This is a genomic window from Mycobacterium sp. GA-1841 (genome assembly GCF_001954135.1).
In the GTDB taxonomy this organism is placed as follows: domain Bacteria; phylum Actinomycetota; class Actinomycetes; order Mycobacteriales; family Mycobacteriaceae; genus Mycobacterium.
The window spans coordinates 1-56,239 of record NZ_MBEQ01000042.1 but is presented as its reverse complement, the minus strand read 5'-3'; the positions used below and the strand labels follow the sequence as shown (position 1 = coordinate 56,239).

Below are 56,239 nucleotides of genomic sequence, written 5' to 3'. Positions count from 1 at the left end.
GCCAGGGCGGTCAGTGCGTCGGCGGTGCGGTCACAGAACGCCTCCCGGTCGGCCAGACCGCGGGTCATGGCGCGCACCACGGTACTGGCCACCAGGAAATCGAACACCGAGTCGGCGCGGGCGGTATCACCGCCGAGCAATTCGACCATCAGGGCACGCACGTCGTTCTCCGAGCGCAGCACCAACCGCTCGTAGCTCGTCTCGTCGAGGTGATAGGCGGCCAGCAGACCGGGCAGGGCGGCCCGGGTGACCGGGTTGGCCAGCCAGTCCAGAAACATTGCCACCCAGCCGCGAAGGTCGGCACGTAGATCGCCGGTGGGTGCGGGCACCGGGACGGTGTCGGTGTGGCCGAACGCGGCATCCTCGACCAGTGCTTCCTTGGTGGGCCACCGCCGGTAGATGGTGGGCGCACCGACCCCCGCCCGCCGGGCGATCGCCAGCACCGTGGTGCCCTGATAGCCGGCCTCGACCAGCAACTCGCGCGCCGCGGTCAGCACGGCGGCGTCCTTGGCCGGATCGCGGGGGCGCCCGGGTGCGGGGCCGGAACTGGTCACGGCAAAAACCTACCGTCAGCCGGCGCCGCCTGTTACGTTACGGCTCATAACGTAATTACCGGAAGGGATCGCCGATGCTCACCCCGCACGACGAACTGCTGTGCCACCAGTTGCCGACCACGTTCGACCACGTCTCCCAATCCGATCTGCGCTGGACCGAGCGCATCGTGATGTACGGCTTCGACCGGTCCGGGGACATCAACGTGATGACCGGGCTGGCCCGCTATCCCAACCGCAACGTCACCGACGCTTACGCGATGATCACCACCCGTGACGGCAAGGCCCGGGTGGTGCGGATGTCCACCGAGCTCAACCCGGAATCCGGCGCACTCGGCACCTATCGCGTCGGCCCCTTCACCTACCAGGTCGAGGAACCGCTGCACACCGTGCGTGCGGTCCTGGAACCCAACGAGCAGGGCATCAGCCTGGACCTGCGGCTGCGCGGGCAGTTCCCGGCCTATGAACAGACCGCGGCATTCCACCGCACCCGTGGCCGCGTCAACGAGGACGCCCGCCGGTTCTACCAGAACGGTGACCTGGAGGGTTGGATCGAGATCGACGGACAGCGCATCGAGATCGACTCGTCCCGTTGGTGGTTCGGTCGCGACCACTCCTGGGGCATCCGCAACGGCCCCGGCGGCGGCAGCCTGCCCGAGGGCGCCAACCTGCAGCCTCCGGAGATCCCCGACGGCACGCTCTACTACATGGGGATCTTCGAATTCGAGGACCAGCTGGTGCATTTCGCACAACGCGAGACCAGCACCGGGGCGCGTTGGCAGTTCGAAGGCGAGATCCTCTATCCGCTGGACACCGGCCGCGCGGCCGACAGCATCATCGACGTCGAGCACGATCTCACGTTCCGCGACGATCTGCGGGTGATCAGTGGCGGCACCTTCACCGTGCATCATGCCGACCGGACCACCAGCACAATCGAGGTCACCCCGATCACCGATTTCTGGCCCGGGCTGGCCGGCTACATGGAGGTCAACGGGTATGCCTCCGGGCATTGGCGCGGAAAAGATTTCATCGACGGCTTCACCGCCGACACCACCGATCTCGACGTGGTCCGGCCGGTCAGCTTCCTGTCCGAGACGCTGTGTGAGGTGCGAATGCGAGACAACGGCCGGGACAAGACAGGCCACGGACTCGTCGAAATGGTGTTCGTCGGAGCGTATCCGCGGTACGGGTACACCGGATGGTGAGGCCCGCAGCTGACGAACTTGCGGCTGCCTTTGAAACCGTTGCCCGCCAACGTATCCCTGGGGCAAGCAACGCCAAGGTGGTCAACTGGGCGCCCAGTCCCGGCGGGTTCTCCACCGAGACCTTCCTGTTCGACCTCGACGGTCTGGACGACGGCACCAGCGTCGGTCTGGTGTTCCGCCGGCCACCGGAATTCCAGATTCTGCCCGACTACGATCTGCGCCGGCAGTACCTCGTGATGAATCGCCTTGCGGCCGCGCCGGTTCCGGTTCCCACCATGCGATGGATCGACGCGGACGGCGAGGCGCTGGGCACCCCGTACCTGGTGATGGATCGCATCGACGACGTCGTCGGCGTCAGCGACGTGCCGCCCTACCATCAAGCCGGTATCTTCGCCGAGACCGACGATGCAGGCCGCGCCACCCTCTGGAACGGCTGCGTCGACATGATCGCGGCGGTACACCGCCTCGACCCGCAGCGGTACCGCCTCGGGTTTCTCGGAGACGCCACACCGGCCGCGTTGACGGAGTTCCTGCGTTACGCCATCGGCTGGGCCTACGGCGACAAGCCGATCCACCCGGTCTTCACCAAGGCGCTGGCTTGGCTGGAGGCGCACGACTACACGCCGGAGCGGATCGGGTTGTGTTGGGGTGACGCCCGGATGTCGAATGTGCTGTACCGCCGAGACCTCACCCCGGCCGCGGCGCTGGATTGGGAGATCGCCTATCTCGGTGACCCGGCCGCCGACCTCGCCTGGCTGTTGATGACCGACTGGATCAGCAGTCCGCTGCCCGACAACGCGCCGGCGCCCGGCACACCCTCCCGGGCCGAGACCATCGACCGCTACGAGCACGCGGTGGGGCACCGGATCGGCAACATCGCGTTCGGTGACGTCACCGCGCCGCTTTTGCTGGCGGTCGCCATGGTCCGGCTCAACCGGCGCTTCGACATCCCCGGGGTGGACCTCGCCGACGTCTGCGCCCGGCGCATCGACGCGGTGCTCGGCAGCTGACCCGAGTCGCGGGGCTGAACTACATTGCCCCCGATGCGCTCGATCACGGAACCCGAGAACCCGCCATTCCCACGGGGTATGGCGCTGGTGGTGGCCGGCGCGTTGTTCATGGAGATTCTCGACGCCACGATCATCGCGCCGACCATCCCGCTGATCGCCGCATCGTTCGACGTCGCCGCGATCGACGTCAACGTGGCGATCTCGGCCTACCTGGTCACGGTCGCGGTGCTGATCCCGGCCACGGGGTGGCTGGCTGACCGGTTCGGCACCCGGCGGGTGTTCCTCGGTGCGATCGCGGTGTTCACCGTGGCCTCGGTCGGTTGTGCGGTGAGCACATCGCTGCCGATGCTGGTGCTCATGCGGGTGCTACAGGGCGTCGGCGGCGCGATGATGGTGCCGGTCGGGCGGCTGGCGGTGCTGCGTCACAGCAGCAAGGCGGATCTGGTGCGCGCCATCGCCCTGTTGACCTGGCCGGCGTTGACCGCTCCGGTGGTGGCACCGGTTCTCGGTGGGGCGATCGCGACGCTGGGCAGCTGGCGATGGATCTTCGCGATCAACATTCCGATCGGCCTGATCGGAATTGCCGTCGCGCTCAAATATGTCCACGGCGGGCCGCAATCCACGGCCCGATCGTTGGACTGGCCGGGTCTGCTGGCCCTCGGCTCGGGGATAGCTGCGGCCCTGATCGCACTGGAGCACATCCGGGCGTCGGGGACCGAGTGGACACTGGTCACCGCCTGCGGTGCCGCCGCGGTCCTGCTGCTCGGCGCGGCGCTCTGGCGACTGCTCACCGCGCCCGCTCCACTGATGCAACTGCGGGTGCTGCGGGTGCACACCCTGCGCATCACGGTCATGGCCGGATCGCTGTACCGCATGGTGATCACCGCGGTGCCGTTCCTACTGCCGCTGCAGTTCCAACTGGAGTTCGGCTGGTCTCCACTGGCCGCGGGCGTCATGGTGGCTGCCCTGTTCGCGGGCAATCTGACGATCAAGCCAGCCACCACGCCGCTGATGCGCCGGTTCGGCATCCGCACCGTGCTGCTGGTCAACGGGGTGGCCTCGGTGGTGTGTTTCGGCTTGCTGGCCGTGCTCCGGCCGGGGGTGCCGGTGGTGGTGATGGCCGTCGTGCTCTATCTCAGCGGCGCGCTGCGGTCGATCGGCTTCACCGCCTACAACAGTCTGGCGTTCTCCGACGTCGACGGGGACGACTTGACGCACGCCAACACCGTCAATGCCTCGGTGCAGGAACTGGCGGCCGGCCTCGGTGTCGCGGTGGCCGCGCTGCTGCTGGGCCGGCTCACCTCGTATTCGTGGACATACCTGGTGCTGGGTGCGTTGCTGGCCCTGACCCTGATCGCGACCGTGCGGCTGCCGCATCGCGCGGCAGCCCACGTCAGCGGGCATCGCGGCTGACCCGTGCCCGTCATTGACACCGCATCGGCCCGGCGATTAGATTCCAGGTCATGCTTGCAATTCTGGCCATTCCTACCAACTTAATGGGGAAGCGATGACCACCGCGCAAAAATCAGAAGCGGGCCAGGCCGGCCGCTCAGGTAATTACGAGTTGAGCCACCTGCGGTCGCTGGAGGCCGAAGCCATCCACATCATCCGCGAGGTCGCCGCCGAGTTCGAGAAGCCCGTGCTGCTGTTCTCCGGCGGTAAGGACTCCATCGTCATGCTGCACCTGGCGGTCAAGGCGTTCACGCCGGGCCGGCTGCCGTTCCCGGTCATGCACGTCGACACGGGCCACAACTTCGACGAGGTGTACCAGACCCGCGACGAGCTGGTCGAGCACTACGGCGCGCGACTGGTCGTCGCCAAGGTGCAGGACGACATCGACGCCGGACGGGTGGTGGAGACCATCCCGTCACGCAACCCGATCCAGACCGTCACGCTGCTCCGCGGTATCCGGGAGAACAAGTTCGACGCCGCCTTCGGCGGGGCCCGGCGCGACGAGGAGAAGGCCCGCGCCAAGGAGCGGGTGTTCTCGTTCCGCGACGAGTTCGGCCAATGGGACCCCAAGGCGCAGCGCCCCGAGTTGTGGAACCTGTACAACGGGCGCCATCACAAGGGTGAGCACATCCGGGCCTTCCCGATCTCCAACTGGACCGAGTTCGACATCTGGTCCTACATCGGCGCCGAGAAGATCACGCTGCCCTCGATCTACTATGCGCACCAGCGCAAGGTGTTCGAGCGTGACGGCATGCTGCTCGCGGTGCACAAGTACATGCAGCCGCGCAAGGACGAGCCGGTGGTCGAGAAGTCCGTGCGGTTCCGCACCGTCGGCGACGTGACCTGCACCGGTTGCGTCGAGTCAACCGCCGCAACGGTTTCCGAAGTCATCGCCGAAACCGCGGTGTCCCGACTCACCGAGCGCGGAGCCACCCGTGCCGACGACCGGATCTCCGAGGCCGGTATGGAAGACCGCAAGCGCGAGGGGTATTTCTGATGTCGACTCTGTTACGCATCGCCACTGCCGGCTCCGTCGACGACGGCAAGTCCACGCTGATCGGCCGGTTGCTTTATGACTCCAAGGCCGTCATGGAGGATCAGCTCGCCGCGGTCGAACGGACCTCCAAGGAACGCGGCAACGATTACACCGACCTGGCTCTGGTCACCGACGGCCTGCGTGCCGAGCGGGAACAGGGCATCACGATCGACGTCGCCTACCGCTACTTCGCCACGGCCAAGCGGAAATTCATCATCGCCGACACCCCGGGGCACATCCAGTACACCCGCAACATGGTGACCGGTACGTCTACCGCGCAGCTGGCCATCGTGCTCGTCGACGCGCGCCACGGACTGCTCGAGCAGTCGCGTCGGCATGCCTTCCTGGCCTCGCTGCTGGGCATCCAGCACATCGTGCTCGCCGTGAACAAGATGGACCTGATCGACTGGGACCAACAGCGTTTCGAAGCGATCCGCGACGAGTTCCACGCGTTCGCCGCGCGGTTGGACGTGCACGACGTGACGACGATTCCGCTGTCGGCACTGCAGGGCGACAACGTCGTCACCAAGTCGGATGTCACTCCGTGGTACGAGGGTCCGGCCCTGCTGAGCCACCTCGAAGACGTCTACATCGCCGGTGACCGCAACCTGGTCGACGTTCGATTCCCGGTGCAGTACGTGATCCGGCCGCAGACTCACGAGCACGCCGACCACCGCAGCTACGCCGGCACCGTCGCCAGCGGCGTGCTGCGTCCCGGGGATGACGTGATCGTGCTGCCGGCCGGGAAGCCGACCCGCATCACCGAGATCCACGGTCCGAGTGGCGTCGTCGAAGAGGCCTTCCCGCCCATGGCGGTGTCGATCAGCCTGTCCGACGACATCGACATCTCGCGCGGCGACATGATCGCCCGTCCCAACAACCAGCCGCGGATCACCCAGGAGTTCGACGCCACGGTGTGCTGGATGGCCGACGAATCCTCGCTGGAGCCCGGCCGCGAATACCTGGTCAAGCACACCACCCGGACCACCCGGGCCAGGGTCACCGGCCTGGATTACCGCCTGGACGTCAACACGCTGCACCGGGACAAGTCGGCCAGTGCACTAAAACTCAATGAGCTGGGCCGCATTTCACTGCGGACGCAGAGCCCGTTGCTGCTCGACGAGTACAGCCGCAACGCGGCCACCGGCTCGTTCATCCTGATCGACCCCAACACCAACGGCACCGTCGGCGCCGGCATGGTGTTGCGCGACACCCGCAACGAGTCGGCAAGCCCCAACACGGTGCGCCACGCGTCGCTGGTCTCGGCGGGCGAGCGGCTCAGCCGCGGCCGCACCGTGTGGTTCACCGGGCTGTCCGGGTCGGGCAAGTCCTCGGTCGCGGTGCTGGTCGAGCAGAAGCTGATCGAAAAAGGTTTCCCCGCCTATGTTCTGGACGGAGACAACCTGCGGCACGGGCTCAACGCCGACCTCGGCTTCTCGATGGCCGACCGGGCCGAGAACCAGCGCCGGCTCGCCCACATCGCCGCGATCCTCGCCGATTCCGGCCAGATCGTGCTGGTGCCGGCGATCAGCCCGCTCGAAGAGCACCGCGCGCTGGCGCGGCAGGTGACCACCGACGCCGGGCTGGACTTCTTCGAGGTGTTCTGTGACACGCCGCTCGAAGACTGCGAACGCCGTGACCCCAAGGGCTTGTACGCCAAGGCCCGGGCCGGGGAGATCACCCACTTCACCGGAATCGACAGCCCGTACCAGCGGCCGAAGAACCCGGATCTGCGGCTCACGCCGGAACGCAGCACCGATGAACTGGCCGACATGGTGATCGAGCTGTTGGGATTGCCGGGGTGAACGATCACGAGCTGGCCGCCCGGCTCGCCACCAAGGCCGGGGATCTGCTGCTCGATGTCCGCGCCGACTTCGCCGACGCCCCGGCCGCCGAACGAAAAGCCGCCGGGGACAAGCAGTCCCATGAGTTCCTGATGGCCGAGTTGGCCAGGCTGGTTCCCGGTGACTCGGTGTTGTCCGAGGAGGCCACCGCCGATGAGCGGGCCGACCCGGCGCGGTTGAGCGCCGAGCGGGTGTGGATCGTCGACCCGCTCGACGGCACCCGGGAGTTCTCCGAACTCGGCCGCGACGACTGGGCCGTGCACGTGGCGCTGTGGCAGTCCGGGGAACTCGTGGCCGGTGCGGTCGCGCTGCCGGCGCAGAACACCACGCTGTCCACTCCCGAGGTGGCCGCGCCGCGTCCCTTCGACGGCCCGCCCCGGGTGGTGGTGTCACGTACCCGGCCGCCGGCGATCGCCCTGGCCGTCCGGGAGGCACTCGACGGAACCCTGGTCGAGATGGGTTCGGCCGGAGCCAAAGTGGCGGCGGTGATCCGTGGGGTGGCCGACGTGTATGTGCATGCCGGTGGTCAGTACGAGTGGGATTCGGCCGCGCCTGTGGCGGTGGCGCGGGCGGCCGGCCTGCACACCTCCCGCATCGACGGCTCACCGCTGGTCTACAACTCAGCCGACCCGACCCTGCCGGATCTGATCGTGTGCCGGCCCGAACTGGCCGACCGGGTCTTGGCCGTCACCGCGGGGTAGTCCGAGTCGGCACATCGGCGGGCATCTGATCGGTGCCGACGTTCGGACAGGCGAGCTTCAGATCGTGCAGCGCTTTGGTCGAATTCTGGTATCCGCCCATGTAGTTCTTGTCGGGCCACCCGTTCGGGGGTGCGCTGGGATTGCCCTGGCTGAACAGCTGCAGTGCGTCCGCGAAGGCCAGCGCTTTCCGCCTCAGGTCGGGGTCTTCGATCGACGCGGCCTCGGCCCGGGCCGCGGTGGCCGCCTCGGCCGCTTTGCGGGTCACGTCCCGATCGGCCTCTCCGGCCAAACCCGAAATAGCGCCCGGTGCGACCGACACGAAGTGGTGTGCAATCTGGTCGGCGTGTCGGCAGTCAGCACTGGGCTCGTCACTGTCATCGGTGGCGTAGCCAATCGCAACCATGATCAGCATCACCGGCGCCGTGACTGCCAACATGACCAGCCTGATCTTGGCCCCTGACCAATCGGGTAGTCCCACCAATGCAGCCTAAATGCGGTTGCCGGACACCACGCTCACCGAAATGAGCTGCGCGTGGCGCTTCAATCTCGGAATCCGCACCGCTGCAAAGCACTCCGTACTGCAACGGACCGTATCGGTCCGGACTGTGGTCGGCCTGGCAGAATCTGAGGGCATGCGGATGTCGGCGAAGGCGGAGTATGCCGTCCGAGCCATGGTTCAGCTCGCCACGGTCGCCGACGGTGAGCTGGTCAAAACCGACGACCTGGCCAAGGCGCAAGGTATCCCGGCGCAGTTTCTCGTCGACATCCTCTCGGCGCTACGCACTGATCGACTGGTCCGCAGCCATCGTGGTCGGGACGGCGGTTACGAGTTGGCGCGCCCGGCCGGCGAGATCAGCATCGCGGACGTGTTGCGTTGTATCGACGGACCGTTGGCCAGCGTGCGCGATATCGGGCTGGGGGATCTGCCGTATTCCGGTCCGACGGCCGCGCTGACCGATGTCTGGCGCGCCCTGCGGGCCAGCATGCGCTCGGTGTTGGAGGAAACCAGTTTGGCCGACGTGGCGGCCGGCGCCTTGCCCGATCATGTCGACACGCTCGCCGACGCCTACCGCGATCAGGAACACGAGCGCGGGCACCGCTAGTTGGTGCGCCTAATTGGTGGTGGGCGGCGGTGGTTCGAAAGGTTGGTACCACCACCAGTCGGCGCGTTCCCCCGTGGGCCCGCGGTACGGGGATGCCGCCGGTGCCGGGGTGGTGGGTGGACGGGCCAGTGACCGGGAGTGCAGTTCGCGACCGCCGTCATCGATGACGCGGAGTTGGTCGGCGGGGCCGGTGATGGTGATCAGGCCGCGGTGATGGGCCCGGTGATGATAGGGGCACACCAGCACCAGGTTCCACAGTTCAGTGGGACCGCCATCTTCCCAATGTTGGATGTGGTGGGCATGTAAGCCGCGGGTGGTCCCGCAGCCGGGGACCGCACAGCAGCGGTCGCGATGCTCCAAGGCGCGGCGTAGCCGTCGGCTGATGGTCCGCGTCGTGCGGCCGGCACCGATCGGCTGGCCATGGCGCTGCAACCACACCTCACAGGTCGCATCGCAGAGCAGGTATTGGCGTTCGTCATCGGTCAGCAGCGGACCCATGTGCAGCCAGGCCGCAGGCTTGTCGGCATCGGCATGCACGATGACGCTGGTGTGCTGCCCGTGTGGGCGGGCAGCCACGTCGGTGTCCCAGCCGGCGATGACCAGACTCATGAACGCATCGACATTGTTGGGAAACGGTGGCGCGGTGTCGGATGTGGCCTCACCGGTGTCCGCGTCGATGTCGTGGTCGCGTTTCCAGTCGGCGACGAGGGCATCGTGGTGTGCGGCCCGGGCGGCATCGAATTTTGCCGCTTCCACGCGGGGCAGCCGGATCTTGTAGGTGGTGTATCCGTCGTCACCGTCGAGTCGGATGAAGGAGCGCTGCGGTTCGGGTTTCGGCTTCGGCTCGGGGCGGGGTTCGAGCTTGACCGCGGTGCGCAGCTGGCTGACGGTGGCATTTTCGGCCAACTCCAGATAATGGTCGTCAGAACCGGCCGCCGCGCCTTTGGCCAGCACCCCGACCTGATCCAGCGACAGCCGTCCTTCGCGCAGCGCCGCGGTGCAGCGGGGGAATTCGGGTGAGCGCCGGGCGACTGCGGTCAGTGTGTCGGCGTTGGCCGGGGAGATACCGGTTTTCCAGGCCACCAACGCGGGGATCGACCGGGCCCCGGTAATCCCGCCCAACTCGTCGCGATCGATCTCGGCCACGATCTCCACGATGCGCCCGTCGATGGCGTTGCGTTGCCCACACAGCTGCGACAACTCGTCGAACAACACCTCAAGACGCTCACGGGGCGGTACCCGATCGTCCAAAGAAGCCGTCACTGCGGACATGACCCCATCATCACACCGACCACCGACAAAAAATCAGGACCGATGCACGCCTGATGCCGGGCTCGTCAGCCCCCATACGGACGGGTGATGATTTCCAAGGCATGGCCGGAGGGATCGCGGAAGTACACGCCGCGGCCGCCGTCGTGGTGGTTGATCTCGCCGGGGTGCTGGCCATGCGGATCGGCCCAATGCTGCATGCCCCGGTCGCGGATCTTGCCGTAGATCGCATCGAACTCGTCCTCGGAGACCAGGAATGCGTAGTGCTGTACCGCGATCTCGGCATCGGGCGGCGCCTGTGCATAGTCCAGGCTGACCCCGTGATTGAGCGTCACGGCCAGAAATGGCCCGAACTCCTGCGGGGCCGGCAACCCGAACAGCTCGGTGAAGAACTCGGCGGAGGCCTGCCGATCCTTGGCGGCGACGATGGTGTGGTTGAAAGTGATGGCCATATCCGTCCAGTAAACCGCCGGACGCGCGAGGCTGCCAGAACTCAGCGCGGCGCCAGCTCGAAGTACCCGTAGATATAGATCGGTTCGTCGGCTGTATCCGACTCTGCCGGAGCGGCCGACACAACCGCCACGATCCGGTGGTCGGAGAAGAAGCGTTGTAGTCGGCTCCCGCGCTGCCACACCATGTAGAAGTTCGGGTTGTCGCCCTGACGCTCGAGTTCGTAGCTCGACACACTGGTCAGGTGGTCGTCCACACTGTGCCGCAGCGCATCTCCAATGATGTGCCCCTTCGCCGCAAAGAAACGTTCCCCGACGATGGCCGAGTCAGGGTAGACGTCGCTGACGAACGTCCGAAGCGCATCTTCGGACGATCTGCGCGCGGCCGGCGACACCGAATCGATCGAAAACGACTGCTGGCTCATCATGTAAGGCGGGATGTCGGCCAGCTCCGACTTCTGTGCGGACCGGCACTGGTAGAAGACATAACCACCGCCAGCGAAAACCACCACCGCGGCCAACACGATCACAACCCACACGATCATCGGTGCCCTCATCACATGTTGCCTATGTTGATGCCGTCGACGGGGTGGTCGCCCCATCGCGGAGTCCCGGACCCCATCAAGACACTCATCGGGATAGTGATCAGCGGCCCGCCTCCGTTCGGATTGGATTCCCATGGATTACGCAGGGTCACCGTGGCATTGTTTCCGGTGCCGCTGATGCTTTCGACGATGTAGGCGTGATTGTGCACCAGTGGCCCGGCGTCGGAGCTGGTGGACAGGGTGACCGGTTGATGATTGGCCAGTGCCTCGGCGATCCTGGAGTCGATGTGCTCCCCGGTGCGCCAGGCGTCTGCGGGAACCAACGTGTCGCCGCGGTTGCCCGTCACCGCCTCCAGGGCGTCTTTGGTCTGACCGCCTTTGCCGATCGTGTCGAGCGCGTCGTTCATATTGGCTCCCGGTGCCTTGAGCTTTGCGTACGCCGACTCCATGACGGCCGGCCACAGCGGAGCGTCGGGATCGCCGTTGTCGAGTCGGCTGGCACCGTGCTTGTCGATGTTGGTGTTGATGTCGTCCTGGGTGACGGTGATGTGTTTCCATTCGTGGCCGTCCCACAGCGTCACGTCGAAATTGCCGGTGCCGTCGTCGTATTTGATGCGGTCCTTGATCTTCTGCGGGTTCGCGTTGGCCACGGCGCCCAACGTCGAATCGAGATAGCAGTCACCGATCTGGTCCTGTTGAACATCGGCAGCCGTCGGGTCGTGAGGAAACAAGTCCTCGTCGGTCCATTTGCGCTTCGCCGGATCACCGTCGTCATCGCCCGGGCCACCGACATCGGACGGACCGCTGACATCGGAACTGGCTGCTTGGATTGCCTTGGCCAGGACCCGATCTTGCGTGTCGAACTCGGCGAGCATGGTCTTCATCCGGACCGAGGCATCCGCGGCGAGTGCCTGAAGCCGTATCGCGTTGGCCGGGTTGAGCTTCGCGAACTGTTCAAGGGTGCTGCCAGGGCGGATGGACACGGTGCCGTCATCGGCCACCTGCCAACCCTGGCTCTTGAGCTGCTCGAGCAGCGTCACCACGTTGGTACGCGTGGTCGTCAGCTGACTGCCCCCGCCGGCGAGCACCGACTCCATCCGGTGGAGCGTGCCGGCCATTTTCTCGTGCTCGGCGATACGCCGTTCAGTGGCCGCGGATGCCGCTCCGTAGGCGTCGCCGCGCCAGCCCGCGCCCAATTGGGACAGGCTCGTCCGGAGCGCCACAACCTGCCGATCCACCCGAGCCGCCGACTGTGCCGCGTGTTCAGCGGCCTCTGTCAATCGTTCGGGGCGTGAGTTCTGGACCGTGGAAACGGTGGCGGTCACCGTTTCATCGTCTCGTCGATCGCGGTCCCCGATCGACCATCGGCATCGGTGTACATCTGGGCTGCGGTGCGCAGCTTTGCCGACAGCTCGGTGAGATCACCCGATATCCGATGACACGCCGATTCAATCACCACCGCCGCCTGTTGGCACGCTCCGCCGGTCGCCAGTGTGGCGAGTTCTGCGCCGGTGTCACCCAACGCAGAACTGACCGTGAGACTGGGAACGTCGGCGCCCACCTGATGGATCTCGCCGGCTGCCGAATGTAATGCGGCCGGATTTACTCCAAGCGTCAACCCCACGTTCCGATCCTAAGTGGATCCTGCGCACTGCCTGGACACCAAATATGTCGCGCTCAACACCCGCCGTCGCGCATTCCGTGCAGGATGGGTACATGTCCACACCGCAGATCCTGGCCGGTCCACGGGTACGGTTACGCCCGCCGGTCGTCGAGGACGCGGAGTTCCTGTACACCCGGATCGCCTCTGACCGTGAGGTGACGCAATATCTGTCCTGGCGACCACATTCGGGGCTGGCCGAAACACGTCGCGTCATCACCACGCTGTTCAACGTCGGTGACGAGAAGACTTGGCTGGTCGAGATCGATGGAGAGATCGCCGGATTGTGCGCCTTCCGGCGCCTGCAGGCGTACGCGGTGGAGGTCGGCTACTGCTTGGCCCGGCAGTGGTGGGGACGCGGCCTGATGTCGGAAGCGGTTTCGCTGATGCTGGCCGAGGTGCAAGCTGATCCGACGGTGTACCGGGTGTCGGCCTACTGCCATGTGGACAATGCCGGCTCGGCCGCGGTGCTGCGGCGGTGTGGTTTGTCACTGGAGGGAAGGCTGGTGCGCTACGGGATGTTTCCCAATCTGAGTGACGAACCTCAGGACGTGTTGTTGTTCGGAAAGGCGGTCCGCTGATGGGCACATTCGATATTCGCGGACTCCGGCATCCGGTGATCGTGGCGCCGATGGCCGGTGGGCCGTCGACCCCTGAACTGGCCGCCGCCGGTAGCGCCGCGGGAGGCCTCGGATTCGTCGCGGCAGGGTATCTGGGTCCCGACGCGCTGGCCGACCGGATCACCGCCGCACGCGGTTTGACCACGGAGCCGCTGGGGGTGAATCTCTTTGCGCCGCAACCGAGTGCGGGCACATCTGAGCAGATCGCGGCGTACGCTCAGGCATTGGCTGCAGAAGCCCAACGCTATGGGGTGGCACTTGGCGAACCTCGCTATGACGATGACGGGTGGGCCGCCAAGCTGGACGTGGTGCTCGACCTGCGACCCGAGGTGGTGTCGTTCACCTTCGGTTTGCCGAGCGAGGCTGAGATCGCCCGGTTGCGCGGCGCCGGTATCACCACGGTCGGCACCGTGACGACGGCCGACGAGGCCCGCCTGGCGGTGAGCCGCGGACTGGACTCGCTCGTCGTGCAGGGCCCCGAAGCCGGCGGGCACCGCGGGACGTTCGATCCGGCCGCCGCCCCCGCGACGCAGCCGCTGGGCCAGTTGTTGGCCGAGGTCCTGGCGGCAGTCGACGTACCGGTCGGAGCGGCCGGGGGACTGATCAGCGCCGACGATGTCGCCGGCGTCGTGGCGGCCGGCGCCGCGGCGGCGCAATTGGGCACCGCGTTTCTGCTGGCCGATGAATCCGGCAGCAGCCCGGTACATCGCGCGGCTCTGCAGAGTTCGGATTTCACGGAAACCGTTGTCACCCGCAGTTTTTCCGGTCGCTACGCCAGAGGGTTGCGCAACCGCTTCATCGCCGAGCATGATGCGCAGGCCCCGCTGGGCTATCCCGAAATCCACTACCTCACCAGCCCGGTGCGCAAGGCGTCCGTGGCAGCCGGGGATCCGCAGGGCACCAACGTCTGGGCCGGCACCGGTTGGCGCCGCGCCCGCAGCGGCACGGTGGCGGAGATCATCGCCGCGCTGAGCCCGAACCACTGAGCTTGCCGAGCGGTCTTCACGCCCTCAGTTCTCTGCCGGGTTCACCCGCTGCACCACGACATCGCCGTCATTGGAGCGAGCGGTGACCTCGGCGACCGCCCTGGCCGCATCCGTCGTCTCCGACACCCGCACCTGCGTCGAAGAATCGGACTGAGCGTGCACCAGATATGGTCCGCGCTCGGGTAGTCCGATCACCACGTCACCGTTTCGGCTCACCGCATCGACGCGCCGGGGTGCGGTGTCACGGAAGTCCACGGTGATGTCACCGTCAGAAGTGGTGGCACTGAACTGCTCGGTGACGGCGATCGGCGCGCGCGAGACGATCTCGCCATTCACCGTGTGGATCTCGACACGGCGGGCCGCCCCACCGAGGATGATGGCGCCGTCGTCGGTGCGAGCGATCAACTCGTCGACATCGGCAAACGAGAACAACGCACCGATCTCCTGTTCGGTGTGCACACTCAATCGCCTGGCCTGCTCGGGTGGCAGGGCAATCGTGATCTCGCCGCCGCGGGCCCACTCCAGCATCGGAGACGGTTTGCCTTCGATCTGGATGCGGGTCTCGTCACCTTCGGTGACCACCTGCAGCCGGTGCTCGCCGCTGCGGGCAGTGTTCACCAGGCGCAGATCCGCAGTAGCCGAGTGGGTTTCGCGGTCTGCACTGATGCGGATGGCTACCGGGATGCGAGCGGTGTCGATCACCAGCGATTGCATCGTGGCGGGCAAAGCGCGATGATCGGTGACGACACGGACGTTGCTGACGGCCCAGGCCGCCGCGCCGAGGGCCGCGGCTGTGCCGGCTATCAGGAGTACGGCCGCGGCGATCACGGTCACACGGAATGCGGTGCGCCCACCGGAACTCAACTGTGGCGGAGGGTTGACCGGCGGCGGGGTGGCGATGGTGGTCACGATGAAAGTCCTTCCCGGTACAGATGTTCGGTCTAGGTCTCGAGATAGCGCAGCACCGCCAGCACGCGGCGATTCTCGCTCTCGTCGGGAGTGAGATTGAATTTCGTGAAGATCGAAGCGATGTGTTTTTCGGCCGATCCGATCGAGATGTGCAGTGCGGTGGCGATCGCCGAGTTCGTCTTGCCCTCTGCCATCAACTGCAAGACCTCACGTTCGCGAGGGGTGAGCTGGTCCAGGGCGCTGCGTTTGGCCGACCGCACCAAGATCTGTGACACCACCTCGGGATCGAGCACCGTGCCCCCGCGTCCCACCACATCGACGGCGTCGAGAAATGCCGGTACGTCGGCCACCCGATCTTTCAGCAGGTACCCGAAACCCCTTGTGTCCGAGGCGATCAGGTCGGCGGCATACCGCTCTTCGACGTAGTGGGACAGGACCAGCACGGGGGATTCGAGGTTCTGGCTACGCAGCAGGGCCGCGGCGCGGATGCCTTCGTCGGTGAAGGTCGGCGGCATCCGGACGTCGAGGATGGCCAGGTCGGGACGGTGTTCGTTGACCAGGCGCAGAAGATCGGTGGCGTCGGGGACACCGGCCACCACGTGGTGTCCGGCGTCGGCCAGGATCCGCTCGATACCGGCCCGCAGCAGCGCCGAGTCCTCGGCGATTATGACGCGCATGGCAGCACCGCCGTGACGATCGTCGGCCCGGTCGCAGGGCTCGACACCTCGAAGGTTCCACCCGCGGCGCGGACCCGCTCGTCGAGTCCGCGTAGACCGGTGGCGTTCTCACCGGTGTCGACGGCCGCGCCGCCCCTTCCATCGTCGAACACCGAGACGTGCAGCACGTTGGCGGGATCGTCGAACCGGACGGTGACCACCGCCTGTGCGGCCTCGGCGTGTTTGGCAATGTTGGTCAACGCCTCCGCGACCACGAAGTACGCCACCGATTCCACTTCGTCGGGCAGCCTGTGAGGCAGGTCGACATGCAATGTCGTTGGAACCCCAGAGGTTTCGGACCGCTGCACGACTGCGGACAGCGCGGCGTCCAGACCGCGGTCCGACAGGATGGTGGGGGCGATACCGCGCACCACGTTGCGCAGCTCGACCAAGGCGCTCTTGGCCTCGTCATGGGCCTCGGCGATCAGCGCCTTGGCCGCCGGTGGATCGGTATCGAGTTTTGTCTGCGCCAGTCCGATCGTCATCGCCAGGGAAACCAGCCGCGGCTGCACGCTGTCATGGAGATCGCGCTCGATGCGGTGGCGTTCGGTCTGCGCCGAGGACACCGCGCCCAGCCGCGCGTCGGCCAATGCGCTCACCTGGTACTGCAGCGCAGCGGTGGGCGACGGCGACAACAGCCACCGGTCGATCGCGGCGTCCACAGCCGGGGCGAACACCACGATGGCCAGCGCGGCGACGACGGCGACAAGCGCCAGCAGCCACGCGATCGGCGGTGAGACGAAGCTCAAGCCGGCATCGTCATCACTCTGGCGGATCGCCACCGACGCCGCCGGAGCGGCGAACGCGAACACCAGCAACGCGAGCGCGACGCCGGTGGCCAGCATGTCGTAGAGCATGCGCAGATAGTGGTGGCAGACGCTTTTCCAGAACCGGGCACCGCTGATGTCCAACCACAGCTGATGGGCCCACCCCTGGAACCCGGTGTGCGGCGACAGACGGCGCGGCGCAATGCCGATCCCCAGCCCGAAGACCGCTTCGCTGCGGATACGTTCGAACCACTCGACGCCCCGCATCAGGTAGACGAAAACAACGGCGGCGATCAAGAATCCGATCACCGAGGGAATCGAGGAGATCCCGATGACGATGATGGACAACGGAATCCAGAACCACACCAGCGCCACGGCGGCTCCGGTGATCATCGACGCCGTCGGGACCATGCCGAGGTTGTTCGTTCTCGCCTCGCGCTGCGGGGCCGGCGGTGCGGGGGCGGGCAGGGCGGTTTCGCTCATTGCGACCATGCCTTCAACCTACGAAGTCGCGCGCTCCGGCGATACAGCGTTTACCCGAGAACGACGTGGGGGTTAACCACCCCCGGCGTGTCCGTCTGGGCATGTCAGAATCTTTTGCGTGCGTGTGGGAATGACAATGCCGGTCATGGAACCTCGGTTGGACGCGACGACGCTGCGGGCCTGGGCGCGCCTCATCGACGGCGGGCCGTTCTCGTCACTGTGCTGGGGTGAACGTATCGCTTTCGACAATCCCGACAGTTTGACCCTGCTGGGTGCCCTGTCGGCGTGGACCGACCGGGTACAGCTGGTGACCACCGTGATCGTGCCTCAACTTCATGATCCGGTGCTGCTGGCGAAAGGCCTGGCCACCGGCGATCTGCTCAGCGGTGGACGGTTGACGGTCGGAATCGGTGTGGGTGGACGGCACGAGGACTATCACGCCGTCGGCGCCGATCCGGCCTCCCAGACCCGCCGCGGCATGGCTGAGCGGGTGGCGGTGATGAAGCGGGTGTGGGCCGGGGAGAAGGTCACCGAATCGGTGCTTCCGGTCGGGCCGCCGCCGGTGCAGGCCGGCGGTCCGCCCCTGCATGTGGGCACCATCGGGCCCAAGACCGTGCGTGACGCAGCGGCGTGGGCCGACGGGGTGGCCGGCACCACGCTGGACCTGGATCTGACCCGCCAAGCCGAACTGTTCGACATCGCCCGCACCGCCTGGGCCGAGGCCGGTAAGCCCAAGCCGCACCTGGCCACGTCGTTCTGGTTCGCGCTCGGCGAACCTGAGGTGGCCCGCGCCCAGGTGCACCGCCACCTGCGTCGGTACATGAACTGGATCCCGGCCGAATACGTCGACGCGATGGCTCCGATGACCGGCTGGGCGGGCAGCGAAGAGCAATTGGTCGAGGTGCTCGGCAAGTTCGAGGACATCGGCACCGACGAGGTGCACCTGATCCCGACCAGCTCCGACATCGATCAGTTGCGCCGGGTGGCCGAGGTGGCGAAGGTCTTCGCCTAGGCGCCCCGAGCGGGTGGCAACCCGTGACTCAGTCAGCGGGCCCGGCGATTTCGGTTTAGCGTGTGCGTGCGCTCGTCGTCGGACGGCGTCGGTACAACACAGTTGGGGACTTCATGATCCAGAAGAGTTTGATCGCCACCACCCTCGCCGCGGGCGCCATCGGTGCCGCAGTGGCGCTGGCCGCGCCGGCCTCGGCCGACTCCAAGGGCAACAGCACCGTCGGCTGCTCGCCATGCGACCGCGTGTCGTCGGCCGTCACCGATGCGGTCACCGACGCCGTCACAGGCGCCGCCACCGGCGATGCGGCTCTGCCGGAAAGCCCCATCGTGGACAAGTGGACGAACTTCCCGGGCGAGACGGCGGAGAAGTGGACTGGTTTCCCGGGTAAGACCGCCGAGAAGTGGACTGGATTCCCCGGCAAGACCGCCGAGAAGTGGGGAGGGTTCCCCGGCAAGGTCCTCAAGAAGTGGACCGGCCTGGGCTGATTCCCCGTCGCACGGTCGCCTGCACTCTGTGAATTAGCTGGAATTTCGCTGATCTTAACTGTTCTCGCGGCGCAGCTTGCCCTTTGAAATGGACGCGGTCCGGTCCACCGATCAAAGGAGCTCGTCTCAATGGCTGCGCCCGCGAGGCAGTTGCACCTCAACGCATTCCTGCGCAACATCGGCCAGCACGAAGCGGCCTGGCGCCTGCCCGAAACCGATCTGTCGGGCGTCACCGACATCGGGCACTACATCGAGCTGGCCCGCATCGCCGAGCGCGGCCGGCTCGACGCCGTCTTCTTCGCCGATCACCCGGTACTCAAGGGGCAGACCGAGTTTCGTCCGTTCGATGCTCTCGACCCGGTCACCCTGGTGGCCGCGTTGGCCGGGGCCACCACCAATGTGGGATTGATCGCCACCGCGTCGACCACCTACAACGACCCGTATGGTCTGGCGCGGCGCTTCGCAACGCTCGACCATGTGAGCCGGGGCCGAGCCGGCTGGAATGTGGTGACCACGGCCAACGCCTCGGCCGCCGCCAACTTCGGCGTTCCCAACCATCCGGACCCCGCGGACCGGTACCGGCGTGCCGACGAGTTTCTGCAGGTGGCGCTGCAGTTGTGGGACAGCTGGGAAGACGACGCCATCGTCGGGGACAAGGTGGCGCCGCGATTCGTGGATCCGGCCAAGATCCATGCGATCAACCACTCCGGCCCGCACTTCGACGTGGCCGGACCGCTGGAGGTGCCGCGGTCCCCACAGGGGCATCCGGTGCTGTTCCAGGCCGGATCATCCGAGCCTGGCAAGGAACTCGCCGCCAGATACGCCGAGGCCATCTTCACCGCGCAGCCCACGCTGGCGGAGGCTCGCGACTTCTACCACGACGTCAAGGCCCGGGTCCGCCGTCACGGCCGCAATCCCGACCAGGTGCACATCCTGCCCGGGCTCTCGGCGATCATCGGCGGCACCGAGGCGGAAGCGCGCCAGCGGCAACGTGAGTTCGAGGAGTTGACCGTGCCCGATTACGGGCTCGACCAACTCAGCGCCATCGTCGGTTTCGCGGTCACCAAGGATGATCTGGACCGGAAGCTGACTTTCCCGGCCGAAGAGCCGGGGGACACGTTCATCAAGAGCCGGCTGACCCTGGTGAAACGGTTGGTGGAGACCGACAACCTCACCGTCCGTGAGCTGTTGCTGCGGCTCAGCAGCGGTCGGGGGCACCGGTTGTTCGCCGGTACCCCCGAACAGGTCGCCGACACCATCGAGGAATGGTTCCGCACCGGCGCGGCCGACGGCTTCAATCTCATCCCACCGGCGTTGCCGTCCTCGCTGGCCGATTTCGTCGACCACGTGGTCCCGGAGTTGCAGCGGCGCGGAATTTTCCGTGACGAGTACACCGGCACCACCCTTCGTGACCATCTCGGCCTGGACCGGCCGGGCAATCGATTCATCACCGATGCAGCCGCCGCCGTGTCGGCGGCGAGCTGACAGGGGCTCAGATGCGTAATCCGTTGACTCCGTTCGTGCGTGGGCTGCTGGCCGCCGTTGTCGTCACGGCCGCGGTGACCGCCTGCCAGACGTCGGGAACCGACACGTCGGCGAGCGGTGGACTCGCCGCTGATGCCGCGATCCCCGTCACGGTTCCGGCCGGCACCACGCTGGTGGTGGCCGACGACGCCAATCGGCTCAAGACGCTGTTCGCGTTGTCCGGGGAACAGGATCGGCTCACGGCCGACGTCACATACGCCAACTTCAGCAGCGGGCCGCTGCGGCTGGAGGCGATCCGGTCGGGCAATGCGCAGTTGGGCCGGGTCGGCGACGTCCCGCCCATCCTGGCCCACTATTCCGATGCGGGAGTGCCGATCGTCGGTGCCGTGAAATACGACGGTGACGCCCTGCGGCTGACGACGTCGCCGAAGTCGGGCATTTCGTCGCTGAAAGACCTGGCCGGCAAGAAGATTGCGATCAACGAGGGCACTGCGCAGCAGGCAGTGGTGTTGCGCAACCTCAAGTCTGTCGGCCTGACCATCAAGGATGTGCAGCTGGTCAATCTCGGCCTGGCCGAGTTCGCCGACGGGCTGCGCGCCGAGCAGGTGAATGCCGCGGTGCTCAAGCAACCGGACCGGGTCCGTTACCTCACCTCGACGGCGGGGGAGGGGAGCATCGAAATCCCCAACGCGCCTGGCGCGTACCCGGGCCTGTACTACGTCTACGCCAGCCGAGACGCGCTGTCGGACCCGGGCCGGGCCGCGGCGATCCGCGAGTTCGTCGTCGCCTGGTACCGCGCCGAGCAGTGGCTCAACGATCACAAACAGACCTGGATCGACGAGTATCTGGTCAAGGATCAGAAGGTCAGCCCGGAAGATGCTCGGGTGATCGCCGAGTCCGACGGCACAACCTCGATCCCGGGATTCACCGACGAGGTCATCAAGACCCAACAGGAGACCATCGACCTACTGCAGCAGGCCGGCGCATTCTCCGGCGCGCAACTGCACGCCAAAGACGAATTCGATCTCCGGTTCGCCGACCTCAACGCGAATTCGGCGGGTAATCAATGACCGCCGTCCAGACCGCCCCGGCGTCTTCGACGAAGACCAATTCTGCCGTCGCCCAGGACTATCCGCACCTTGAGCACCGGTCGGGTACTCAACGTCGGCGACGTCTCGGGCCGGGGCGGGCGATTCCCGCCTCACTGGCGATCGGGCCACTGCTGCTGGTCGCGATCTGGATCATCACCTCGCAGCTGGGCATCCTCGACCCGCGGACCCTGCCACCACCGCTGGACATCGTGCGCACCATCGGCGAGATGTGGTCCGACGGTCAGTTGCCCACCAACATCCTCGCCTCGCTGAAACTGGCCTCCATCTCCTTGGCCATCGGCGTAACACTGGGGCTCGCGCTCGCGTTGATCTCCGGTCTGAGCCGCATCGGGGAGGCCATCGTCGACGGGCCGGTCCAGGTCAAGCGTGCGGTGCCGACCCTGGCCATCATCCCGCTGGCGATCATCTGGTTCGGCATCGGCGACACCATGAAGATCATCATCATCGCCACCAGCGTGCTGATCCCCGTGTACATCAACACCACCGCGCAACTCAAAGGTGTCGATCTGCGCCACGTCGAGCTGGCCGAGACGGTCGGACTGTCGCGCAGCCAGTTCATCCGCAAGGTGGCCATCCCGGGTGCCCTGCCCGGATTCTTCACCGGGTTGCGACTCGCGGTGACGATCTCGTGGACCGCACTGGTGGTGGTCGAGCAGGTCAACGCCACCAGCGGCATCGGGTACCTGATGACCCAGGCCCGGCTGTACGGGCAGTTGGACGTGGTGGTGGTCGGCCTGCTGGTCTACGCGGTGTTCGGGCTCACCGGGGACTATGCGGTGCGGGCCGTCGAGAGGAGGGCGTTGTCATGGCGGCGCGCACTGGGAACCTGACCGAGGAAGTGGCCGTCGTACGGAACCTGAGCCGGTCCTTCGGCGGCACAACGATTCTCGACGACATCGACCTGACAATCCGTCAAGGAGAGTTCGTCGCCCTGCTGGGACGCAGCGGCTCCGGTAAGAGCACCCTGCTGCGCGCCCTGGCGGGATTGGACCATGGCGTGGACGGCGACGGGGACCTGTTCGTCGCCCGTGACGTGTCGGTGGTGTTCCAAGACTCCCGTCTGTTGCCGTGGTCACGCGTGCTCGACAACGTCGCCCTCGGCCAGTCCGGTCGCGCCGTCAAAGAACACGCGAGCGCGGTACTGGCCGACGTCGGCCTGGCCGGGCGCGAGCAGGCCTGGCCCTATGAGTTGTCCGGCGGTGAACAGCAACGCGTGGCACTGGCCCGCTCACTGGTGCGCAACCCCGCGCTGCTGCTGGCCGACGAACCGTTCGGGGCGCTCGACGCCCTGACCCGGGTCCGGATGCACCACCTGCTCAAGGAGCTGTGTGCCAAGTACCAGCCCGGCGTGCTGCTGGTGACACACGATGTCGACGAGGCGGTGACGCTGGCTGACCGGGTGCTCGTCCTCGACGGTGGAGCGTTCGTCGTCGACCGGCAGTTGGACTTCGAGACCCCGGACGCACGTACCTACCGCAACCCGGAATTCATCGCGCATCGTGAGGCGTTGCTCGCCGCGCTCGGCGTGGCGACGTCCGGATGAACGGGTGTGCCCCAAACAGATCAGTGGTGACCCGCTGTATACGGGTCACCACTGACGTGAGGCGGTGTTCGGAGGCTTACTCCCCCTAGCCATCACCGCCCGGTGCTCGTGTCCTTCACGTTGGCCCCCTGCCGAAGTACCGATGCACAACGGCCACTGTATACCTTCAATCGGATTTGCTGAAGACGTTTTGTGGGGAAGTTTTGAGATCTTGGCTCAACGGCGGATCTTGGCCGTAAATAGCTGGTAGTTAAGCTAAGCAACATATTCTCGGCTGCGACGCGGAGTCCGCCCGCAAGGTGTTTTCCATGGCAACTTGTTTCGCTGTGTTGCCACCGGCCGAACGCTCAGCCGGAACCTTCACTCTGTGCGAAATGCTCGGCGAGCAGCGCACCGGCGTTGCGGATGTGCCCGGCCATGGCGGCCCGGGCCGGCTCGGGATCGCCGGCCCGAAGATGGTCGATGATGGCGCGGTGATCCTGGGCGGAGGCCTCGGGCCAGCCTTCTACGGCGGCAAAAAATTTGCGTGGCGCGTACGCCAGCGTCGCCTTGATCAGCCAGCGGATCTTCCGTGATCCGCTCAATTGGTAGATCAGGGCGTGGAACTGGTGGTTGAGCCGTTCCTCTTCGTCGGAATCTTTTGTCGCAGCGGCCTGTTCGAGGGCGTCCTGGATCTTTTCGAGTTCGTCGATTGTCGCCGGGGTGATCGTCGCCGCGGCACGGGCGGTGAGCTCTCCGGCCAGAAGGGCCTGGGCGTCGTAGATGTCGCGGATGTCGTCGCTGGACAGGGCGGTCACCCGGAAGCCGCGCCGCGGTTCCACGGACAGGAACCCCTCGGTCTGCAGTTGTAGCAGGCCCTCGCGCGCCGGGGTGGCACTGATGCCGAGTCCCTCGGCGACCGACTCCGGACGGATGAACGCTCCGGGCTGGAGTTGGCCCGAGACGATGAGCTCGCGAACATGGGATGCGGCGACATCCGACAACCGCATCAGGGAGGGCCTCTTCGGGATCATCTCCGCCGCCTCAGATGTCAAGCCCGCCGCGTTTGACCAGTTGCTTGGCGATGACGCCACGTTGGATCTCGTTGGTGCCCTCACCGACGATCATCAGTGGGGCATCGCGGAAATAGCGCTCGACGTCGTATTCGGTGCTGTAGCCGTAGCCGCCGTGGATGCGCACCGCGTTCAGGGCGATCTCCATCGCGGTCTCCGAAGCGAACAGCTTGGCCATCCCGGCTTCCATGTCACAGCGTCCGCCGGCGTCGAGGCGCTCCGCGGCGTCGAGCAGCAGGCTGCGGGCGGCATAGAGCTTGGTGCCCATGTCGGCCAGCATGTTGCCGACGGACTGGTGCTGCCAGATCGGCACCCCGAAGCTCTCGCGGTCTTGCGCGTACTGCAGCGCGTCGTCGAAGGCGGCGCGGGCCACACCGGTGGCCCGGGCCGCAACCTGGATCCGTCCGATCTCAAGGCCCTTCATCATCTGGGAGAAGCCGCGTCCCTCGATCCCGCCCAGCAGCGCGTCCGAACCCACGTGGCAGTCAACGAAATTGAGCTCACAACTCTCGACGCCCTTGTAACCCAGCTTCGGCAGATCCTTGGAGACCTCGAACCCGGGGACCTTCTCCACCAACAGGATCGACACGCCCTTGTGGGCGGGGGAGGCGGTCGGGTCGGTCTTGCACAACAGCGCGACCAGACCGGCCTTGCGGGCATTGCTGATCCAGGTCTTCGAACCGTTGATCACATAGCCGGACTCGTCCTTGGTGGCGACGGTGCGCATGGCTTGCAGATCGGAGCCTCCGCCGGGTTCGGTGAGCGCCATCGTGGCGCGTAGCTCGCCGGTGGCCATCCGGGGCAGGTATTTCTGTTTCTGCTCCTCAGTGCCGAACTGCAACAACAACTTCGACACCACCGTGTGCCCGCCCATCGCGCCGGCCAGGCTCATCCAGCCGCGGGCAAGTTCCTCGGTGACCTGTGCATAGCAGGGCATCGACACCGCGGCGAAGCCATACGGCTCCGGGATCGCCAGCCCGAAGATGCCCATCTCCTTCATCGCCTCGATGAGATCTTCGGGATAGGTGTTGGCATGTTCGAGCTCGCGGACCACCGGCCGGACCTGCTTGTCGACGAAGTCGCGGACGGTACTGACGATGGCCTGCTCTTCGGCGGACAACGTGATCACTGCGATCCTTTCCTGAAATTCTATGGCAAATATTCTATAGAGTTTGAGGATCCGATGCTCTGGCCGCGGTCTGCGCTGATCCGATGCAGATCCTCGACGGGATGGCGCCGCATGTGTGGCAGGGGCCGACCGCCACCCGGGACTGGTGGCACGACGTGCTCGCCGAGGGCGAGCACCTCGGCGCCTCGGGATATCACGTCACGCTCGGCGAGCCGCGCCATGTCGAAGTCAACGGGGCGGACGGCTATGTCGTCGTTCCGACGACGATGACGTTCGACCTCAACGGTCAGCAGATCGTCCAGAACGGGGGAGTCTTCACAATCGCCCTCCGCAACGGCGACGACGGCTGGCGCCTGACCGCGTGGGCATGGTCGAAGGGCATCAACAGCCTCGGCTAGTCGATTTGCATCCGCTCGTTTATCGCACGGTGCAACAATGAAGTGTGACTTTCTCTTTTCGAAACCGGATCAAAATAATTGACAGCCTTCGCAGGCTTCATGTGAACACCGAAGAAATCCGACTTACTGCCTCAGTGTCCGATGAACTGGTGGTCATGCGGTCGGCCACTAATGGTCAACTTGTTGGTGATGCTACAGAGTTGGTCGTGGTCGGCAGTGGATATTCATCAAGTGATCAGGCCCTGCAGTCAGGTGTGAAGTGGCGGCAAGTAGTTTCGCAATATATGGCGCGAATGAGAATCCCAGTTGAATTTGGAAGCGACGACAAGGAGAACGCGCACCCCGAGGAAGTCGAAGTAAAAGGCGACGGCCTGGCGATGATGGGTATTCTTCCGGGAGATGTAATCTACGATGAACGACGGTTTGGACTATATGTGTACCCTACGGAGCCTTCGCGCCGGTTCCTTCATCTGACAATGGGCACGCCATATGTGTGGATGTCGGTGCAGGAGGACGAAGTGCGTGAAGGCATCCTTCCCGCACTATCCAGGCAGAACGGTGTATGGGGTAGCGAATTGAAACTTGCCTATGACCTCGTTCATGCTGCGTTCTCAAATGGCAATCCAGAAGCCAAGTTTATTCTGATGGTTACCGCTGTCGAAGCGCTCATCCCCCACAGACAGCGCAACGATTCCGAAGTTCTATCGCTGCTCGATTCACTGATTGCACAGGTGGAAGGGTGTGCAAGCTGCGATGACCATGTTCGTGACGTTGTTGTCAAGCTTCTGACGAGTGATAAGAATGATTCTGTCCGATCATTCGGTCTAAAGTTGGCTGACAGACTTCCCGGTCAATATGCGAATCTAGCTCCGCGTAAATATTTTGATAACGCTTACGGAAAGCGAAGTGATTTAGCGCACGGCAACCTTCGGGAAGTGGCTACTCTGGGATCTGAGGCGCTTAATCAACAATTTGCCGAGCTGACACGCTTTGTCTTAGATATTTTAGAGCTTTGGACGCCGGATTATTCGAATGCAGAAGGCCCTACGTAGTGTCAGGCTGGTGGTCGGCACCGAGGGGGGCGACCTTGACGCGCGTTGTGGGGTGGGCACGATACGCTCCACGCACTCTGTGGGTGCAATAACGCGCGAGGCGGCAGATCTGGTCGACAGGCGCGGATCAGGCGCGCGAGATCAGTGGCTGCCGACAGGTTGCGTGAGGCTCCAACGCTTGCCTTCGTGCACACCACGTTGCTGCGACCACAGGACATGGTTGCCCTGACCAAGAAGCGTCCAGCCATCGCGCTCCAGCTTGGCCAACTCACCAACACCCAACTGCCACAATAGTCGTGACATATAGAACGCCGGATCAGTCAAAGTCAGGCTTTCGGGGTTGCTTGGCCCCACCTCCTCGAATGGCGCGGTAACTGACGGGCATGTGAAAATCCGCAGCCTCTGATCCCCGAAAGGGCCACGCCACAACGAGTTAGCATAATCGACGGACTGCGCAGCCCAGGCGGTGAAGTCCTTAGCGCTTTGCCAGCCGTCCCCGGTGTGGAACAGCATCGGCATTTTGAACTCCACTGCGAAGACAGGACGTTCGTCTTTCCACAGCTGCGGCTCGCGCGGCCACATGACCGCGTCAACCTTCAGCTGCTTGCCCATCCAGTGCTCGAGCACAACCTCCCGCTCCACGTGGAAATCGGGCTCCAGTTCCGCAAGCGTCGCATCGACAAATGCCTTCTCACTTGGGTACCGAGGCAGCTCTGCGTAGACCTTCCGGCTCAAACTCACACAAGCCATCATCCCGCATCCTGTCCGGAATTCTGGATCAGACAGGGGTACTCCAGGGGGACCCGCCCGGGCAGCACGCTGCCACGGCACGCACTGCAGATTGTGCTGGCTACGAGTACTTGAGTTTTGGAATAGCAATTGTCTCAACACGGGCAAACGCATGCCAGACTGCGGGCGTGTCAGCGCACGAAGGAATCGCCGGGAGGCGATAATCCGGAACGTGGCGGATGGGGGCGGCAGTGCAGGTGGCGCACCATCACCCATGCGCTTTCTGCTGGATACAAACGCTTTTATTGCGTTAGAGCCATTCGCTGGCCAAATGGAAGCGGGCATGGGTCCTGCCGCCACTTTTATGCGCTTGGCGATGAAGCAGGGCCACCGAGTTTTCGTGCATCCTGCTAGTCGAGACGAACTGGCAGAGGGCAACAATCCCGTCCGCGTCCAACAGCGGATGGCGGAACTGAACAAGTTCGACATGCTGGTCGAATCACCGATCAGCTCGCAGATCGACACTGAGCTCGGCCCTGTTGTGCCTGACAGTAATGATCATCGCGACCGCCGGATCCTCGCTGCGCTGCACTCGAACGCCGTCAACTTTCTAGTAAGTGATGATGGCCGTCTTCGGCGTAGGGCCAAGCGTATTGGCGTTGGCGAGCGGGTCTTGACGCTCGCTGATGCTGTCGCGATGCTCGAAGGCCTCGAACCGACCGTTGCCCCTCCTCCGCCCCGGGTCAAGGAGGTGCCGTCCTACGCGCTGGAGCTCGAACAAGAAATTTTCGAGAGCATTCGTGGCGATTATCCAGAGTTCGACGATTGGATTGCCAAAGTGCAGGCGGATTCGGCGAACCGCGAGTGCTACGTCGTCGAAGAGGACGACGGGACCTATGCGGCGATAGCAATTCTGAAGATCAACGAGGAGGACTGTAGCTACGGCTTGGCCTTGCCGATCACCAAGATCTCTACTTTCAAAGTGGCACCGTCATATTCGGGCAACCACTATGGGGAACTTCTCCTCAAGGCTGTCCTGCAGTCCCACCACGACCACGACGTAGGAAGCGCCTACGTTGAGGTCTGGGACCACCACCAACGCTTGATTGACTTCCTCGGCTTGTTTGGATATTCCGACGGCGGGAAGTCGGCGAGGGGCGAAGTTGTATTGGCCAAGGTCTTCCAGCCGCGAGAGGCGTCGCTGAGCCCTCTCGATTTCCACGTTCGCTATGGGCCGCCAGCGGTTGCAAGCGGCGCGTCAGTGTTTGTCATACCGATTCAGGATAATTGGCACAACCAGCTGTTCCCCGAGCGCGCTTCATTCGGAGCTGGTGGTCAGCTTGCGCTACCCGGAATTACCGGACAGACCACCCGCCCCTGGGGAAACGCTTTACGAAAGGCATACCTATGTAACGCGTCAACCAAGCAGATACAGCAGGGTGACGTAATTCTCTTCTACCGTTCCGGGTTCCAGACGGTCGAGGTGATTGGTGTTGTGGAGGACACGCACCGCACGTCTTCACCCGAGGAAGCATTGAATCTGGTCGGTGGACGGACGGTCTACAGCGCGACCGACATCGAGGCGCTTGCCCGGCACCCATCGCAAGTACTCGTTATCTTGTTCCGCCAGGATCGGGTTATCGATCCACCGTGGACACTGGCCGAACTAGTGTCCAACCGCGTGCTGAGGGCACCACCACAAACCGTTCAAAAGGTGAAGGAGGATGGCACCCAATGGGTTCACCAGCAACTGGCAGACAGGTAGTCATGTCTGTCCATCCGCGGTACGCGGAGGCCATCATGGACGGCCGAAAGAAGGTCGAGTTCCGCAAGCGGCCGCTGGCCAGCGACGTGTCCGTGGTGTGGGTGTACGCCACAGCACCAGTTCAACGGATAATTGGCTGCTTCGAGGTAGATGCAACTGTCACCGCGACACCTCGCAACCTATGGCGTCGATTCGCGAGCGTCGGTTGTATAGACCGGGCAGACTTCGACCGGTACTACGCGGGAAGCAGCGTTGGGTCGGGAATCCGAATTGGAAATGTGATCCGGCTTGAGGAGCCCGCACCTATCCGTGAGCTTCTGCCCTCCGGCGTACCTCCGCAGAGCTTTGCCTATGTCGAACCAACTGATCCATCGGGACGGCGTGCCCTTGTCGTTGCGGGAGGCTGACCTCATCGAAGTGCACGGTCGGACCAGTCTGGGCGTGAGCGCTTCGCGCGGCGCGCTTTGCTGGCCGACCACTGGGAAGGATCTGTTATCGCACACTAATCGCACGAGCCTCGTGCCCACGACCCGAAAATGGCCGATGAGCTGCAGAAACGTGAAGTGCCCCCGGCAGGATTCGAACCTGCGGCCTTCTGCTCCGGAGGCAGACGCTCTATCCCCTGAGCTACGGGGGCGCGGGGCTGAAGATCAGCTGCGCCGATTGGGCTTGCATAGCGTAGCGCATGCCGCGGTCAATATGGATTCGGGGCGCGGGGACCCCAGACCATAGGATGGACCCTCGTGACCCCCGCCGACCTCGCCGAGCTGCTCAAGGCCACTGCCGCGGCAGTGCTGACCGAACGTGACCTGGACCCCGCCGCGCTGCCCGACACCGTCACGGTCGAGCGCCCGCGCAACCTTGAGCACGGCGATTATGCGACCAACCTCGCGCTGCAGCTCGGTAAGAAGGTCGGCGTCAATCCGCGTGAGCTGGCCGGCTGGCTGGCCACCGCGCTGGCCGCGGCCGACGGCATCGCTGGCGCCGAGGTCGCCGGGCCTGGGTTCGTCAACTTGCGCATCGAAGCCTCCGCGCAGGGCGTCATCGTCACCAACGTGCTGACCGCCGCCGACGGGTATGGCAACTCCACCGAACTCGCCGAGAAGATCAACCTCGAATTCGTCTCGGCCAACCCGACCGGGCCCATCCACATCGGCGGCACCCGCTGGGCCGCCGTCGGCGACGCGCTCGGCCGGCTGCTGACCACCCAGGGCGCCGACGTCACCCGCGAGTACTACTTCAACGACCACGGCGCCCAGATCGACCGGTTCGCCCGCTCGCTGGTCGCCGCAGCCAAGGGGGAGCCGGCCCCGGAGGACGGCTACGCCGGCACCTACATCAACGACATCGCCGCCTCCGTGCTGGCCAAGCGGCCCGACGTGATGAGTCTGCCCGCCGACGAGCAGCAGGAGACGTTCCGCGAGATCGGCGTGGACCTGATGTTCACCCACATCAAGGAATCGCTGCACGAGTTCGGCACCGACTTCGACGTGTACACCCACGAAGATTCGATGCACACCTCCGGTCGCGTCGACCAGGCCATCGCCAAGCTGCGCGAGACCGGCAACATCTACGAGAAGGACGGCGCAACGTGGTTGCGCACCACCGAGTTCGGTGACGACAAGGACCGCGTCGTCATCAAGAGCGACGGCAACGCCGCCTACATCGCCGGCGACCTGGCGTACTACCTGGACAAGCGTCAGCGCGGGTTCGACCTGTGCATCTACATGCTCGGCGCCGACCACCACGGCTACATCGCGCGCCTGAAGGCCGCCGCCGCGGCGCTCGGGGACAACCCGGACACCGTCGAGGTACTGATCGGCCAAATGGTCAACCTGGTCCGCGACGGTCAGCCGGTGCGGATGAGCAAGCGGGCCGGCACCGTGATCACCCTCGACGACCTGGTCGAGGCCATCGGCGTCGACGCCGCGCGGTACTCACTGATCCGTTCGTCGGTGGACACCCCGATCGACATCGACCTGGCGCTGTGGTCCAGTGCGTCCAGCGAAAACCCGGTCTACTACGTGCAATACGCGCACGCCCGGCTGTCCGCCTTGACACGCAACGCTGTCGATCTCGGCGTCAGCGCCGACACTGCCCACCTGGATCTGCTGACCCACGAAAAAGAGGGCATCCTGATCCGCAACCTCGGCGAGTTCCCGCGGGTGCTGAAAGCCGCTGCTGCGCTGCGTGAACCGCACCGCGTGTGCCGCTACCTCGAAGACCTCGCCGGTGACTACCACCGGTTCTATGACGCCTGCCGGGTGCTGCCGCAGGGTGACGAGACGCCGGGCGACCTCAACGCCGCCCGGCTCGCGCTGTGTGAGGCCACCCGCCAGGTGATCGCCAACGGCCTGGCCATCCTCGGTGTGACTGCACCGGAGCGGATGTGAACGCGCATCCGGCCGGGCCCCGGCATGCCGAGGAAATCCACCAGTCGGGTACTCCGGCAAAGCCGCAGAGTTCCGAAGACATCCTGCTGCTGGCCCCGAACGTCTGGCCGCGCAACCTGGTTCGAGGTGACGACGGCGTCGTCACGATTGCCGGGGTATCGGTCACCGATCTGGCCGCCGAATACGGCACCCCGCTGTTCGTGATCGACGAGGACGACTTCCGGTCGCGGTGCCGCGACATCGCCGCGGCGTTCGGCGGCGGGGACTATGTGCACTACGCCTCCAAGGCATTCCTGTGCACGGAGATCGCTCGCTGGGTCGCCGCCGAAGGCCTGTCGCTGGACGTGGCGACCGGTGGCGAGTTGGCCGTCGCGCTGCACGCCGATTTCCCGGCAGAGCGAATCACGGTGCACGGCAACAACAAATCGGTCGACGAGCTCGCGACGGCGGTCAAGGCCGGTGTCGGGCACATCGTCCTCGACTCCGAGATCGAGATCGAGCGCCTCGATGCCATCGCCGGAACGGCCGGAGTCGTCCAGGATGTGCTGGTGCGGGTGACGCCGGGTGTCGAGGCGCACACCCACGAGTTCATCTCCACCGCCCACGAGGACCAGAAGTTCGGCCTGTCCCTGGCCAGTGGTGCGGCGATGGACGCGGTCCGCAAGGTGTTCGCCACCGACAACCTGCGCCTGGTCGGGTTGCACTGCCATGTCGGTAGCCAGATCTTCGACGTGGCCGGCTTCGAGGTGGCCGCCCACCGGGTGATCGGCCTGCTCCGTGACGTGGTGTCGGAGTTCGGCGTGGAGAAGACGTCGCAGATGTCGGTCATCGATCTCGGTGGGGGACTGGGGATCTCGTACGTTCCAGACGACGATCCGCCGCCGATGCAGGAACTGGCCGACAAGCTCAAGGCCATCGTGAAGAGCGAATCGGAGGCTGTCGGGCTGCCGACGCCGAAGCTCGTGGTGGAACCGGGCCGCGCCATCGCGGGGCCGGGAACGATCACGCTCTACGAGGTCGGCACCGTCAAGGATGTGGCCGTGGCATCCGACAGATACCGGCGCTACGTCAGCGTCGACGGTGGCATGAGTGACAACATCCGCCCGGCACTGTATGACGCCGTTTACGACGCCCGTTTGGTATCCCGCACCAGCGATGCCACCGCAACCCTTGCCCGGATTGTCGGAAAGCATTGTGAGACAGGTGATATCGTCGTCCGCGATACGTGGGTGTCCGATGACATCACGCCCGGTGACCTGCTGGCGGTCGCCGCCACCGGTGCGTACTGCTACTCGATGTCGAGCCGCTACAACCTGTTGTGCCGACCCGCCGTGGTTGCTGTGAAGGACGGCAAGGCGCGCCTGGTGCTCCGTCGGGAGACCGTCGACGATCTGTTGAGCCTGGAGGTGAGTGGTCAATGAGTGAGAAACCCATCGGCGTAGCGGTTTTGGGGCTGGGCAACGTCGGGAGCGAAGTGGTGCGCATCATCAACGAGAGCGCCCCTGATCTCGAAGCCCGTATCGGTGCGCCCCTTGAGGTGCGGGGCATCGGGGTACGCAAGGTCTCCGGCGACCGGGGCGTGCCCAAAGGCCTGCTCACCGACGACATCATCGAGTTGGTGTCGCGGGACGACATCGACATCGTGGTGGAGCTGATGGGACCGGTGAAGCCGGCCCGCAAGGCCATCCTGGCCGCACTCGAGCAGGGCAAATCGGTGGTCACCGCCAACAAGGCGCTGATGGCCCAGTCCACCGGGGAGCTGGCGCAAGCCGCCGAAAAGGCTCGTGTAGACCTCTATTTCGAGGCGGCAGTCGCCGGCGCGATCCCGGTGATCCGGCCGCTGACCCAGTCGCTGGCAGGCGACACCGTGGTGCGGGTGGCCGGCATCGTCAACGGCACCACCAACTACATCCTGTCCGAGATGGACAGCACCGGCGCCGATTACACGTCGGCGCTGGCCGATGCCAGCGCGCTGGGTTACGCCGAGGCCGATCCCACCGCCGACGTCGAGGGTTACGACGCCGCGGCCAAGGCGGCGATTCTGGCCTCGATCGCTTTCCACACCCGGGTGACCGCCGACGACGTCTACCGTGAAGGCATCACCAAGGTGACGTCGGCCGACTTCGAGTCCGCCCGGGCGCTGGGCTGCACCATCAAACTGTTGGCCATCTGCGAGCGGCTCACCACCGACGAAGGTAAGCAACGTGTTTCGGCCCGCGTGTATCCGGCACTGGTGCCATTGACGCACCCGCTCGCCGCGGTCAACGGCGCCTTCAACGCGGTGGTGGTCGAGGCCGAGGCGGCCGGTCGGCTGATGTTCTACGGCCAGGGCGCCGGCGGCGCGCCGACCGCGTCGGCCGTGATGGGCGACGTCGTGATGGCCGCGCGCAACCGGGTCCAGGGCGGCCGGGGTCCGCGCGAGTCCAAGTACGCCAAGCTGCCGATCGCCCCGATCGGCTTCATCCCCACCCGCTACTACGTCAACATGAACGTCTCGGACAAACCAGGCGTCTTGTCCGCCGTGGCAGCCGAATTCGCCAAGCGCGAGGTCAGCATCGCCGAAGTGCGCCAGGAGGGCATGGTCGACGACGAAGGCCGGCCATGCGGTGCGCGCATCGTCGTGGTCACCCACCAGGCCACCGATGCCGCGCTCTCCGAGACCGTCGAGGCGCTGGCCGATCTCGATGTGGTGCAGACGATCAACAGCGTGCTGCGTATGGAAGGAACGAACGCATGAACCCCGGGACGCAAGGCAAGACCAGCGCAGATCCGGTACACCGGCCCTGGCCGGGACTGATCGAGGCCTACCGCGATCGGATGCCGATCGGTGACGACTGGACGCCGATCACGTTGCTCGAAGGCGGCACGCCGCTGATCCACGCCAAGCGGCTGAGTGAACAGACCGGCTGCACGGTGTATCTCAAGGTCGAGGGGCTCAATCCGACCGGTTCGTTCAAGGACCGCGGCATGACGGTGGCGGTCACCGAGTCGCTCGCCCGCGGACAGCAGGCGGTGCTGTGTGCGTCCACCGGCAACACCTCTGCCTCGGCGGCGGCGTATGCGGCCAAGGCCGGCATCACCTGTGCGGTGCTGATCCCACAGGGCAAGATCGCGATGGGCAAGCTGGCGCAGGCTGTCATGTACGGCGCCAAGATCATCCAGGTCGACGGCAACTTCGACGACTGTCTGGAGCTGGCCCGCAAGATCACCGCGGACTTCCCGACCATCGCCCTGGTCAACTCCGTCAACCCGTACCGCATCGAGGGTCAGAAGACCGCGGCGTTCGAAATTGTCGACGCCCTCGGTACCGCTCCCGACGTGCATTCACTGCCGGTCGGCAACGCGGGCAACATCACCGCGTACTGGAAGGGCTACCGCGAGTACCACCGCGACGGCCTGACGGAGCGGTTGCCCCGCATGCTCGGCACCCAGGCTGCCGGAGCTGCCCCGCTGGTCCTGGGTGAGCCGGTCAAGGAGCCCGAGACGATCGCCACCGCCATCCGTATCGGGTCGCCGGCGTCGTGGTCCGGGGCTGTCGAGGCCCAGCAGCAATCTGACGGCCGGTTCCTGGCGGCCACCGACGACGAGATTCTCGCCGCCTATCACCTCATCGCGCGCAGTGAAGGGGTGTTCGTCGAGCCCGCGTCGGCCGCCAGCGTGGCGGGTCTGCTCAAGTCGATCGAGGATGGCTGGGTCAAGCGTGGTTCGACGGTGGTCTGCACGGTCACCGGCAACGGGCTCAAGGACCCCGACACCGCGCTCAAGGACATGCCCACCGTCACCGCGCTGCCCGTCGATCCGGTCGCGGTCGTCGCCGAGCTCGGACTGGCCTAGCCTGGTGAACCAGACCCTCCCCGCCGGGCTGACCGCCACCGCTGTCGTCGCGGCCTCCAGTGCCAACCTCGGTCCAGGCTTCGACAGCCTGGGGTTGGCGCTCAGTCTGTACGACGAGATCATCGTCGAGACAACCGAATCCGGCCTCCGGCTCGAGGTCGAAGGCGAAGGCGCGGGCCAGGTTCCGTTGGATGCCACGCATCTGGTGGTTCGGGCGATCGAGGCGGGACTGCGGGCCACCGGTCATCGGGCTGACGGCCTGATCGTGCGCTGCCGCAACGAGATTCCGCACTCTCGCGGTCTCGGTTCGTCGGCCGCAGCCGTTGTCGGGGGCTTGGCCGTGGTGAACGGTCTTGTCGCGCAAGCTGGTTCAGACCCCTTGACGGAAGACCAGCTGATTCAGCTGGCCAGTGAGTTCGAGGGGCATCCGGACAACGCCGCGGCAGCAGTACTCGGCGGTGCAGTGGTGTCCTGGACGGAGATCGATGAGGGCGGCGAACCGCGGTACCGCGCGGTGCCGATTCAGGTCCACCCCGACATCCGCCTGTTCCCGGCGGTACCGCAGCAGCGGTCGTCGACTGCGGAGACGCGGGCAGTGCTGCCCGACGAGGTCAGCCACCTCGATGCCCGGTTCAACCTCAGCCGGGTCGCGCTGCTGGTGGTGGCGCTGAGCGAACGTCCGGATCTGTTGATGACCGCCACCCAGGATGTGTTACACCAGCCACAGCGTGCCGCGGCGATGCCGGCCTCGGCGGAATACCTGCAACTCCTGCGGCGTTGTGGGGTGGCAGCAGTGCTGTCCGGGGCCGGGCCAACGGTCCTCGGGCTGAGCTCGCAGGCGGGATTGCCTGATGAGGCCACCGAATACGGCGCTGCCAACGGGTTCACCGTCAGGGAAATGTCGGTCGGAGCGGGCGTTCGGTGGACGTCGGGCGTGGCCGCCAAGAACTGACGAGGGGCGACATGAGGAGTAGTGAGCGCCACACGCACACCGTCTGCGTTGCTTGATTACTTCACAAAAGCGAGTTATTCTCGCTTTTGTCCAGCATTCGCAGGGTCTCTGCCTGCGTCGACACCAGGACGACCACCCAATCTTCTTGTGTTCTACTCGTGGACTGACGGTTCGCCGTATATCGGCGAATCCTGGCGATCGCCGTTGCACAGGCGACGGTGTGAGCTACGCGATCAGCGGTTCAGCTGAACGCGCATCGACCTTTGGGGAACCCTCGCGCGACCTGATGAGCGAGGGAAAGAAAGGAAATCCGTGACAGATACGGACCTCTTCACGGCTGACAATGCCAACGGCACTGGGGATTTGCCGACTGCCGTGACATCTGAAAGCGCCGGATCATCTGAAAGCGCTGCGACCGTCGGTACCGCGGCCCCGGCTGCTGCCTCTGCGTCCGGATCGAACACCGCGCGGCGCGCTTCGGGCGCCCGGCCCGCGTCGCTGTCGACCATGGTGCTGCCTGAGCTGCGTGCGCTGGCCAAGGAAATCGGCGTCGAAGGCGCGTCCGGCCTCCGCAAGAGCGAACTGATCGCAGCTATCCGTGCCCACCGTGGCGAGTCCAACGGCGCCACCGAGGCCCCTCAGCAGGCCGCCGCCGACGCCCAGCAGGACACCGGTGCCGATGCCGGCGAGCAGCAGGCGCCGCGTCGCCGTGAGCGTCGGGGCTCCTCGCGCCAGGCCGGTGCGCCCGCCGCCGAGGACGCCGGCAAGGACGACTCGCCCAAGAGCGAGGTCAAGAGCGAGGCAAAGAACGAAGCCAAGGGTGAGGCGAAGGCCGATACCCCGGCCGAGGCCGGAGCCGACGCCAAGACCGAGTCCGCTGAGCCGCAGGAAAAGCAGCCCAAGCGCGACCGGCAGGACCGGCGCGACAAGCGCGAGCAGTCCGACGGCGAGAACAAGCAGGACGAGAAGCGCGACCAAAAGCAGGACCGCGACCAAAAGCAGGACCGGGACCAAAAACAGGACCGGGACCAAAAGCAAGACCGGGACCAGAAGCAGGACAAAGGCCAGGCTCGCGACCAGTCCGATCAGTCCGACAACCAGCAGAACCGGGGCGGCAATTCCAACGCCGATGACGATGGCGATGGAGACGGCCGTCAGGGCCGGCGCGGCCGTCGCTTCCGCGACCGTGACCGTCGCCGCCGCGGGGAACGTGGCGGCGAGGGCGGTGGCGAGACCGAGCTGCGCGAGGACGACGTCGTCCAGCCGGTCGCCGGCATCCTCGATGTGCTGGACAACTACGCCTTCGTCCGCACGTCGGGCTACCTGGCCGGACCGAATGACGTCTACGTCTCGATGAACATGGTCCGCAAGAACGGACTGCGTCGTGGTGATGCGGTCACCGGAGCGGTGCGCGTGCCTCGCGAGGGCGACAGCGGCGGCAACAACCCGCGGCAGAAGTTCAACCCGCTGGTGCGTCTGGACAGCGTCAACGGCGGTCCGGTCGAAGCGGCCAAGAACCGGCCGGACTTCACCAAGCTGACCCCGCTGTACCCGAACCAGCGGCTGCGCCTGGAGACCACGCCCGAGCGGCTGACCACCCGTGTGATCGATCTGATCATGCCGATCGGCAAGGGGCAGCGTGCCCTGATCGTGTCGCCGCCCAAGGCCGGTAAGACCACGATCATGCAGGACATCGCCAACGCGATCACGAAGAACAACCCGGAATGCCACCTGATGGTGGTGCTCGTCGACGAGCGTCCGGAAGAGGTCACCGACATGCAGCGCTCGGTGAAGGGTGAGGTCATCGCCTCGACCTTCGACCGTCCGCCGTCAGACCACACCCAGGCCGCCGAGTTGGCGATCGAACGGGCCAAGCGCCTGGTCGAGCAGGGCAAGGACGTCGTCGTGCTCCTGGACTCGATCACCCGTCTGGGCCGTGCGTACAACAACGCGTCCCCGGCCTCGGGTCGCATCCTGTCCGGTGGTGTGGATTCCACCGCGCTGTACCCGCCGAAGCGTTTCCTCGGTGCGGCGCGCAACATCGAACACGGCGGCTCGTTGACCATCATCGCCACGGCGATGGTCGAGACCGGCTCCACCGGTGACACGGTGATCTTCGAGGAGTTCAAGGGCACGGGTAACGCCGAGCTCAAGCTCGACCGCAAGATCGCCGAGCGTCGGGTGTTCCCGGCGGTGGACGTCAACCCGTCCGGTACCCGCAAGGACGAGCTGCTGCTCAGCCCGGACGAGTTCGCGATCGTGCACAAGCTGCGCCGGGTGCTGTCCGGCCTGGATTCCCATCAGGCCATCGACCTGCTGATGAGCCAGCTGCGCAAGACCAAGAACAACTACGAGTTCCTGGTCCAGGTCTCCAAGACCGCGCCCGGCTCGATGGACGTCGACTGATCCATACGACGCGCGTAAGGCCCCGCCACCGGCGGGGCCTTTTGCGTCAGAGTGCGGGATCGGCTTTCAAGCCCGGCATCACGTAGCGTCGCACGTGGGCCAGTACCGCATCTCCGTCATTGGGGTCCAATGTGTTGCCCGGTACCGTGGCAAGTGAAATGACCACTCGCGCAACCCATTCCGAAGCCTCCGCGGTGTCGATGTCGGCGTGGACCTCGCCTCGGTCGCGGGCGGACCGAAGGTAGCGGGTCCAGAATTCGGCCAGATCGGGGACGAGGCCTTGCACGCCCGCGCCGGCGCAGGCGGCGAACTCCTCGGGCTCGTCGGTGCGAAGTTTGAGCAGCACCGCGCCTGGATCGTCATAGGCGCGTAGGCCGTTGCCCACCCCCCAGGCGAGTTGGCGGTCCAAACCGTCGATCTGCTCGAGCATGGCGTGGGCTTCCGACCAGAACGTGTCGTTGAGTCGCACGATCACCGCGCCCAGCAGCGAGACCTTGTCGGGAAAGTGCCGGTAGAGCCACCCGCGCGACACGCCGGCGGCCTCGGCCACCTCCGAAACCGTCGTCGCGCGAATCCCTTTGGTCCGCAAGCATTCCTCGGCCGCGTCCATGAGTCGATCGCGCACGCTGCGGCCGACCTCAAGGCGCGGATCAGTGCTGGTCAACTCGGGCATCTCCTGACGCTCTGGTGGGGCTGGGAGATGATTGTGCCAAGGACGTTCCCTGTCGCGCCACACCATGGTAGACAGTTTTGTCGATCTGTTCACTTAGCTTGGGGATCCTCCGATGGCCGAAACGCTGCAGCAGTTGCTCCGCGAACACGAAGGGAGCGACGCGATCGCCGTCAAGTACGGCGACAATAGGTGGACCTGGCGCGAACACCTCGCCTCCGCCAAGCGACAGGCGGCCGCCCTGCTGATGCTGGCCGATCCGGGCCGGCCGGTCCACATCGGCACACTGCTGGGCAACACACCGGACATGCTCACCGCGATGGCCGCGGCCGCCCTCGGCGGTTACGTGTTGTGCGGCATCAACAACACCCGTCGCGGCGCCGCGCTGGCCAAGGACATCCTGCGCGCGGACTGCCAGATCCTGCTCACCGACGCGGCCCACCGCGATCTGCTGGCCGGGCTGGACCTACCCGGCGTGCGGGTCCTGGAGACCGACGGCGACGAATGGGCGCAGTTGTGCGCCGACGCCGGGGAACTCGCGCCGCTGCGCGAAGTCGGTCCGACCGACACGTTCATGATGATCTTCACCTCCGGCACCAGCGGTGACCCCAAGGCCGTCCAGGTGGCCCACATGACGGTGCTGTTCGCCGGGATGGCCCTGGTCGAACGCTTCGGTGTCACCGTGCAGGACGTCTGCTATCTGTCGATGCCGCTGTTCCACTCCAACGCCCTGCTGGCCGGTTGGAGTGTTGCCGTGGGCTCTGGTGCGGCGATGGCCCCGGCGACGTTCTCGTCCTCGGGGTTCCTGCCCGACCTACGCCGCTACGGCGCCACTTACATGAACTACGTCGGAAAGCCGCTGGCCTATGTGCTGGCGACGCCGGAAAAGCCCGACGACATCGACAACCCGTTGCGGGTGGCCTTCGGCAATGAGGCCAGCGATCGGGACATCGCCGAGTTCGGTCGCCGGTTCGGCGCCAAGGTGTGGGACGGTTTCGGTTCCACCGAGGGCGCGGTGATCGTCACGCGAGAGGACGGCTGCCCGCAGGGCTCGGTGGGCAAGGGCTTCCCCGGGGTGGCGATCTACGACCCGCAGACCGTGACCGAATGCGCGGTCGCCGAATTCGATGCCGACGGTGTCCTGGTCAACGGAGACAAGGCGATCGGCGAACTGGTCAACACCACCGGCGCCGGGCTGTTTCAGGGCTACTACAACGACGACTCTGCCACCCAGGATCGGCTGCGTCACGGCATGTACTGGTCCGGTGACCTGGCCTACCGCGACGCCGACGGTTGGATCTACCTGGCCGGACGGACGGCGGACTGGATGCGCGTCGACGGCGAGAACATGACCTCGGCACCCATCGAACGGATTCTCGGCCGTCATCCGGCCGTCAACCACGTCGCGGTCTACCCGGTGCCCGACGAGTACGTCGGTGACCAGGTGATGGCCGCGATCGTGCTGCAGGACGACGCGGTGCTGGACCCAACCGAGTTCGCCGAGTTCCTGGCCGCCCAATCCGACCTGTCGCCCAAGGCGTGGCCGCGTCATGTCTGGATCGCCGACCAACTACCGACGACGGCCACCAACAAAGTCCTCAAACGCGAGTTGATCGCGGCCGGTGCCGAAGACCGGGGCCGCGTGCTGTGGCATCGACGGGGGAGTGGCTACACCGTCGGCCCCGCGGGAACGCCGGGGGAATAGCCGCCGCTCATCACGCGTTTAGGCTGTTGGCGGTTGACCTGGCATAATGGACCGCCGACCCTCGGTCCCGGTTCACGTCCATCTGAATCACGGGCGACCCGGGCCAACGATTGAAGAGGAACCCATGAAAACAGGCATTCACCCTGAGTATGTCGACACCACGGTGCACTGTGGTTGCGGCAATACCTTCCAGACCCGCAGCACCAAGCAGAGCGGCCAGATCGTGGTCGAGGTCTGCTCGCAGTGCCACCCGTTCTACACCGGCAAGCAGAAGATCCTCGACAGCGGCGGCCGCGTGGCCCGCTTCGAGAAGCGGTACGGCAAGCGCAAGCCGGCCGGTGACAAGGCTGCCGCCGACAAGTAGCTACGTCAACAGCGCCCGATCTGTCGCAGATGCGCAGATCTGGGCGCTGTTCTCGTTTCACGGCCGAATTCGGGACGGACAGGAAGGAGTTGCCAGTGACCGACACAGATGTGGCGCCGGCGATCGAAGCTTTGCTGGCCGAGCACGCTGACCTCGAGCGCCAGCTCGCCGACCCGAATCTGCACGCCGACGCCGCAGCCGCGCGCAAAGTGGGCCGACGGTTCGCCCAGGTGTCGCCGGTCGTGGGCACCTACCGCAAGTTGGAGGCCGCCCGCGGTGACCTGGAGGCGGCCCGTGAGCTCGCCGCCGACGATGCCAGCTTTGCCGCCGAGGTGGACGAGTTGACCACCAAGGTCGCCGAACTCGACGCCCAACTGACCGACCAGCTGGCGCCCCGGGACCCGCACGATGCCGACGACATCGTGATGGAGGTCAAGTCCGGGGAAGGCGGGGAAGAGTCGGCGCTGTTCGCCGCCGACCTGGCCCGCATGTACATCCGGTACGCCGAACGGCACGGCTGGTCGGTGACGGTGCTCGACGAGACGTTCTCCGATCTCGGCGGCTACAAGGACGCCACGTTGTCGATCACCAGCAAGGGCGATTCCGCCGACGGCGTGTGGTCGCGGCTGAAGTTCGAAGGCGGCGTGCACCGCGTGCAGCGGGTGCCGGTCACCGAATCGCAGGGCCGGGTGCACACCTCGGCCGCCGGGGTGCTGGTCTACCCGGAGCCCGACGAGGTCGAGCAGGTCCAGATCGACGAGTCGGATCTGCGCATCGACGTGTACCGATCCTCGGGCAAGGGCGGTCAGGGCGTGAACACCACCGACTCGGCGGTGCGCATCACCCACCTGCCCACCGGCATCGTCGTCACCTGCCAGAACGAACGTTCGCAGCTGCAGAACAAGGCCCGGGCGATGCAGGTGCTGGCCGCCCGGCTACAGGCACTGGCCGAAGAACAGGCCCAGGCCGACGCCTCGGCCGACCGGGCCAGCCAGATCCGCACAGTCGACCGCAGCGAGCGCATCCGGACCTACAACTTCCCGGAGAACCGGATCGCCGATCACCGGATCAACTTCAAGGCCCACAACCTCGACCAGGTGCTCGACGGAGAACTCGACGCACTGCTCGACGCGTTGGGCGTCGCCGACAAACAGGCACGGCTTCAGCAGGAGACATCGGCCGGCTCGCCGGCGAAGTCATGACCCCACTGCGGCAGGCGATCGACGCCGCAACGGCCCAGCTGGCCGCCGCGGGCGTCGCATCCCCACGTATCGACGCCGAACTGCTGGCCGCGCACGTCGCGGGTGTCGACCGTGGCCGGTTGCTGCTGCTCGACGATCCCGGTGTGCAGTTCCACGCCGCCTACGACGAACTGGTCGCCGCCCGCTCACGGCGGATACCCCTGCAGCACCTTCTCGGTACCGCGGCCTTCGGTCCGCTGACCCTCGCGGTCGGGCCGGGCGTCTTCGTTCCCCGGCCGGAAACCGAGTCGCTGTTGGAATGGGCTCTGGCCCAACCGCTTCCGCCCAACCCTGTGATCGTCGACCTGTGCACGGGATCGGGTGCGCTGGCATTGGCGCTGGCCGCCGCACACCCCGACGCCCGGGTGCTGGCCGTCGAGGACTCGCCCGCCGCGCTCGAATTCGCCCGGCGCAACGCGGCCGGGACGCGCGTCGAGGTGGTGGCCGCCGACGTCACGACGTCCGGGCTGGCGCCCGAACTCGATGACCGGGTGGACCTGCTGGTGTCCAATCCGCCGTACATCCCCGAGGGCACCGTCCTGGAACCCGAGGTGGCCGACCACGATCCGGCCCGTGCGCTGTTCGGCGGCCCGGACGGGATGTCGGTGATCCGGCCGATCGTCGCTCTGGCCGCCCGATGGCTGCGTGCCGACGCGCCGTGCGCCGTCGAACACGACGACACCACCTCGCAGCTGACCGTCGATGCTTTCGTCGACGACGGACATTTCACCGGCGTGACCGGGCGCCGCGACCTGGCCGGACGACCCCGCTTTGTCACCGCGACCCGGATTGGGAGAAGCTGAGTTGATGCGCGCACCGACCGGGGAGCCGACATGACCATCTTCGATTGCACCGATGTCGATCAGCGTGCGACCGGCATCGCCTCGGCGGCCAGCGCGGTCAAGGGCGGCCGGCTGGTGGTGATGCCGACCGACACCGTGTACGGGATCGGGGCCGACGCCTTCGATCGTGAGGCGGTCGGCAGTCTGCTCGCCGCCAAGGGCCGCGGCCGCCACATGCCCGTCGGGGTGTTCGTCGGTTCGTGGAGCACGATCGACGGGCTCGTGTACTCGGTGCCGCCGGCCGCCCGGGAACTGATCCGCGCTTTCTGGCCAGGCGCACTGAGCCTCGTCGTCACGCAGGCGCCGTCTCTGCAGTGGGATCTCGGCGACGCCAACGGCAGCGTCATGCTCCGGATGCCGCTGCACCCGGTGGCGATCGAGCTGCTGCGCGAGGTCGGTCCGATGGCCCAGTCCAGTGCCAACGTCTCCGGCCAACCCGCGGCGGTGACCGCGGCCGAGGCCCACGAACAACTCGGGGACAAGGTCGAGGTCTACCTCGACGGCGGCCCCGCCGAACAGCAAGCCGCGTCCACGATCGTCGACCTCACCGGCGCGCACCCGCGCATCCTGCGCGAGGGCCCGATCACTGCCGCCGACATCGCCAGGGTCGTCGGCGTGGAAGCCGCCAGCCTGACAACGCCTACGGAGTGAACTCAGCTTGCTGCAGTACGGTGCATCGGTGATGACGGCCGCCGACGCAGTGATCCCCGCGGTCAACACCGGCCTTCTGGCGCTGTCGGATCGCGGCGCCGGGGTGCCGCTGAGAGAGCTGGCGCTCGTCGGGCTGACCGCGGCCATCATCACCTACTTCGCCACCGGCTGGGTGCGGGTGTTGGCCATCCGGTTCGGCGCTGTCGCCTACCCCCGCGAACGTGATGTCCATGTGCATCCCATTCCCCGTATGGGCGGCTTGGCCATGTATATCGGGGTGGCGGCCGCGGTGCTGTTGGCTTCTCAACTGCCTGCGCTGACACGAGGTTTCGTCTATTCCACCGGTATGCCCGCGGTGGTGGTGGCCGGCGGGTTGATCATGGCCATCGGGCTGATCGACGACCGCTGGGGTCTGGATGCCCTGACGAAGTTCGCCGGGCAGATCACCGCGGCCAGCGTGCTGGTCACCATGGGCGTGGCGTGGAGCGTGCTCTACATCCCGATCGGGGGAGTGGGCACGATCGTGCTCGACCAGGTGTCCTCGATCCTGCTGACGCTGGCGCTCACGGTGTCGATCGTCAACGCGATGAACTTCGTCGACGGTCTCGACGGCCTGGCCGCCGGCCTGGGTCTCATCACCGCGCTGGCCATCTGTGTGTTCTCGGTCGGCCTGCTGCGCGATCACGGTGGTGACGTGCTGTTCTATCCGCCGGCGGTGATCTCGGTGGTCCTGGCCGGGGCGTGCCTGGGCTTCCTGCCGCACAACTTTCACCGGGCCAAGATCTTCATGGGCGACTCAGGGTCGATGCTGATCGGCCTGATGCTGGGCGCGGCGTCGACGACGGCTGCCGGCCCGATCTCCCAGAACGCCTACGGCGCCCGCGACGTGTTCGCACTGCTCTCGCCGTTCTTGTTGGTGATCGCCGTGATGCTGGTGCCCGCGCTCGACACGTTGCTGGCGATCGTCCGGCGCACCCGGGCCGGCCGCAGCCCGCTCAGTCCCGACAAGATGCATCTGCACCATCGGTTGTTGCAGATCGGCCATTCGCACCGGCGCGCAGTGCTGCTGATCTATCTGTGGGTGGGCATCATCGCCTTCGGTGCGGCCGCGACGATTTTCTTCGATCCCCGCTACACCGGAGCGGTGGTGGCGGCGGCCATTCTGGTCGCGATCGTGGTGACTCTGATACCGCTGTTACAGCGCGGTGGCGAAGGGTCCGATGACGAGCACGAAGACGAGTACGACAAAAAGTAGTAGGCCCGGTTTAGGGGTGTCTACCATGTGTTACCCTTCTGGCAGAACCCGAAAAACCTCGCGGGTTGCCGGCCCGGCCCATCGGTTCGACGAACCGTCAGGTGCCGATCAACGACCGACAAAGGGAGCTACCCCGTGGGTGAGTCCAGCCCGCCCGTTGCCCTCCGATATTCTCGGCGGGCACACACAGGATTTTGCCAGACGGTGGTGGCCGTCGATGGCATGTCCGAGGGGACAGCTTTCCGTGGCAGCGGGATTGGGGTGAAGCGGTGACAACACCAGCGCAGAACGCGCCGTTGGTGTTTCCGTCAGTGGCGTTTCGGCCGCTACGCCTGCTCATCGTTTGCGTCGCACTCACTGCGCTGGCCATGGTGGCCGCCGGCTTCACCGGGCACATCTTGTTCGGCGCCTTCTTCGGCGTCGGTCTCGGACTCGGTTTGATCAATGCCCTGCTGGTGCGTCGGGCGGTCGAGTCGATCACGGCCGAGGACCACCCGCTCAAGAAAAAGATGGCCGTCAACTCGGCGACGCGTCTGCTTATCATCACCGCGATCGCACTCGGCATCGCATTTGTCTTCAAAACGTCCGGCGGCATCGCGGTGCTGTTCGGACTGGCGATTTTCCAGGCGCTGCTGGTGATGAGCACCAGCGTCCCCGTGCTGCGCAAGATCCGCGCGAACGGCCTGGATGTCTTGGATACGGAATCGAAGGGTTGAGCTGACCTAAATGACTCAGACGACGACCGTGCTCGCCGCCGAAGAGGGTGGCGCCGCCATCCACGTCGGCCACCACACCATGGTGTTCGAGCTGTTCGGGATGACGTTCAACGGTGACACCATCCTGGCCACCGCAATCACCGCGGTGATCGTGATCGCGCTGGCGTTCGTGCTGCGGGCCAAGGTCACCTCGACCGGCGTGCCCGGCGGTGTACAGCTGTTCTGGGAGGCGCTGACCATCCAGATGCGCGGCCAGATCGAGAGCGCGATCGGCATGAAGGTGGCCCCGTTCGTGCTGCCGCTGGCGGTGACGATCTTCGTCTTCATCCTGATCTCCAACTGGCTGGCGGTGCTGCCACTGCAGTACGGCGGACCGGACGGCGCCGCGGCCGAGTGGTACAAGCCGCCGGCCTCCGACATCAACTTCGTGCTGGCGCTGGCCCTGTTCGTGTTCGTCTGCTACCACGCAGCGGGCATCTGGCGTCGCGGCATCATCGGCCACCCGGTCAAGGTGGTCAAGGGTCACGTCGCCCTGCTCGCGCCCATCAACATCGTCGAGGAACTGGCCAAGCCGATCTCGCTGGCCCTCCGTCTTTTCGGCAACATCTTCGCCGGTGGCATCCTGGTCGCGCTGATCGCGATGTTCCCCTGGTACATCCAGTGGGCACCCAACGCGATCTGGAAGACCTTCGACCTGTTCGTCGGCCTGATCCAGGCATTCATCTTCTCGCTGTTGACGATCCTGTACTTCAGCCAGTCGATGGAGTTGGACCACGACGAGCACTGAGCATGACCAGCTAGACATCTGTAACCGCACGACACGAACTCCTGGCGGCAACATTTTTTGGGCCACCAGTTATCAAGGAGGATAAAAGGAATGAATCTCGACCCCAACGCCCTCATCACCGCCGGTGCGCTGATCGGTGGCGGTCTGATCATGGGTGGCGGCGCCATCGGCGCTGGTATCGGTGACGGTATCGCGGGTAACGCGCTGATCTCGGGCATCGCCCGTCAGCCCGAGGCCCAGGGCCGGCTGTTCACCCCGTTCTTCATCACCGTCGGTCTGGTGGAGGCCGCGTACTTCATCAACCTGGCCTTCATGGCGCTGTTCGTTTTCGCCACCCCGGGTCTGCAGTAGTCCATCAGCATGGGTGAATTGACACTCCTCGCGGCGGAGGAAGGCGGTGGGGGCCAGAGCAACTTTCTGGTCCCCAACGGAACCTTCTTCGCCGTGCTGATCATCTTCTTGATCGTGCTCGGTGTGATCGCGAAGTGGGTAGTGCCTCCGGTCGGCAAGGTGCTGGCAGAGCGGGAAGCGATGCTGGCCAAGACCGCCGCCGACAATCGGAAGTCAGCCGAGCAGGTGGCCGCGGCGCAGGCCGACTACGACGAGGCGATGGCCGGGGCGCGTACCGAGGCATCGGCAATCCGCGACCAGGCGCGTGCCGCCGGTCGCGAGGTGGTCGACGCCAAGCGTGCCGAGGCCAACTCCGAAGTGGCCGAGAATGTGCGCCAGGCCGACGAGCAGCTCGCTGCCCTGAGTGCCGAGGTGCGGTCCGGGCTCGAGTCGTCGGTGGACGGGCTCTCGCAGACCCTGGCCGGCCGAATTTTGGGCGTCGACGTGAAATCAGGTGGGACGCAGTAGATGTCGATATTTATCGGGCAGCTGATCGGCTTTGCCGTCATCGCATTCATCATCATCAAGTGGGTGGTGCCGCCGGTGCGGAACCTGATGCAGAAGCAACAGGAAGCCGTGCGGGTCGCGCTCGCCGAGAGCGCCGACGCGGCGAAGAAGCTCGCCGATGCCGATGAGATGCATGCCAAGGCACTCGCCGACGCCAAGGCCGAATCGGCCAAGGTCACGGATGAGGCCTCGCAAGACTCCGAGCGGATCGCCGCTCAGCTGACCGAACAGGCCGGCACCGAGGCCGAGCGGATCAAGGCGCAGGGCGCGCAGCAGATTCAGCTGATGCGCCAGCAGCTCATCCGTCAGCTGCGGACCGGTCTCGGATCGGAGTCGGTGGCCAAGGCCGACGCTCTGGTGCGGGCACATGTCGCCGACCCGGCCGCGCAATCGGCCACCGTCGACCGGTTCTTGGCCGAGCTCGATCAGATGGCCCCGTCGGCCGTGGTGATCGAAACCGCCGCCACGGCCCGGCTGCGGGCCGCCAGCCGTGAATCGCTGACCGTCGTGGTCGACAAGTTCGACTCGGTGGCAGGCGGCCTGGACGCCGACGGGCTGACCACGCTGGCCGACGAGCTGACCTCGGTGGCCAAGGTGCTGCTGACGGAGACCGCGCTGGCCAAGCATCTGGCCGAACCGACCGACGACGCCGCTCCCAAGGTGCGGTTGCTCGAGCGCGTGCTGTCCGGCAAGGTCGGCGCCCCCACGCTGGATGTGCTGCGGACCGCGGTCTCGCAGCGCTGGTCGGTCGAGTCGAACCTGGTCGACGCGATCGAACACACCGCGCGTCTGGCGCTGCTCAAGCGCGCCGAGACCGCCGGTGAGGTCGACGAGGTGGAGGACCAGTTGTTCCGGTTCGGCCGCCTGCTCGACGCCGAACCCAAGCTCGCTGCCCTGCTCAGTGACTCCACCACCCCCGCTGACGGTCGAATCGGCTTGTTGAACAAGGTGATCAGCGGCAGCGCGGGCGTGAACGGGACGGCAGCAGCGCTGTTGGTCCAGACGGTGGCACTGCTGCGCGGTGAGCGCGCCGACGAAGCCGTCATCGACCTCGCCGAGCTCGCAGTGGCGCGCCGCGGAGAGGTGGTCGCCCACGTGACCGCCGCGGCCGACCTCAACGATTCCCAGCGGACCCGGTTGTCGGAGGTGCTGACCCGCATCTACGGCCACCCGGTGTCGGTCCAGCTGCACGTCGACCCGGAACTGCTCGGTGGTCTGTCGATCACCGTCGGCGACGAGGTGATCGACGGCTCCATTTCGTCCCGACTGGCCGCCGCCGCGACGCAGCTGCCGGACTAACACGAACCACGAACCACCCCGAAGATCTAGGTAGGAAGACGAAAAACCATGGCAGAGTTGACAATCTCGGCTGCTGATATCGAAGGTGCCATCGAGGATTACGTATCCTCGTTTTCCGCCGACACCGAGCGCGAAGAGATCGGCACCGTCGTCGACGCCGGTGACGGCATCGCACACGTCGAGGGCCTGCCCTCGGTCATGACCCAGGAACTCCTCGAGTTCCCGGGCGGTGTCCTGGGTGTGGCGCTGAACCTCGACGAGCACAGCGTCGGCGCCGTCATCCTGGGTGAGTTCGAGAAGATCGAAGAAGGCCAGCAGGTCAAGCGCACCGGCGAGGTGCTCTCGGTGCCGGTCGGCGACGCGTTCCTCGGTCGCGTCGTCAACCCGCTGGGCCAGCCGATCGACGGCCAGGGCGACATCGAGGCCGAAGAGCGCCGCGCCCTGGAGCTGCAGGCTCCCTCGGTGGTGCAGCGCCAGAGCGTCTCCGAGCCGCTGCAGACCGGCATCAAGGCCATCGACGCCATGACCCCGATCGGCCGTGGCCAGCGCCAGCTGATCATCGGTGACCGCAAGACCGGCAAGACCGCCGTCTGCGTCGACACCATCCTCAACCAGCGTGAGGCCTGGGAGACCGGCGACCCCAAGCAGCAGGTGCGCTGCGTGTACGTCGCCGTCGGCCAGAAGGGTTCCACCATCGCCAGCGTGAAGCGCGCGCTGGAAGAGGGTGGCGCCATGGAGTACACCACCATCGTCGCCGCCCCGGCCTCGGATGCCGCCGGCTTCAAGTGGCTGGCTCCCTACACCGGCTCGGCCATCGGCCAGCACTGGATGTACAACGGCAAGCACGTCCTGATCGTCTTCGACGACCTGACCAAGCAGGCCGAGGCCTACCGCGCCATCTCGCTGCTGCTGCGCCGCCCGCCGGGCCGCGAGGCATACCCGGGTGACGTGTTCTACCTGCACTCCCGTCTGCTGGAGCGTTGCGCGAAGCTCTCCGACGAGCTCGGTGGTGGTTCGATGACCGGCCTGCCGATCATCGAGACCAAGGCCAACGACATCTCGGCCTACATCCCGACCAACGTCATCTCGATCACCGACGGCCAGTGCTTCCTGGAGTCCGACCTGTTCAACCAGGGTGTCCGCCCGGCCGTCAACGTCGGTGTGTCTGTGTCCCGCGTCGGTGGTGCCGCCCAGATCAAGGCGATGAAAGAGGTTGCCGGCTCGCTGCGTCTGGATCTGTCGCAGTACCGCGAGCTGGAGGCCTTCGCGGCCTTCGCCTCCGACCTGGACGCCGCCTCCAAGGCCCAGCTGGACCGCGGTGTGCGCCTGGTCGAGCTGCTCAAGCAGGCCCAGTACAGCCCGTTGGCCGTCGAGGATCAGGTCGTCTCGATCTTCCTCGGCACCCAGGGCCACCTGGATTCGGTTCCGGCCGAAGACGTCTCGCGCTTCACCGACGAGCTGCTGGAGCACGTGAAGGCCAGCCACTCCGACATCCTCAAGGGCATCAAGGAGTCCAAGAAGCTCTCCGAGGAAAACGAGGAGAAGCTGGTCTCGGTCATCAACGAGTTCAAGAAGGGCTTCGCGGCCTCCGACGGCAGCTCCGTGGTTGCCAAGGACGCCGAGGCCGAGGCCCTGGATCCCGAGGACCTTGAGAAGGAATCGGTCAAGGTCCGCAAGCCGGCTCCCAAGAAGGCCTAGGTAACCAATGGCAGCCACACTTCGCGAGCTACGCGGGCGCATCCGCTCCGCCTCGTCGATCAAGAAGATCACGAAGGCACAGGAGCTGATCGCCACGTCGCGGATCGCCAAGGCGCAGGCCCGAGTCGATGCGGCTCGGCCCTACGCCACCGAGATCACCAACATGCTCACCGAGCTGGCCGGTGCCAGCGCGCTGGATCACCCGCTGCTCGTCGAGCGGGAGAACCCCAAGCGGGCCGGTGTGCTGGTGGTGTCCTCGGACCGCGGTCTCTGCGGCGGTTACAACGCCAACGTGCTGCGCCGGGCCGAAGAACTGTTCTCGCTGCTGCGGGAAGAGGGCAAGAACCCGGTGCTCTACGTCGTCGGCCGGAAAGCTTTGGGCTACTACAGCTTCCGGCAGCGGACGGTGACCGAGTCCTGGACCGGCTTCTCGGAGCGGCCCACCTACGAGGACGCCAAGGCGATCGCCGACACCCTGGTGACGGCGTTCATGTCCGGTGCTGACGACGCCGGCGACGACGCCGGCCCTGATGGTGTTCTAGGCGTCGACGAACTGCACATCGTGTCCACCGAATTCCGGTCCATGCTGTCCCAGACCGCCAACGCGCTGCGGATCGCACCGATGGTCGTCGAGTACGTCGGCGAGGCGGAGACCGGTCCGCACACGCTGTATTCGTTCGAGCCGAGCGCAGAGACCCTGTTCGACGCGCTCCTGCCGCGCTATATCGCCACCCGCGTGTACGCGGCGCTGCTGGAGGCGGCGGCCTCGGAGTCGGCATCGCGCCGGCGCGCCATGAAGTCGGCCACCGACAACGCCGACGAACTGATCAAGGGACTCACGCTCGCGGCCAACCGCGAACGTCAGGCACAGATCACCCAGGAAATCAGCGAGATCGTGGGCGGCGCGAACGCGTTGGCCGATGCGCGATAGCCGGACAAAGACGAAAGCCTCGTAGGAAAGCGAAGAGAGAATGACTGCTACTGCAGAGAAGACGGCGGGCCGCGTAGTCCGCATCACCGGCCCGGTGGTGGACGTGGAGTTCCCGCGCGGCGCGGTGCCCGAACTGTTCAACGCGCTGCACGCCGACATCAGCTACGGCGCGCTGGCCAAGACCCTGACGCTTGAGGTTGCCCAGCACCTCGGTGACAACCTGGTGCGTTGCATCTCGATGCAGCCCACTGACGGTCTGGTGCGTGGCGCCGACGTCAGCGACACCGGTGCCTCGATCTCGGTGCCCGTCGGCCACGACGTCAAGGGCCACGTGTTCAACGCCCTGGGTGACTGCCTCGACGAACCCGGCTACGGCAAGGAGTTCGAGCACTGGTCCATCCACCGCAAGCCGCCGGCCTTCGCCGACCTGGAGCCCCGCACGGAGATGCTGGAGACCGGTCTGAAGGTCGTCGATCTGCTCACGCCGTACGTGCGTGGCGGCAAGATCGCCCTGTTCGGTGGCGCCGGTGTGGGTAAGACGGTTCTGATCCAGGAGATGATCAACCGTATCGCCCGCAACTTCGGTGGTACCTCGGTGTTCGCCGGCGTGGGTGAGCGCACCCGTGAAGGCAACGACCTGTGGGTCGAGCTCGCCGACGCCAACGTGCTCAAGGACACCGCGTTGGTGTTCGGCCAGATGGACGAGCCGCCAGGCACCCGTATGCGCGTGGCCCTCTCGGCGCTGACCATGGCCGAGTGGTTCCGTGACGAGGCAAACCAGGACGTGCTCCTGTTCATCGACAACATCTTCCGGTTCACCCAGGCCGGTTCCGAGGTCTCGACCCTGCTGGGTCGTATGCCTTCGGCCGTGGGTTACCAGCCGACGCTGGCCGACGAGATGGGTGAGCTGCAGGAGCGCATCACCTCGACCCGTGGTCGTTCGATCACCTCGATGCAGGCCGTGTACGTGCCCGCCGACGACTACACCGACCCGGCGCCGGCCACCACGTTCGCCCACCTCGACGCCACCACCGAGCTTTCGCGTGCGGTGTTCTCCAAGGGCATCTTCCCCGCGGTGGACCCGCTGGCGTCGTCCTCGACGATCCTGCACCCCAGCATCGTCGGCGACGAGCACTACCGCGTTGCCCAGGAAGTCATCCGAATCCTGCAGCGTTACAAGGATCTCCAGGACATCATCGCCATCCTCGGTATCGACGAACTGTCGGAAGAGGACAAGGTGCTGGTGTACCGCGCCCGTAAGATCGAGCGCTTCCTGAGCCAGAACATGATGGCGGCCGAGCAGTTCACCGGTCAGCCGGGTTCGACCGTGCCGCTCAAGGAAACCATCGAGGCCTTCGACAAGCTGGCCAAGGGCGAGTTCGATCACCTGCCCGAGCAGGCGTTCTTCCTCATCGGTGGTCTGGACGACCTGGCGAAGAAGGCCGAAAGCCTCGGCGCGAAGCTGTGACCACGGTAGACATGCGAGTGCGAGAGGTGGTGTGACATGGCAGATTTGAACGTCGAGATCGTTGCCGTCGAGCGTGAGCTCTGGTCCGGCACCGCTACGTTCGTCTTCACTCGGACCACCGCCGGTGAGATCGGCATTCTGCCGCGCCACATTCCGTTGGTGGCGCAGCTCGTCGACGACGCGATGGTTCGGGTCGAGCGTGAGGGTGAGGACGATCTGCGCATCGCCGTCGACGGTGGTTTCCTCTCGGTGACCGAGGAGACCGTCCGGATCCTGGTGGAGAACGCCCAGTTCGAATCCGAGATCGATGCCGACGCGGCCAAGCGAGATGCCGAGTCCGACGACGAGCAGACAGCGGCATGGGGTCGGGCACGTCTGCGTGCTCTCGGCCAGATCGACTGACGACAGAGACAGACACAGATGAGCGCGCCCATGATCGGCATGGTCGCGCTCATCTGCGTTTTGCTACTGGTGGTCGGAGCACTGAGCTACCGGCTGTGGAAGCTGCGGCAGGTCGGCGGCACAGCGGCCATCTTGCGCGACTTTCCCGCGGTGGGCGGCCAAGGCTGGCGTCACGGCGTGATGCGTTACCGCGGCGGCGAGGCCGGCTTCTACCGGCTGTCCAGCTTTCGATGGTGGCCGGACCGGCGACTGAGCCGGCGCGGGTTGGAAGTCGTATCGCGCCGAGCCCCGCGCGGCGACGAGTTCGACATCATGTCCGATCAGATCGTGATCCTCGAACTGCGCGACACCAGCCCGGAACGCCGGCAGGGTTACGAGATCGCTCTTGACCGAGGCGCGCTGACCGCCTTCACTTCGTGGCTTGAATCGCGGCCGTCCCCCCGGGCTCGGCGGCGAAGCTACTGATCCTTACCTGGCTGCCAGAGCACGTCGCCGTCCGGGTTCGCAACCCGCGACAGGATGAACAACAGATCCGAGAGCCGGTTGAGGTACTTGGCCGGCAGGACGCTCACCGAGTCGCCGTGTTCCTGCACAGCAATCCAGGCTGCTCGTTCCGCCCGACGAGCCACGGTCCGGGCGACATGCAACAACGCTGACAGTGCCGTGCCGCCGGGAAGGATGAACGAGTTCAGGGACGGCAGCGCTTCGTTGAACTCGTCGCACCATTTCTCCAGCCGGTCGATGTACGACTGGGAGATGCGTAGTGGCGGGTATTCCGGGTTCTCGACCACCGGGGTGGACAGGTCAGCGCCCGCGTCGAACAGATCGTTCTGAATCTGGCGCAATACGGCCATTATTTGCTGGCTCGGTTCGCCAAGGGCCACCGCGACGCCGATGGCCGCGTTGGCTTCGTCACAATCGGCGTAGGCGGCCAGCCTCGAGTCGTTCTTTGACACCCGGCTGAAGTCACTGAGCCCGGTGGTGCCGTCGTCGCCGGTGCGGGTGTAAATACGGGTGAGATGCACTGCCATATCTGAACCGTACCGGGCGTGGGAACAGCTGGGCGGGGCTCGCCGGATCTGCGCGAGCAGGCGGAAACTCGACGGCGGGCTGTTTACACTAACCGGCGTGAGCGAGCGATTCTTGGTGACCGGGGGAAACCGGTTATCAGGTGAAGTTGCTGTCGGCGGCGCAAAGAACAGTGTGCTGAAACTGATGGCTGCGTCATTGCTGGCCGAGGGGACGAGCACGATCACCAACTGCCCCGACATCCTCGATGTGCCGCTGATGGCGGAGGTGTTGCGGGGACTGGGCGCCACGGTGGAGCTCGACGGTGACACCGTGCGCATCACGTCTCCGGACGAACCCAAGTACGACGCTGATTTCGCTGCGGTCCGCCAGTTCCGCGCGTCGGTGTGTGTGCTGGGCCCGCTGGTGGGCCGATGCAAGAAGGCCAGGGTTGCCCTGCCCGGCGGGGATGCGATCGGATCGCGGCCGCTGGACATGCACCAGGCTGGGCTGCGGCAATTGGGCGCCACCTGCAATATCGAGCACGGCTGTGTGGTGGCCGAGGCCGACCATCTGCGGGGCGCGGAGATCCAGCTTGAGTTCCCGTCGGTGGGAGCGACAGAGAACATCCTGATGGCGGCGGTCCTGGCCGAGGGGGTCACGACGATCCACAACGCCGCACGAGAACCCGACATCGTCGACATCTGCGCCATGCTCAACCAGATGGGTGCCAAGGTCAGCGGTGCCGGAACCTCGACCCTGACCATCACCGGTGTCGATCGGCTGTATCCCACCGAGCACCGGGTCATCGGCGATCGCATCGTGGCGGCCACGTGGGGGATCGCGGCGGCGATGACCCGAGGAGACATCTCGGTGACGGGCGTGGACCCACAACATCTGCAGTTGGTGCTGCACAAGCTGCACGACGCCGGCGCCACGGTGACGCAGAACGACAACGGCTTCCGGGTCGTCCAGTACGAGCGGCCGAAGGCGGTCAACGTGGCGACGCTGCCGTTCCCGGGCTTTCCGACGGATCTGCAACCGATGGCGATCGGGTTGGCGGCGATTGCCGACGGCACCTCGATGATCACCGAGAACGTGTTCGAAGCCAGGTTCCGGTTCGTCGAGGAGATGATCCGGCTCGGGGCCGACGCGCGTACCGATGGTCATCACGCGGTGGTGCGTGGAATCCCGCAGTTGTCGAGCGCCCCGGTGTGGTCGTCGGATATCCGGGCCGGCGCCGGATTGGTCCTTGCGGGCTTGGTCGCGGACGGGGAGACTGAAGTTCACGACGTCTTTCACATCGATCGGGGCTACCCGTTGTTCGTGGAAAACCTCGTGAGCCTGGGCGCTGAGATCGAAAGAGTAGGCGCGTAGGCGGACTGCGACATCGTGGTCTGCAGCTGAAAATGCCGCTGACCAGCCGATTTGACGTCGCGACGGCGCTAAGGCTAATCTTTTGAAGTCGCCGCGGAGCGGAGAAAACAACCGGGCCGGGAGCGACTTGACAAGTCAGTCAGAGCAAGATTAGGCTGGCGGGGTTGCCCCAAATCGGGGCCAACCAAAAATCTGGTCTGTTGTTTGAGAACTCAATAGTGTGTTTGGTGGTTTTTGTTTGTTGTTTTTGGCCACGCTCTTTTTCCCGTTTAGGG

General features: G+C 65.7%; 57 protein-coding genes and 1 tRNA gene (1 of these 58 cut by a window edge). 42 read left to right on the top strand and 16 right to left on the bottom strand.

The genetic code is table 11. From position 1 onward, the window contains the following. Positions 1–554: the 5' portion of a TetR/AcrR family transcriptional regulator gene (locus A5740_RS10555; RefSeq protein WP_076193793.1), read on the bottom strand. Its footprint begins 28 nt before the window's first position; only the first 554 of its 582 coding nucleotides appear in the window; its start codon is at positions 552–554; its stop codon lies beyond the left edge, outside the window. A 74-nt stretch (positions 555–628) separates the two neighbouring features. Here A5740_RS10555 and A5740_RS10550 point away from each other — a divergent pair, with 74 nt between their 5' ends. From A5740_RS10550 to A5740_RS10525, 6 genes are all read left to right on the top strand, one after another. Further along, positions 629–1,756, top strand: a complete 1,128-nt coding sequence (locus A5740_RS10550; RefSeq protein WP_076193791.1) for a hypothetical protein — start codon at positions 629–631, stop codon at positions 1,754–1,756. Next, positions 1,750–2,766 (top strand): phosphotransferase family protein, encoded by a 1,017-nt coding sequence (locus tag A5740_RS10545; RefSeq protein WP_076193789.1) that lies wholly within the window; start codon positions 1,750–1,752, stop codon positions 2,764–2,766. The genes A5740_RS10550 and A5740_RS10545 overlap by 7 nt, the downstream gene beginning before the upstream one ends. A gap of 78 nt (positions 2,767–2,844) precedes the next feature. Then, positions 2,845–4,179: an MFS transporter gene (locus A5740_RS10540; RefSeq protein WP_076193787.1), complete on the top strand. Its 1,335-nt coding sequence runs from the start codon at positions 2,845–2,847 to the stop codon at positions 4,177–4,179. A gap of 94 nt (positions 4,180–4,273) precedes the next feature. After that, positions 4,274–5,215 (top strand): sulfate adenylyltransferase subunit CysD, encoded by a 942-nt coding sequence (cysD, locus tag A5740_RS10535; protein WP_076193785.1) that lies wholly within the window; start codon positions 4,274–4,276, stop codon positions 5,213–5,215. Next, a complete protein-coding gene (gene cysN, locus A5740_RS10530; RefSeq protein ID WP_076193784.1) occupies positions 5,215–7,059 on the top strand; it encodes a sulfate adenylyltransferase subunit CysN in 1,845 nt (614 codons plus the stop codon). The genes cysD and cysN overlap by 1 nt, the downstream gene beginning before the upstream one ends. Further along, a complete protein-coding gene (locus A5740_RS10525) occupies positions 7,056–7,799 on the top strand; it encodes a 3'(2'),5'-bisphosphate nucleotidase CysQ (RefSeq protein ID WP_076193782.1) in 744 nt (247 codons plus the stop codon). The genes cysN and A5740_RS10525 overlap by 4 nt, the downstream gene beginning before the upstream one ends. On the opposite strand, the gene A5740_RS10520 is transcribed toward A5740_RS10525, so the two are convergent. Further along, the gene (locus A5740_RS10520) at positions 7,786–8,277 is read right to left on the bottom strand and encodes a hypothetical protein (protein ID WP_139335059.1); all 492 of its coding nucleotides are present in this window, start codon (positions 8,275–8,277) and stop codon (positions 7,786–7,788) included. The two genes, A5740_RS10525 and A5740_RS10520, sit on opposite strands and share 14 nt — an antisense overlap. A 154-nt stretch (positions 8,278–8,431) precedes the next feature. Here A5740_RS10520 and A5740_RS10515 point away from each other — a divergent pair, with 154 nt between their 5' ends. Next, entirely contained in the window at positions 8,432–8,902 is a 471-nt protein-coding gene (locus A5740_RS10515; protein ID WP_076193849.1) for an RrF2 family transcriptional regulator, read from the top strand. Positions 8,903–8,911: 9 nt separating this feature from the next. Here A5740_RS10515 and A5740_RS10510 read toward each other — a convergent pair whose 3' ends face one another. The 5 genes from A5740_RS10510 to A5740_RS10490 form a co-directional block, all read right to left on the bottom strand. Continuing rightward, on the bottom strand, positions 8,912–10,174 hold the full coding sequence (locus A5740_RS10510; RefSeq protein WP_076193778.1) for an HNH endonuclease signature motif containing protein: 1,263 nt from the start codon (positions 10,172–10,174) through the stop codon (positions 8,912–8,914). A 65-nt stretch (positions 10,175–10,239) separates the two neighbouring features. Beyond that, complete coding sequence (locus A5740_RS10505; RefSeq protein ID WP_076193776.1) at positions 10,240–10,623, bottom strand: VOC family protein; 384 nt, start codon at positions 10,621–10,623, stop codon at positions 10,240–10,242. 41 nt (positions 10,624–10,664) lie between these two features. After that, positions 10,665–11,165 carry a hypothetical protein gene (locus A5740_RS10500; protein WP_139335058.1) on the bottom strand — a complete coding sequence of 167 codons (501 nt, stop codon included), beginning with the start codon at positions 11,163–11,165 and terminating at the stop codon, positions 10,665–10,667. A gap of 11 nt (positions 11,166–11,176) precedes the next feature. Beyond that, on the bottom strand, positions 11,177–12,490 hold the full coding sequence (locus tag A5740_RS10495; protein WP_076193773.1) for a C2 family cysteine protease: 1,314 nt from the start codon (positions 12,488–12,490) through the stop codon (positions 11,177–11,179). Further along, the gene (locus A5740_RS10490) at positions 12,487–12,789 is read right to left on the bottom strand and encodes a type VII secretion target (RefSeq protein WP_076193772.1); all 303 of its coding nucleotides are present in this window, start codon (positions 12,787–12,789) and stop codon (positions 12,487–12,489) included. Before A5740_RS10490 ends, A5740_RS10495 begins: the two co-directional genes overlap by 4 nt. 92 nt (positions 12,790–12,881) lie before the next feature. Between A5740_RS10490 and A5740_RS10485 the strand changes: the two genes are divergently transcribed. Further along, positions 12,882–13,406: a GNAT family N-acetyltransferase gene (locus A5740_RS10485; protein WP_076193770.1), complete on the top strand. Its 525-nt coding sequence runs from the start codon at positions 12,882–12,884 to the stop codon at positions 13,404–13,406. Continuing rightward, positions 13,406–14,431: a nitronate monooxygenase gene (locus A5740_RS10480; RefSeq protein ID WP_076193768.1), complete on the top strand. Its 1,026-nt coding sequence runs from the start codon at positions 13,406–13,408 to the stop codon at positions 14,429–14,431. The genes A5740_RS10485 and A5740_RS10480 overlap by 1 nt, the downstream gene beginning before the upstream one ends. 24 nt (positions 14,432–14,455) lie before the next feature. Here the strand turns inward: A5740_RS10480 and A5740_RS10475 are convergent, their stop codons facing one another. Genes A5740_RS10475 through A5740_RS10465 form a run of 3 tightly spaced genes read right to left on the bottom strand, consistent with a single transcriptional unit; the run spans position 14,456 to position 17,315 of the window. After that, the gene (locus tag A5740_RS10475; RefSeq protein WP_076193767.1) at positions 14,456–15,340 is read right to left on the bottom strand and encodes a DUF4097 family beta strand repeat-containing protein; all 885 of its coding nucleotides are present in this window, start codon (positions 15,338–15,340) and stop codon (positions 14,456–14,458) included. Positions 15,341–15,372: 32 nt separating this feature from the next. Then, on the bottom strand, positions 15,373–16,017 hold the full coding sequence (locus tag A5740_RS10470; RefSeq protein ID WP_076193765.1) for a response regulator transcription factor: 645 nt from the start codon (positions 16,015–16,017) through the stop codon (positions 15,373–15,375). Further along, on the bottom strand, positions 16,005–17,315 hold the full coding sequence (locus A5740_RS10465) for a sensor histidine kinase (RefSeq protein WP_076193764.1): 1,311 nt from the start codon (positions 17,313–17,315) through the stop codon (positions 16,005–16,007). Before A5740_RS10465 ends, A5740_RS10470 begins: the two co-directional genes overlap by 13 nt. Positions 17,316–17,436: 121 nt before the next feature. On the opposite strand from A5740_RS10465, the gene A5740_RS10460 reads away from it, so the two are divergent. The 6 genes from A5740_RS10460 (at position 17,437) to A5740_RS10435 (ending at position 22,943) form a co-directional block, all read left to right on the top strand. After that, a complete protein-coding gene (locus A5740_RS10460) occupies positions 17,437–18,318 on the top strand; it encodes an LLM class flavin-dependent oxidoreductase (protein WP_076193762.1) in 882 nt (293 codons plus the stop codon). A gap of 113 nt (positions 18,319–18,431) precedes the next feature. Next, entirely contained in the window at positions 18,432–18,803 is a 372-nt protein-coding gene (locus A5740_RS10455) for a hypothetical protein (protein WP_076193761.1), read from the top strand. 129 nt (positions 18,804–18,932) lie between these two features. Next, a complete protein-coding gene (locus A5740_RS10450; RefSeq protein WP_076193759.1) occupies positions 18,933–20,288 on the top strand; it encodes an LLM class flavin-dependent oxidoreductase in 1,356 nt (451 codons plus the stop codon). An 11-nt stretch (positions 20,289–20,299) separates the two neighbouring features. Next, a complete protein-coding gene (locus A5740_RS10445) occupies positions 20,300–21,358 on the top strand; it encodes an ABC transporter substrate-binding protein (protein ID WP_254849140.1) in 1,059 nt (352 codons plus the stop codon). After that, entirely contained in the window at positions 21,355–22,230 is an 876-nt protein-coding gene (locus A5740_RS10440; protein WP_076193758.1) for an ABC transporter permease, read from the top strand. Before A5740_RS10445 ends, A5740_RS10440 begins: the two co-directional genes overlap by 4 nt. Then, complete coding sequence (locus A5740_RS10435) at positions 22,206–22,943, top strand: ABC transporter ATP-binding protein (protein ID WP_076193756.1); 738 nt, start codon at positions 22,206–22,208, stop codon at positions 22,941–22,943. The genes A5740_RS10440 and A5740_RS10435 overlap by 25 nt, the downstream gene beginning before the upstream one ends. A 347-nt stretch (positions 22,944–23,290) precedes the next feature. On the opposite strand, the gene A5740_RS10430 is transcribed toward A5740_RS10435, so the two are convergent. Continuing rightward, positions 23,291–23,956: a GntR family transcriptional regulator gene (locus A5740_RS10430; RefSeq protein ID WP_076193755.1), complete on the bottom strand. Its 666-nt coding sequence runs from the start codon at positions 23,954–23,956 to the stop codon at positions 23,291–23,293. 10 nt (positions 23,957–23,966) lie between these two features. Further along, entirely contained in the window at positions 23,967–25,124 is a 1,158-nt protein-coding gene (locus A5740_RS10425) for an acyl-CoA dehydrogenase family protein (RefSeq protein ID WP_175616216.1), read from the bottom strand. A gap of 83 nt (positions 25,125–25,207) precedes the next feature. Between A5740_RS10425 and A5740_RS10420 the strand changes: the two genes are divergently transcribed. Further along, the gene (locus A5740_RS10420; protein WP_076193753.1) at positions 25,208–25,522 is read left to right on the top strand and encodes a nuclear transport factor 2 family protein; all 315 of its coding nucleotides are present in this window, start codon (positions 25,208–25,210) and stop codon (positions 25,520–25,522) included. 44 nt (positions 25,523–25,566) lie between these two features. Next, the gene (locus tag A5740_RS28290) at positions 25,567–26,574 is read left to right on the top strand and encodes a hypothetical protein (RefSeq protein WP_139335056.1); all 1,008 of its coding nucleotides are present in this window, start codon (positions 25,567–25,569) and stop codon (positions 26,572–26,574) included. 141 nt (positions 26,575–26,715) lie between these two features. On the opposite strand, the gene A5740_RS10415 is transcribed toward A5740_RS28290, so the two are convergent. Beyond that, entirely contained in the window at positions 26,716–27,315 is a 600-nt protein-coding gene (locus A5740_RS10415) for a hypothetical protein (protein ID WP_139335055.1), read from the bottom strand. A 262-nt stretch (positions 27,316–27,577) separates the two neighbouring features. Here A5740_RS10415 and A5740_RS10410 point away from each other — a divergent pair, with 262 nt between their 5' ends. After that, entirely contained in the window at positions 27,578–29,068 is a 1,491-nt protein-coding gene (locus A5740_RS10410; RefSeq protein ID WP_254849139.1) for a GNAT family N-acetyltransferase, read from the top strand. Then, complete coding sequence (locus A5740_RS10405; protein WP_076193749.1) at positions 29,038–29,475, top strand: ASCH domain-containing protein; 438 nt, start codon at positions 29,038–29,040, stop codon at positions 29,473–29,475. Before A5740_RS10410 ends, A5740_RS10405 begins: the two co-directional genes overlap by 31 nt. Before the next feature lie 157 nt (positions 29,476–29,632). On the opposite strand, the gene A5740_RS10400 is transcribed toward A5740_RS10405, so the two are convergent. Beyond that, positions 29,633–29,705 (bottom strand) — tRNA-Arg (locus tag A5740_RS10400). Between the two features lie 106 nt (positions 29,706–29,811). On the opposite strand from A5740_RS10400, the gene argS reads away from it, so the two are divergent. From argS to rho, 6 genes are all read left to right on the top strand, one after another. After that, positions 29,812–31,461 (top strand): arginine--tRNA ligase, encoded by a 1,650-nt coding sequence (gene argS / locus A5740_RS10395; protein ID WP_076193747.1) that lies wholly within the window; start codon positions 29,812–29,814, stop codon positions 31,459–31,461. A 35-nt stretch (positions 31,462–31,496) separates the two neighbouring features. Next, positions 31,497–32,882: a diaminopimelate decarboxylase gene (lysA, locus tag A5740_RS10390; protein WP_175616218.1), complete on the top strand. Its 1,386-nt coding sequence runs from the start codon at positions 31,497–31,499 to the stop codon at positions 32,880–32,882. Then, positions 32,879–34,198: a homoserine dehydrogenase gene (locus A5740_RS10385; protein ID WP_076193743.1), complete on the top strand. Its 1,320-nt coding sequence runs from the start codon at positions 32,879–32,881 to the stop codon at positions 34,196–34,198. The genes lysA and A5740_RS10385 overlap by 4 nt, the downstream gene beginning before the upstream one ends. Then, entirely contained in the window at positions 34,195–35,295 is a 1,101-nt protein-coding gene (thrC, locus tag A5740_RS10380; RefSeq protein ID WP_076193741.1) for a threonine synthase, read from the top strand. Before A5740_RS10385 ends, thrC begins: the two co-directional genes overlap by 4 nt. 4 nt (positions 35,296–35,299) lie before the next feature. Then, positions 35,300–36,247, top strand: coding sequence for a homoserine kinase (gene thrB / locus A5740_RS10375; RefSeq protein WP_076193739.1), 948 nt, complete (start codon positions 35,300–35,302; stop codon positions 36,245–36,247). Between the two features lie 312 nt (positions 36,248–36,559). Further along, positions 36,560–38,653: a transcription termination factor Rho gene (gene rho / locus A5740_RS10370; protein WP_076193737.1), complete on the top strand. Its 2,094-nt coding sequence runs from the start codon at positions 36,560–36,562 to the stop codon at positions 38,651–38,653. A gap of 46 nt (positions 38,654–38,699) precedes the next feature. Here rho and A5740_RS10365 read toward each other — a convergent pair whose 3' ends face one another. After that, complete coding sequence (locus tag A5740_RS10365) at positions 38,700–39,326, bottom strand: TetR/AcrR family transcriptional regulator (protein WP_076193735.1); 627 nt, start codon at positions 39,324–39,326, stop codon at positions 38,700–38,702. 112 nt (positions 39,327–39,438) lie between these two features. Here A5740_RS10365 and fadD1 point away from each other — a divergent pair, with 112 nt between their 5' ends. The 16 genes from fadD1 to A5740_RS10285 all read left to right on the top strand — a co-directional run bounded on the left by fadD1 (position 39,439) and on the right by A5740_RS10285 (position 54,044). Continuing rightward, positions 39,439–41,028, top strand: a complete 1,590-nt coding sequence (gene fadD1, locus A5740_RS10360) for a fatty-acid--CoA ligase FadD1 (RefSeq protein ID WP_076193733.1) — start codon at positions 39,439–39,441, stop codon at positions 41,026–41,028. Positions 41,029–41,152: 124 nt separating this feature from the next. Further along, entirely contained in the window at positions 41,153–41,392 is a 240-nt protein-coding gene (gene rpmE, locus A5740_RS10355; RefSeq protein WP_076193731.1) for a 50S ribosomal protein L31, read from the top strand. A gap of 95 nt (positions 41,393–41,487) precedes the next feature. Beyond that, positions 41,488–42,594, top strand: coding sequence for a peptide chain release factor 1 (gene prfA / locus A5740_RS10350; RefSeq protein ID WP_076193729.1), 1,107 nt, complete (start codon positions 41,488–41,490; stop codon positions 42,592–42,594). Next, positions 42,591–43,436 carry a peptide chain release factor N(5)-glutamine methyltransferase gene (prmC, locus tag A5740_RS10345; RefSeq protein WP_076193727.1) on the top strand — a complete coding sequence of 282 codons (846 nt, stop codon included), beginning with the start codon at positions 42,591–42,593 and terminating at the stop codon, positions 43,434–43,436. Before prfA ends, prmC begins: the two co-directional genes overlap by 4 nt. Before the next feature lie 30 nt (positions 43,437–43,466). Continuing rightward, positions 43,467–44,126 (top strand): L-threonylcarbamoyladenylate synthase, encoded by a 660-nt coding sequence (locus A5740_RS10340; RefSeq protein WP_076193725.1) that lies wholly within the window; start codon positions 43,467–43,469, stop codon positions 44,124–44,126. Between the two features lie 31 nt (positions 44,127–44,157). Next, positions 44,158–45,381, top strand: coding sequence for a UDP-N-acetylglucosamine--decaprenyl-phosphate N-acetylglucosaminephosphotransferase (gene rfe / locus A5740_RS10335; protein ID WP_175616215.1), 1,224 nt, complete (start codon positions 44,158–44,160; stop codon positions 45,379–45,381). Positions 45,382–45,650: 269 nt separating this feature from the next. After that, positions 45,651–46,097: an ATP synthase subunit I gene (locus A5740_RS10330; RefSeq protein ID WP_076193722.1), complete on the top strand. Its 447-nt coding sequence runs from the start codon at positions 45,651–45,653 to the stop codon at positions 46,095–46,097. Between the two features lie 10 nt (positions 46,098–46,107). Then, positions 46,108–46,884 (top strand): F0F1 ATP synthase subunit A, encoded by a 777-nt coding sequence (atpB, locus tag A5740_RS10325; RefSeq protein WP_076193721.1) that lies wholly within the window; start codon positions 46,108–46,110, stop codon positions 46,882–46,884. Between the two features lie 90 nt (positions 46,885–46,974). Beyond that, positions 46,975–47,235: a F0F1 ATP synthase subunit C gene (locus A5740_RS10320; RefSeq protein WP_003885300.1), complete on the top strand. Its 261-nt coding sequence runs from the start codon at positions 46,975–46,977 to the stop codon at positions 47,233–47,235. Positions 47,236–47,244: 9 nt separating this feature from the next. Continuing rightward, entirely contained in the window at positions 47,245–47,742 is a 498-nt protein-coding gene (locus A5740_RS10315) for a F0F1 ATP synthase subunit B (RefSeq protein ID WP_076193719.1), read from the top strand. Next, positions 47,743–49,080 (top strand): F0F1 ATP synthase subunit B/delta, encoded by a 1,338-nt coding sequence (locus tag A5740_RS10310; RefSeq protein WP_076193717.1) that lies wholly within the window; start codon positions 47,743–47,745, stop codon positions 49,078–49,080. It begins immediately after the preceding gene. A 48-nt stretch (positions 49,081–49,128) separates the two neighbouring features. Next, on the top strand, positions 49,129–50,778 hold the full coding sequence (atpA, locus tag A5740_RS10305; RefSeq protein WP_067772412.1) for a F0F1 ATP synthase subunit alpha: 1,650 nt from the start codon (positions 49,129–49,131) through the stop codon (positions 50,776–50,778). A 7-nt stretch (positions 50,779–50,785) separates the two neighbouring features. Beyond that, on the top strand, positions 50,786–51,709 hold the full coding sequence (locus A5740_RS10300; protein ID WP_076193715.1) for a F0F1 ATP synthase subunit gamma: 924 nt from the start codon (positions 50,786–50,788) through the stop codon (positions 51,707–51,709). 40 nt (positions 51,710–51,749) lie between these two features. After that, a complete protein-coding gene (gene atpD / locus A5740_RS10295; RefSeq protein WP_076193713.1) occupies positions 51,750–53,177 on the top strand; it encodes a F0F1 ATP synthase subunit beta in 1,428 nt (475 codons plus the stop codon). 36 nt (positions 53,178–53,213) lie between these two features. Then, complete coding sequence (locus A5740_RS10290) at positions 53,214–53,579, top strand: F0F1 ATP synthase subunit epsilon (protein WP_076193711.1); 366 nt, start codon at positions 53,214–53,216, stop codon at positions 53,577–53,579. An 18-nt stretch (positions 53,580–53,597) separates the two neighbouring features. Beyond that, a complete protein-coding gene (locus tag A5740_RS10285; RefSeq protein ID WP_076193709.1) occupies positions 53,598–54,044 on the top strand; it encodes a DUF2550 domain-containing protein in 447 nt (148 codons plus the stop codon). On the opposite strand, the gene A5740_RS10280 is transcribed toward A5740_RS10285, so the two are convergent. Next, positions 54,038–54,610, bottom strand: coding sequence for a cob(I)yrinic acid a,c-diamide adenosyltransferase (locus A5740_RS10280; protein ID WP_076193707.1), 573 nt, complete (start codon positions 54,608–54,610; stop codon positions 54,038–54,040). The genes A5740_RS10285 and A5740_RS10280 overlap by 7 nt on opposite strands. Before the next feature lie 97 nt (positions 54,611–54,707). Between A5740_RS10280 and murA the strand changes: the two genes are divergently transcribed. Then, positions 54,708–55,964 (top strand): UDP-N-acetylglucosamine 1-carboxyvinyltransferase, encoded by a 1,257-nt coding sequence (gene murA / locus A5740_RS10275; protein ID WP_067772428.1) that lies wholly within the window; start codon positions 54,708–54,710, stop codon positions 55,962–55,964. Positions 55,965–56,239: the final 275 nt, after the last annotated feature.

What these genes read in the sequence shown, in the direction of transcription:
- A5740_RS10340 (WP_076193725.1), top strand. Translation starts at nt 43,467, where the DNA reads ATGACCATCTTCGATTGCACCGATGTCGATCAGCGTGCGACCGGCATC.
- A5740_RS10550 (WP_076193791.1), top strand. Translation starts at nt 629, where the DNA reads ATGCTCACCCCGCACGACGAACTGCTGTGCCACCAGTTGCCGACCACG.
- cysN (WP_076193784.1), top strand. Translation starts at nt 5,215, where the DNA reads ATGTCGACTCTGTTACGCATCGCCACTGCCGGCTCCGTCGACGACGGC.
- A5740_RS10280 (WP_076193707.1), bottom strand. Translation starts at nt 54,610, where the DNA reads ATGGCAGTGCATCTCACCCGTATTTACACCCGCACCGGCGACGACGGC.
- A5740_RS10480 (WP_076193768.1), top strand. Translation starts at nt 13,406, where the DNA reads ATGGGCACATTCGATATTCGCGGACTCCGGCATCCGGTGATCGTGGCG.
- atpB (WP_076193721.1), top strand. Translation starts at nt 46,108, where the DNA reads ATGACTCAGACGACGACCGTGCTCGCCGCCGAAGAGGGTGGCGCCGCC.
- A5740_RS10430 (WP_076193755.1), bottom strand. Translation starts at nt 23,956, where the DNA reads ATGATCCCGAAGAGGCCCTCCCTGATGCGGTTGTCGGATGTCGCCGCA.
- A5740_RS10450 (WP_076193759.1), top strand. Translation starts at nt 18,933, where the DNA reads ATGGCTGCGCCCGCGAGGCAGTTGCACCTCAACGCATTCCTGCGCAAC.
- A5740_RS10290 (WP_076193711.1), top strand. Translation starts at nt 53,214, where the DNA reads ATGGCAGATTTGAACGTCGAGATCGTTGCCGTCGAGCGTGAGCTCTGG.
- A5740_RS10505 (WP_076193776.1), bottom strand. Translation starts at nt 10,623, where the DNA reads ATGGCCATCACTTTCAACCACACCATCGTCGCCGCCAAGGATCGGCAG.
- fadD1 (WP_076193733.1), top strand. Translation starts at nt 39,439, where the DNA reads ATGGCCGAAACGCTGCAGCAGTTGCTCCGCGAACACGAAGGGAGCGAC.
- A5740_RS10445 (WP_254849140.1), top strand. Translation starts at nt 20,300, where the DNA reads ATGCGTAATCCGTTGACTCCGTTCGTGCGTGGGCTGCTGGCCGCCGTT.
- rfe (WP_175616215.1), top strand. Translation starts at nt 44,158, where the DNA reads ATGACGGCCGCCGACGCAGTGATCCCCGCGGTCAACACCGGCCTTCTG.
- A5740_RS10385 (WP_076193743.1), top strand. Translation starts at nt 32,879, where the DNA reads ATGAGTGAGAAACCCATCGGCGTAGCGGTTTTGGGGCTGGGCAACGTC.
- A5740_RS10285 (WP_076193709.1), top strand. Translation starts at nt 53,598, where the DNA reads ATGAGCGCGCCCATGATCGGCATGGTCGCGCTCATCTGCGTTTTGCTA.
- A5740_RS10365 (WP_076193735.1), bottom strand. Translation starts at nt 39,326, where the DNA reads ATGCCCGAGTTGACCAGCACTGATCCGCGCCTTGAGGTCGGCCGCAGC.
- atpA (WP_067772412.1), top strand. Translation starts at nt 49,129, where the DNA reads ATGGCAGAGTTGACAATCTCGGCTGCTGATATCGAAGGTGCCATCGAG.
- A5740_RS10315 (WP_076193719.1), top strand. Translation starts at nt 47,245, where the DNA reads ATGGGTGAATTGACACTCCTCGCGGCGGAGGAAGGCGGTGGGGGCCAG.
- A5740_RS10310 (WP_076193717.1), top strand. Translation starts at nt 47,743, where the DNA reads ATGTCGATATTTATCGGGCAGCTGATCGGCTTTGCCGTCATCGCATTC.
- A5740_RS10440 (WP_076193758.1), top strand. Translation starts at nt 21,355, where the DNA reads ATGACCGCCGTCCAGACCGCCCCGGCGTCTTCGACGAAGACCAATTCT.
- A5740_RS10435 (WP_076193756.1), top strand. Translation starts at nt 22,206, where the DNA reads ATGGCGGCGCGCACTGGGAACCTGACCGAGGAAGTGGCCGTCGTACGG.
- A5740_RS10500 (WP_139335058.1), bottom strand. Translation starts at nt 11,165, where the DNA reads ATGATCGTGTGGGTTGTGATCGTGTTGGCCGCGGTGGTGGTTTTCGCT.
- atpD (WP_076193713.1), top strand. Translation starts at nt 51,750, where the DNA reads ATGACTGCTACTGCAGAGAAGACGGCGGGCCGCGTAGTCCGCATCACC.
- A5740_RS10405 (WP_076193749.1), top strand. Translation starts at nt 29,038, where the DNA reads ATGGGTTCACCAGCAACTGGCAGACAGGTAGTCATGTCTGTCCATCCG.
- prmC (WP_076193727.1), top strand. Translation starts at nt 42,591, where the DNA reads ATGACCCCACTGCGGCAGGCGATCGACGCCGCAACGGCCCAGCTGGCC.
- A5740_RS10300 (WP_076193715.1), top strand. Translation starts at nt 50,786, where the DNA reads ATGGCAGCCACACTTCGCGAGCTACGCGGGCGCATCCGCTCCGCCTCG.
- A5740_RS10410 (WP_254849139.1), top strand. Translation starts at nt 27,578, where the DNA reads ATGCGCTTTCTGCTGGATACAAACGCTTTTATTGCGTTAGAGCCATTC.
- A5740_RS10455 (WP_076193761.1), top strand. Translation starts at nt 18,432, where the DNA reads ATGATCCAGAAGAGTTTGATCGCCACCACCCTCGCCGCGGGCGCCATC.
- rpmE (WP_076193731.1), top strand. Translation starts at nt 41,153, where the DNA reads ATGAAAACAGGCATTCACCCTGAGTATGTCGACACCACGGTGCACTGT.
- A5740_RS10470 (WP_076193765.1), bottom strand. Translation starts at nt 16,017, where the DNA reads ATGCGCGTCATAATCGCCGAGGACTCGGCGCTGCTGCGGGCCGGTATC.
- A5740_RS10545 (WP_076193789.1), top strand. Translation starts at nt 1,750, where the DNA reads ATGGTGAGGCCCGCAGCTGACGAACTTGCGGCTGCCTTTGAAACCGTT.
- cysD (WP_076193785.1), top strand. Translation starts at nt 4,274, where the DNA reads ATGACCACCGCGCAAAAATCAGAAGCGGGCCAGGCCGGCCGCTCAGGT.
- A5740_RS10320 (WP_003885300.1), top strand. Translation starts at nt 46,975, where the DNA reads ATGAATCTCGACCCCAACGCCCTCATCACCGCCGGTGCGCTGATCGGT.
- A5740_RS10465 (WP_076193764.1), bottom strand. Translation starts at nt 17,315, where the DNA reads ATGGTCGCAATGAGCGAAACCGCCCTGCCCGCCCCCGCACCGCCGGCC.
- A5740_RS10485 (WP_076193770.1), top strand. Translation starts at nt 12,882, where the DNA reads ATGTCCACACCGCAGATCCTGGCCGGTCCACGGGTACGGTTACGCCCG.
- thrC (WP_076193741.1), top strand. Translation starts at nt 34,195, where the DNA reads ATGAACCCCGGGACGCAAGGCAAGACCAGCGCAGATCCGGTACACCGG.
- A5740_RS10515 (WP_076193849.1), top strand. Translation starts at nt 8,432, where the DNA reads ATGCGGATGTCGGCGAAGGCGGAGTATGCCGTCCGAGCCATGGTTCAG.
- A5740_RS10420 (WP_076193753.1), top strand. Translation starts at nt 25,208, where the DNA reads ATGCAGATCCTCGACGGGATGGCGCCGCATGTGTGGCAGGGGCCGACC.
- A5740_RS10540 (WP_076193787.1), top strand. Translation starts at nt 2,845, where the DNA reads ATGGCGCTGGTGGTGGCCGGCGCGTTGTTCATGGAGATTCTCGACGCC.
- A5740_RS10460 (WP_076193762.1), top strand. Translation starts at nt 17,437, where the DNA reads ATGACAATGCCGGTCATGGAACCTCGGTTGGACGCGACGACGCTGCGG.
- A5740_RS10510 (WP_076193778.1), bottom strand. Translation starts at nt 10,174, where the DNA reads ATGTCCGCAGTGACGGCTTCTTTGGACGATCGGGTACCGCCCCGTGAG.